The 56035-nt window shown below is 72.8% G+C and carries 56 protein-coding genes, 1 pseudogene and 1 riboswitch (1 of these 58 cut by a window edge); of the genes and pseudogenes, 6 read left to right on the top strand and 51 right to left on the bottom strand.

What is annotated here, in order from left to right; genetic code table 11:
* Both ACWD6N_RS14925 and ACWD6N_RS14920 read right to left on the bottom strand, forming a co-directional pair.
* Positions 1-383 carry the 5' end (the start) of a WD40/YVTN/BNR-like repeat-containing protein gene (locus ACWD6N_RS14925; RefSeq protein WP_354964276.1) on the bottom strand. 703 nt of this gene lie to the left of the window's left edge, so only the first 383 of its 1086 coding nucleotides appear in the window; the start codon lies at positions 381-383; the stop codon falls past the left edge of the window.
* 85 nt (positions 384-468) lie between these two features.
* Entirely contained in the window at positions 469-1104 is a 636-nt protein-coding gene (locus ACWD6N_RS14920; protein ID WP_354964275.1) for a DNA-3-methyladenine glycosylase, read from the bottom strand.
* Positions 1105-1203: 99 nt separating this feature from the next.
* Between ACWD6N_RS14920 and ACWD6N_RS14915 the strand changes: the two genes are divergently transcribed.
* Together ACWD6N_RS14915 and ACWD6N_RS14910 are read left to right on the top strand one after the other, a co-directional pair.
* Positions 1204-1629, top strand: a complete 426-nt coding sequence (locus ACWD6N_RS14915) for a DNA-binding protein (protein WP_354964274.1) — start codon at positions 1204-1206, stop codon at positions 1627-1629.
* A gap of 101 nt (positions 1630-1730) precedes the next feature.
* On the top strand, positions 1731-2084 hold the full coding sequence (locus ACWD6N_RS14910) for an MmcQ/YjbR family DNA-binding protein (RefSeq protein ID WP_354964273.1): 354 nt from the start codon (positions 1731-1733) through the stop codon (positions 2082-2084).
* Positions 2085-2130: 46 nt separating this feature from the next.
* Here ACWD6N_RS14910 and argH read toward each other — a convergent pair whose 3' ends face one another.
* From argH to ACWD6N_RS14855, 11 genes are all read right to left on the bottom strand, one after another.
* Complete coding sequence (gene argH, locus ACWD6N_RS14905; protein ID WP_354964272.1) at positions 2131-3594, bottom strand: argininosuccinate lyase; 1464 nt, start codon at positions 3592-3594, stop codon at positions 2131-2133.
* Positions 3595-3602: 8 nt separating this feature from the next.
* Positions 3603-4814 carry an argininosuccinate synthase gene (locus tag ACWD6N_RS14900; protein WP_387325634.1) on the bottom strand — a complete coding sequence of 404 codons (1212 nt, stop codon included), beginning with the start codon at positions 4812-4814 and terminating at the stop codon, positions 3603-3605.
* The gene (locus ACWD6N_RS14895; RefSeq protein WP_074318603.1) at positions 4811-5326 is read right to left on the bottom strand and encodes an arginine repressor; all 516 of its coding nucleotides are present in this window, start codon (positions 5324-5326) and stop codon (positions 4811-4813) included. The genes ACWD6N_RS14900 and ACWD6N_RS14895 overlap by 4 nt, the downstream gene beginning before the upstream one ends.
* Entirely contained in the window at positions 5323-6270 is a 948-nt protein-coding gene (gene argF / locus ACWD6N_RS14890) for an ornithine carbamoyltransferase (protein WP_387325637.1), read from the bottom strand. The genes ACWD6N_RS14895 and argF overlap by 4 nt, the downstream gene beginning before the upstream one ends.
* Positions 6267-7538, bottom strand: a complete 1272-nt coding sequence (locus tag ACWD6N_RS14885; protein WP_354964269.1) for an acetylornithine transaminase — start codon at positions 7536-7538, stop codon at positions 6267-6269. Before ACWD6N_RS14885 ends, argF begins: the two co-directional genes overlap by 4 nt.
* A complete protein-coding gene (gene argB / locus ACWD6N_RS14880; RefSeq protein ID WP_354964268.1) occupies positions 7535-8476 on the bottom strand; it encodes an acetylglutamate kinase in 942 nt (313 codons plus the stop codon). The genes ACWD6N_RS14885 and argB overlap by 4 nt, the downstream gene beginning before the upstream one ends.
* Positions 8473-9645, bottom strand: a complete 1173-nt coding sequence (gene argJ, locus ACWD6N_RS14875; RefSeq protein WP_354964267.1) for a bifunctional glutamate N-acetyltransferase/amino-acid acetyltransferase ArgJ — start codon at positions 9643-9645, stop codon at positions 8473-8475. Before argJ ends, argB begins: the two co-directional genes overlap by 4 nt.
* 55 nt (positions 9646-9700) lie before the next feature.
* Complete coding sequence (argC, locus tag ACWD6N_RS14870; protein ID WP_354964266.1) at positions 9701-10702, bottom strand: N-acetyl-gamma-glutamyl-phosphate reductase; 1002 nt, start codon at positions 10700-10702, stop codon at positions 9701-9703.
* Between the two features lie 173 nt (positions 10703-10875).
* Positions 10876-11901 (bottom strand): NAD-dependent epimerase/dehydratase family protein, encoded by a 1026-nt coding sequence (locus ACWD6N_RS14865; RefSeq protein WP_354964265.1) that lies wholly within the window; start codon positions 11899-11901, stop codon positions 10876-10878.
* A gap of 8 nt (positions 11902-11909) precedes the next feature.
* Positions 11910-12704, bottom strand: a complete 795-nt coding sequence (locus tag ACWD6N_RS14860) for a glycosyltransferase family 2 protein (RefSeq protein ID WP_354964264.1) — start codon at positions 12702-12704, stop codon at positions 11910-11912.
* Positions 12701-13912: a nucleotide sugar dehydrogenase gene (locus ACWD6N_RS14855; RefSeq protein WP_354964263.1), complete on the bottom strand. Its 1212-nt coding sequence runs from the start codon at positions 13910-13912 to the stop codon at positions 12701-12703. The genes ACWD6N_RS14860 and ACWD6N_RS14855 overlap by 4 nt, the downstream gene beginning before the upstream one ends.
* A 328-nt stretch (positions 13913-14240) precedes the next feature.
* Here ACWD6N_RS14855 and ACWD6N_RS14850 point away from each other — a divergent pair, with 328 nt between their 5' ends.
* Complete coding sequence (locus tag ACWD6N_RS14850) at positions 14241-14621, top strand: AfsR/SARP family transcriptional regulator (RefSeq protein ID WP_354964262.1); 381 nt, start codon at positions 14241-14243, stop codon at positions 14619-14621.
* 245 nt (positions 14622-14866) lie between these two features.
* Here the strand turns inward: ACWD6N_RS14850 and ACWD6N_RS14845 are convergent.
* The 17 genes and pseudogenes from ACWD6N_RS14845 to rpe form a co-directional block, all read right to left on the bottom strand.
* Positions 14867-15130 (bottom strand): annotated as a pseudogene (locus ACWD6N_RS14845) (S26 family signal peptidase); the annotation flags it as partial.
* A 30-nt stretch (positions 15131-15160) separates the two neighbouring features.
* Positions 15161-17707, bottom strand: a complete 2547-nt coding sequence (gene pheT / locus ACWD6N_RS14840) for a phenylalanine--tRNA ligase subunit beta (RefSeq protein ID WP_354964261.1) — start codon at positions 17705-17707, stop codon at positions 15161-15163.
* A 40-nt stretch (positions 17708-17747) separates the two neighbouring features.
* Complete coding sequence (gene pheS / locus ACWD6N_RS14835; RefSeq protein WP_354964260.1) at positions 17748-18815, bottom strand: phenylalanine--tRNA ligase subunit alpha; 1068 nt, start codon at positions 18813-18815, stop codon at positions 17748-17750.
* 215 nt (positions 18816-19030) lie between these two features.
* Positions 19031-19828 carry a TrmH family RNA methyltransferase gene (locus ACWD6N_RS14830; protein ID WP_387325645.1) on the bottom strand — a complete coding sequence of 266 codons (798 nt, stop codon included), beginning with the start codon at positions 19826-19828 and terminating at the stop codon, positions 19031-19033.
* Positions 19829-19911: 83 nt separating this feature from the next.
* Positions 19912-20304, bottom strand: coding sequence for a 50S ribosomal protein L20 (gene rplT / locus ACWD6N_RS14825; protein ID WP_030335718.1), 393 nt, complete (start codon positions 20302-20304; stop codon positions 19912-19914).
* 32 nt (positions 20305-20336) lie between these two features.
* The gene (rpmI, locus tag ACWD6N_RS14820) at positions 20337-20531 is read right to left on the bottom strand and encodes a 50S ribosomal protein L35 (RefSeq protein WP_354964258.1); all 195 of its coding nucleotides are present in this window, start codon (positions 20529-20531) and stop codon (positions 20337-20339) included.
* A 20-nt stretch (positions 20532-20551) separates the two neighbouring features.
* Positions 20552-21202: a translation initiation factor IF-3 gene (infC, locus tag ACWD6N_RS14815; RefSeq protein WP_354964257.1), complete on the bottom strand. Its 651-nt coding sequence runs from the start codon at positions 21200-21202 to the stop codon at positions 20552-20554.
* Between the two features lie 383 nt (positions 21203-21585).
* The gene (locus ACWD6N_RS14810) at positions 21586-22059 is read right to left on the bottom strand and encodes a PH domain-containing protein (protein WP_354964256.1); all 474 of its coding nucleotides are present in this window, start codon (positions 22057-22059) and stop codon (positions 21586-21588) included.
* Positions 22060-22121: 62 nt separating this feature from the next.
* Positions 22122-22967 (bottom strand): ATP phosphoribosyltransferase, encoded by an 846-nt coding sequence (gene hisG, locus ACWD6N_RS14805; protein ID WP_354964255.1) that lies wholly within the window; start codon positions 22965-22967, stop codon positions 22122-22124.
* 46 nt (positions 22968-23013) lie between these two features.
* Positions 23014-23277 carry a phosphoribosyl-ATP diphosphatase gene (locus ACWD6N_RS14800; RefSeq protein WP_089016570.1) on the bottom strand — a complete coding sequence of 88 codons (264 nt, stop codon included), beginning with the start codon at positions 23275-23277 and terminating at the stop codon, positions 23014-23016.
* A gap of 26 nt (positions 23278-23303) precedes the next feature.
* Positions 23304-23801 (bottom strand): 6,7-dimethyl-8-ribityllumazine synthase, encoded by a 498-nt coding sequence (gene ribH, locus ACWD6N_RS14795; RefSeq protein ID WP_354964339.1) that lies wholly within the window; start codon positions 23799-23801, stop codon positions 23304-23306.
* 2 nt (positions 23802-23803) lie between these two features.
* Entirely contained in the window at positions 23804-25069 is a 1266-nt protein-coding gene (locus tag ACWD6N_RS14790; RefSeq protein WP_354964254.1) for a bifunctional 3,4-dihydroxy-2-butanone-4-phosphate synthase/GTP cyclohydrolase II, read from the bottom strand.
* A complete protein-coding gene (gene pnuC / locus ACWD6N_RS14785) occupies positions 25066-25755 on the bottom strand; it encodes a nicotinamide riboside transporter PnuC (protein WP_354964253.1) in 690 nt (229 codons plus the stop codon). Before pnuC ends, ACWD6N_RS14790 begins: the two co-directional genes overlap by 4 nt.
* A complete protein-coding gene (locus tag ACWD6N_RS14780; protein WP_354964252.1) occupies positions 25755-26399 on the bottom strand; it encodes a riboflavin synthase in 645 nt (214 codons plus the stop codon). The genes pnuC and ACWD6N_RS14780 overlap by 1 nt, the downstream gene beginning before the upstream one ends.
* Position 26400: 1 nt before the next feature.
* On the bottom strand, positions 26401-27462 hold the full coding sequence (gene ribD, locus ACWD6N_RS14775; RefSeq protein WP_354964251.1) for a bifunctional diaminohydroxyphosphoribosylaminopyrimidine deaminase/5-amino-6-(5-phosphoribosylamino)uracil reductase RibD: 1062 nt from the start codon (positions 27460-27462) through the stop codon (positions 26401-26403).
* A gap of 163 nt (positions 27463-27625) precedes the next feature.
* A riboswitch (FMN riboswitch) is annotated at positions 27626-27796 on the bottom strand.
* 78 nt (positions 27797-27874) lie between these two features.
* Positions 27875-28831, bottom strand: a complete 957-nt coding sequence (locus ACWD6N_RS14770) for a response regulator (RefSeq protein WP_354964250.1) — start codon at positions 28829-28831, stop codon at positions 27875-27877.
* A gap of 1 nt (position 28832) precedes the next feature.
* Positions 28833-29513: a ribulose-phosphate 3-epimerase gene (rpe, locus tag ACWD6N_RS14765; protein ID WP_354964249.1), complete on the bottom strand. Its 681-nt coding sequence runs from the start codon at positions 29511-29513 to the stop codon at positions 28833-28835.
* 253 nt (positions 29514-29766) lie between these two features.
* Here rpe and ACWD6N_RS14760 point away from each other — a divergent pair, with 253 nt between their 5' ends.
* Positions 29767-30657, top strand: coding sequence for a septum formation family protein (locus ACWD6N_RS14760; RefSeq protein ID WP_354964248.1), 891 nt, complete (start codon positions 29767-29769; stop codon positions 30655-30657).
* Positions 30658-30742: 85 nt separating this feature from the next.
* Complete coding sequence (locus tag ACWD6N_RS14755; protein ID WP_354964247.1) at positions 30743-31633, top strand: septum formation family protein; 891 nt, start codon at positions 30743-30745, stop codon at positions 31631-31633.
* An 81-nt stretch (positions 31634-31714) separates the two neighbouring features.
* Here the strand turns inward: ACWD6N_RS14755 and ACWD6N_RS14750 are convergent, their stop codons facing one another.
* From ACWD6N_RS14750 to pyrR, 19 genes are all read right to left on the bottom strand, one after another.
* Entirely contained in the window at positions 31715-33151 is a 1437-nt protein-coding gene (locus ACWD6N_RS14750; protein ID WP_354964246.1) for an RsmB/NOP family class I SAM-dependent RNA methyltransferase, read from the bottom strand.
* Positions 33148-34074, bottom strand: a complete 927-nt coding sequence (gene fmt / locus ACWD6N_RS14745; protein WP_450004915.1) for a methionyl-tRNA formyltransferase — start codon at positions 34072-34074, stop codon at positions 33148-33150. Before fmt ends, ACWD6N_RS14750 begins: the two co-directional genes overlap by 4 nt.
* A 5-nt stretch (positions 34075-34079) precedes the next feature.
* Positions 34080-34640, bottom strand: coding sequence for a peptide deformylase (gene def, locus ACWD6N_RS14740; RefSeq protein WP_089016580.1), 561 nt, complete (start codon positions 34638-34640; stop codon positions 34080-34082).
* A 45-nt stretch (positions 34641-34685) separates the two neighbouring features.
* Positions 34686-35954 carry a cytochrome P450 gene (locus tag ACWD6N_RS14735; RefSeq protein WP_387325660.1) on the bottom strand — a complete coding sequence of 423 codons (1269 nt, stop codon included), beginning with the start codon at positions 35952-35954 and terminating at the stop codon, positions 34686-34688.
* Between the two features lie 166 nt (positions 35955-36120).
* Positions 36121-37104: an AAA family ATPase gene (locus tag ACWD6N_RS14730; protein WP_387325663.1), complete on the bottom strand. Its 984-nt coding sequence runs from the start codon at positions 37102-37104 to the stop codon at positions 36121-36123.
* Positions 37105-37349: 245 nt separating this feature from the next.
* Complete coding sequence (locus ACWD6N_RS14725; protein ID WP_387325666.1) at positions 37350-39266, bottom strand: primosomal protein N'; 1917 nt, start codon at positions 39264-39266, stop codon at positions 37350-37352.
* A gap of 59 nt (positions 39267-39325) precedes the next feature.
* On the bottom strand, positions 39326-40519 hold the full coding sequence (gene metK / locus ACWD6N_RS14720) for a methionine adenosyltransferase (protein WP_387325669.1): 1194 nt from the start codon (positions 40517-40519) through the stop codon (positions 39326-39328).
* 87 nt (positions 40520-40606) lie between these two features.
* A complete protein-coding gene (gene coaBC / locus ACWD6N_RS14715; RefSeq protein ID WP_354964242.1) occupies positions 40607-41815 on the bottom strand; it encodes a bifunctional phosphopantothenoylcysteine decarboxylase/phosphopantothenate--cysteine ligase CoaBC in 1209 nt (402 codons plus the stop codon).
* A 14-nt stretch (positions 41816-41829) separates the two neighbouring features.
* Positions 41830-42093, bottom strand: a complete 264-nt coding sequence (rpoZ, locus tag ACWD6N_RS14710; protein WP_030335666.1) for a DNA-directed RNA polymerase subunit omega — start codon at positions 42091-42093, stop codon at positions 41830-41832.
* 64 nt (positions 42094-42157) lie between these two features.
* A complete protein-coding gene (locus tag ACWD6N_RS14705) occupies positions 42158-42691 on the bottom strand; it encodes a nucleoside/nucleotide kinase family protein (RefSeq protein WP_354964241.1) in 534 nt (177 codons plus the stop codon).
* Between the two features lie 25 nt (positions 42692-42716).
* Positions 42717-43034 (bottom strand): integration host factor, actinobacterial type, encoded by a 318-nt coding sequence (mihF, locus tag ACWD6N_RS14700; RefSeq protein ID WP_030335662.1) that lies wholly within the window; start codon positions 43032-43034, stop codon positions 42717-42719.
* A gap of 178 nt (positions 43035-43212) precedes the next feature.
* Positions 43213-44049 carry an orotidine-5'-phosphate decarboxylase gene (gene pyrF / locus ACWD6N_RS14695; RefSeq protein WP_354964240.1) on the bottom strand — a complete coding sequence of 279 codons (837 nt, stop codon included), beginning with the start codon at positions 44047-44049 and terminating at the stop codon, positions 43213-43215.
* Positions 44050-44108: 59 nt separating this feature from the next.
* Positions 44109-45383: an adenosylmethionine--8-amino-7-oxononanoate transaminase gene (locus tag ACWD6N_RS14690; protein WP_387325673.1), complete on the bottom strand. Its 1275-nt coding sequence runs from the start codon at positions 45381-45383 to the stop codon at positions 44109-44111.
* 324 nt (positions 45384-45707) lie between these two features.
* Positions 45708-46748 carry a quinone-dependent dihydroorotate dehydrogenase gene (locus ACWD6N_RS14685; RefSeq protein WP_354964238.1) on the bottom strand — a complete coding sequence of 347 codons (1041 nt, stop codon included), beginning with the start codon at positions 46746-46748 and terminating at the stop codon, positions 45708-45710.
* Positions 46745-50092 carry a carbamoyl-phosphate synthase large subunit gene (gene carB, locus ACWD6N_RS14680; RefSeq protein ID WP_354964237.1) on the bottom strand — a complete coding sequence of 1116 codons (3348 nt, stop codon included), beginning with the start codon at positions 50090-50092 and terminating at the stop codon, positions 46745-46747. The genes ACWD6N_RS14685 and carB overlap by 4 nt, the downstream gene beginning before the upstream one ends.
* Complete coding sequence (gene carA, locus ACWD6N_RS14675; protein ID WP_354964236.1) at positions 50085-51248, bottom strand: glutamine-hydrolyzing carbamoyl-phosphate synthase small subunit; 1164 nt, start codon at positions 51246-51248, stop codon at positions 50085-50087. The genes carB and carA overlap by 8 nt, the downstream gene beginning before the upstream one ends.
* Positions 51248-52525, bottom strand: coding sequence for a dihydroorotase (locus ACWD6N_RS14670; protein ID WP_354964235.1), 1278 nt, complete (start codon positions 52523-52525; stop codon positions 51248-51250). The genes carA and ACWD6N_RS14670 overlap by 1 nt, the downstream gene beginning before the upstream one ends.
* Entirely contained in the window at positions 52522-53448 is a 927-nt protein-coding gene (locus tag ACWD6N_RS14665; protein ID WP_354964234.1) for an aspartate carbamoyltransferase catalytic subunit, read from the bottom strand. Before ACWD6N_RS14665 ends, ACWD6N_RS14670 begins: the two co-directional genes overlap by 4 nt.
* Entirely contained in the window at positions 53445-54029 is a 585-nt protein-coding gene (gene pyrR, locus ACWD6N_RS14660; protein ID WP_354964233.1) for a bifunctional pyr operon transcriptional regulator/uracil phosphoribosyltransferase PyrR, read from the bottom strand. Before pyrR ends, ACWD6N_RS14665 begins: the two co-directional genes overlap by 4 nt.
* Positions 54030-54317: 288 nt before the next feature.
* Between pyrR and bldD the strand changes: the two genes are divergently transcribed.
* Positions 54318-54806, top strand: a complete 489-nt coding sequence (gene bldD, locus ACWD6N_RS14655; RefSeq protein WP_007458348.1) for a transcriptional regulator BldD — start codon at positions 54318-54320, stop codon at positions 54804-54806.
* A gap of 75 nt (positions 54807-54881) precedes the next feature.
* On the opposite strand, the gene nusB is transcribed toward bldD, so the two are convergent.
* Positions 54882-55292 (bottom strand): transcription antitermination factor NusB, encoded by a 411-nt coding sequence (nusB, locus tag ACWD6N_RS14650; protein ID WP_354964337.1) that lies wholly within the window; start codon positions 55290-55292, stop codon positions 54882-54884.
* A 23-nt stretch (positions 55293-55315) separates the two neighbouring features.
* On the bottom strand, positions 55316-55873 hold the full coding sequence (gene efp, locus ACWD6N_RS14645; protein ID WP_074318567.1) for an elongation factor P: 558 nt from the start codon (positions 55871-55873) through the stop codon (positions 55316-55318).
* Positions 55874-56035 lie beyond the last annotated feature (162 nt).

Here is a 56035-nt window from a genome sequence, read left to right as displayed (position 1 = left end):
AAGCTGCGGCCACCGTCGGTGGACCGGAACAGCGCCGAGGGCTCGGTGCCGGCCCAGACCACGTCCGGCTCGTCGGGGCCGGCCGGCATCAGCTGCCAGACCCGCCCGAGGGTCGCGCCCGTGTCGGCCGGGAAGGCGACCGGGGCCTGGTCGGGCTCGTCCCACGAGGCGCCGAGGTCGTCGCTGGTGGCCACGCTGGGCCCGAAGTGTGAGCTGGTCACCCCGGCGAGCAGCCGCGGGGTGGGGCGGCGGGTGTCGACCGCGACCGCGTAGACGCCGGTCATCGGGAAGTGTGGGCCGGTGATCTCCCAACTGCGCCGGTCGTCGGCGCTGGTGGCGAGAAACAATCCCTTGGCCGTGCCGATCGCGAGCAGCGTTGCCATGACGTCCTCCGAACCGTCGGTGAGCAGGTGCGGTGATTATGGCCACACCCCCCGACAGATTCGCCAGGGCACACGCCGTGGTCGCTCAGCGCCGGGCGCGGGGCACGTGCCGGCGGTACGCGCTGACCGTCGGGTCGCCGTCCAGCCAGAACCGCCACGGCAGGTCGTGCGCTCCGGTCACGCCGACCCGTGGACCGGCGGCGACCGCCTCCGCCGGCACCGGTCCCGCCGGAGGGCGCAACCGGACCGGCCCGTCGCCGAGCAGGTACCCGCCGTACGCGGCGCGGTCGATGCCGAGCGTGGCGCAGAGCCGAGCCGGCCCCCGGGCCAGGTCCACGTCCCGACGTACGGCCGGTCGGCGGGCCCGTGCCGTGTCCAGCCCGTCGACCACCGCGCCGGCGCGCAGCAGCACCGCGGCGGCCTCCCCCTCGACCCCGGTGACCACGTTCATGCACCAGTGCATGCCGTAGGTGAAGTAGACGTAGGTGTGCCCGGCCGGCCCGAACATCACGGCGTTGCGCGGGGTGCGCCCGCGGTACGCGTGTGAGGCCGGGTCCCCGGCCGTGCCGGCGTACGCCTCGACCTCGGTGATCCGGACGGTGACCCCGCCGGCGTGCAGCAGACAGCCGAGCAGCCCGCGCGCGGCCGGCAGCAGCGGGCCGGCGAGCAGATCCGCCAGCGTCGCCAGGTCGGCGTCACGGTCACCGGGCAGCAGGTCCATGGCCCGACGGTACCCAGCCCACCGCCCGGTCGCCGCAGCCGGGCGCAGGTCTTTCAACAATCTGTTGACAAGGCCTCGTTGATGGGTTGTGATCGGGGTATGACGACGAACGACCCGTTCACCGCGCCGGACCCGGCCCGCGCCCGCACCCACCGCACCCACGAGGCGCTGCAACGGATCAGCGAGCGGCACGCCGGCACCGAAGCCCGACGAGGGCGTTGGGCCCACCCGTACGTGCTGGATCCGTGGGAGGCGGTGGCCCTGGTCACCGCGCTGGCCGCGGGCGGGGCCGAGCGCGAGCCCACGGAGGAGCCGGTCGACGGCGCCGACCTCACCGCCGCGCTGACCCTGCTGCCGCACGTCCGCGCGGAGCTGGACGCCCTGGAGGCCGGCCTGTTGACGCTGGCCCGCGACCGAGGGCTGACCTGGCAGGCCATCGCGTACGGGCTGGGCCTGGGCAGCGCGCAGGCCGCCCGGCAGCGTTACGAGCGGGTCGCCGCCCGCTCGGCCGACCAGACCGGCTGACCCCGCCACCCCTCAGAGGTGGCGACCCGACCGGCACGGCGCGCGCCGACCAGCGGCCGGGCGGGCAGACTGTGCGCACGACGATTCCGGGAGGAGGCACCATGGAGCGCGCGGAGATGCTGGCGTACTGCCTTGCCAAGCCGGGAGCGTGGCTGGACCGGCCGTGGGAGGGCGACGAGGTGGTGAAGGTGGGCAGCCGGATCTTCGCGTTCCTCGGCAACGGGGACGGCAACCCGACCATCGGCGTGAAGTGCGGCCCGACCCGCGAGGTGGCCGACGAGTGGCTGCACCGGCACCCCGACGACGCCCGGGTGATGGCCTACATCGGCCGGTCCGGGTGGAACACGCTGCGCCTGGACGGCGGGATCGACGAGGAGGAGCTCTCCGAGGCCGTCGACGCGTCGTACGACATGGTCGTCGCCAAGCTTCCGAAGCGGGAGCACCCGACGGCCTGAGCCGGCCGCGGCGCCGGAAGCGGGCAGCTCCGGCGCCACGGCGAGATCAGCGCGGGACGACCCGCTCGGTGGCCCACTCCCGCCAGCCGACCAGCCGGTCCGCGGCGGCGGCGAGCTGGTCGGCGACCGGCCCGGGGCCGGTCGAGCCGGGGGTGGTCCGGGCCGCGAGGGCCGAACGGACCGAGAGCACGTCGCGCACCGACGGGTCGAGGTGGTCGCTGACCGCGGCCAGATCGGCGTCGGAGACCTCCTCCAGCTCGCAGTCCCGGACAGCGCAGAGCGCCACCAGACGTCCGGTGATCTCGTGCGCGTCACGGAACGGCACGCCCTTGCGGACGAGCCAGTCGGCCACCTCGGTGGCCAGCGAGAAGCCGACCGGCGCGGCGGCCACCAGACGGTCCACGTGGACCGTCATCGTGGAGATCATTCCCGCCAGGGCCGGGAGCAGCAGTTCCAGCGTGTCGACCGCGTCGAAGGCCGGCTCCTTGTCCTCCTGCATGTCCCGGTCGTAGGTCATCGGCAGACCCTTGAGCATGGTCAGCACGGTCATCAGCCCGCCGACCAGCCGACCGGACTTGCCCCGGGCCAGCTCGGCGATGTCCGCGTTCTTCTTCTGCGGCATGATCGACGAACCGGTCGCGAACGCGTCGTCCAACTCCACCCAGCCGAACTCGTGCGAGGTCCAGAGCACCACCTCCTCGCCGAGCCGGGACAGGTGCACCCCGATCATGGCGGTGGTGAAGAGGAACTCGGCGACGAAGTCCCGGTCGGCGACGGCGTCCATCGAGTTGGCGAACGACGTGCGGAAGCCGAGCTCCTTCGCCACCGCCACCGGGTCCAGCGGCAGCCCGGAGCCGGCCAGCGCGCCGGCGCCGAGCGGACTGATCGCCGCGCGGTGGTCCCAGTCGCGCAGCCGCTCCAGGTCGCGCAGCAGCGGCTGTACGTGGGCGAGCAGCCAGTGCCCGAAGGTGACCGGCTGGGCGTGCTGAAGGTGGGTCATGCCGGGCGCGGCGGTGTCGACGTGCCGCTCGGCCTGCTCGACCAGCGCCTCGGCCAGCTCCACCAGCCGGCTGGCCACACCCCGGGCGTGGTCGCGCAGGTAGAGCCGCAGGTCCGTGGCGACCTGGTCGTTGCGGGACCGGCCGGCGCGCAGCTTGCCCCCGAGGCTGCCCAGCCGCTCCAGGAGCCCGCGCTCCAGCGCGGTGTGCACGTCTTCGTCGTCAACGGTGGGCCGGAACGACCCGGACGCGCAGGCGGCCTCCAGGTCGTCCAGGGCCGCCAGGATCCGGCCCAGCTCCTCGGGGTCGAGCAGGCCGGCGCCCGCCAGGACCCGCGCGTGCGCCCGGGAACCGGCGATGTCGTACGGGGCCAGGCGCCAGTCGAACTGCACGCTCACCGACAGCCGGGCGAGCGCCTCGGCGGGACCGCCGGCGAACCGGCCACCCCACAGGCTCGTCCGGTTGGTGGCGGCGCTGTTCTCGGTCAGGCTCTTGTCGTCCACGCCGCCCATTGTGGGGCTCACTGGCCGGAGTCGCCCAGCCGGGCGTTCCGCGCGGCGGCCATCCGGCTCGGCAGGCCCCACAGCTGCACGAAACCCTTCGCCAGGGACTGGTCGAAGGTGTCGCCGGTGTCGTAGGTGGCCATCCCGAAGTCGTAGAGGCTCGCCTCGGAGCGCCGACCGGTGACGGTGGCCCGACCGCCGTGCAGGGTCATCCGCACCTCGCCGCTGACGTGCCGCTGCGCGTCGTCGATGAAGGCGTCCAGCGAGTCCTTCAGCGGCGAGAACCACAGGCCGTCGTAGACCAGCTCACCCCAGCGCTGGTCGACGCCCCGCTTGAACCGGGCCAGGTCCCGCTCCACGGTGACCGCCTCCAGCTCCTGGTGGGCGGTGATCAGCGCGATCGCGCCGGGAGCCTCGTACACCTCGCGGCTCTTGATGCCGACCAGCCGGTCCTCGACCATGTCGAGCCGGCCCACACCCTGCGCGCCGGCGCGCCGGTTCAGCTCCAGGATCGCCTGGTACGGGGTGACCGTCTCACCGTCGATGGCGACCGGCACGCCGCCGTCGAAGGTGATCACGACCTCGTCGGCGTCGCGGTCCTGCGCCGGGTCGGAGGTGTACGAGTAGAGGTCCTCGATCGGCGCGTTCCAGATGTCCTCCAGGAAGCCGGTCTCCACCGCGCGGCCCCACAGGTTCTGGTCGATGGAGTACGGAGACTTGGCCGACACGTCGATCGGCAGCCCCTTCTCCTCGGCGAACGCGATCGCCTTGTCCCGGGTCCAGGCGAAATCCCGGGCCGGCGCAATGATCTTCAGGTCGGGCGCGAGCGCGTTCAGGCCGACCTCGAACCGGACCTGGTCGTTGCCCTTGCCGGTGCAGCCGTGCGAGACGATCGTCCCGCCGTGCTTGCGCGCCGCGGCCACCAGGTGCTTGACGATCAGCGGCCGGGACAGCGCCGATACCAGCGGGTAGCGGTCCATGTAGAGGGCGTTCGCCCGGATGGCCGGCAGGCAGTAGTCGGCGGCGAACTCGTCGCGCGCGTCGACCACCTCCGACTCGGCGGCGCCGCAGTCCAGCGCACGCTGCCGGATGGCGTCGAGGTCCTCACCGCCCTGCCCGACGTCGACCGCCACCGCGATCACCTCGGCGCCGGTCTGCTCGGCCAGGTAAGGAATGGCGACGGAGGTGTCGAGACCTCCGGAGTATGCCAGGACGACCCGCTCGGTCATGGTGTCGTGCTCCCTTCAACGTTGTCTTCCCTGCGGGCCCAGCCGGCGAGCTTCTCGCCGAGTGCGGCCCCGCCGACGGCCTCGCGGGCCACGACGAGGATGGTGTCGTCGCCGGCGATGGTGCCGACGATCTCGGGCAGGCCCGCTCGGTCCAACGCGCTGGCCAGGTACTGGGCTGCGCCCGGCGGGGTACGCAGCACGGCGATGTTGCCGCTGGAGTCGACCCCGTTGAGCAGCTCGCGCAGCAGCCGCACCAGCCGGGCGGGGGCCGCCTCGGCGTCGCGCAGCGGCCGGTGGCCGTCCTCGGGGATCAGGTAGACCGCCGGCCCGTCGCCGCCGCGCACCTTGACCGCGCCCAGCTCCTCCAGATCCCGGGAGAGGGTGGCCTGGGTGACTCCGACGCCGTCGGCGGCGAGCAGGTCGGCCAGCTCGGTCTGCGAGCGGACGGCCTTGTCACGGATCAGCTCCACGATTCGGGCGTGCCGCGCGGCGCGGGTCAGCGGGGCGGTCACCGGGGCTCCCCGATCGTCGCGGCCCCGGCGCCCACCAGGAACGCCAGCAGCGCCTTCTGGGCGTGCAGCCGGTTCTCCGCCTGATCGAAGACCGCGCTCTGCGGACCGTCGAGCACCTCGTCGGTGATCTCCTCGCCGCGGTGCGCGGGCAGGCAGTGCAGCACGATCGCTTCCGGCGCGGCCTGGCCGAGCAGCTCCTTGTTGACCTGGTAGGGCAGGAACGGGGTGATCCGGTCCAGCCCGTCGTCCTCCTGCCCCATCGAGGTCCAGGCGTCGGTGGCCACCACGTCGGCGTCGCGTACCGCCTGGGCCGGATCGGTCAGCACCCGCACCGACCCGCCGGTGCCGGCGGCGATCTCCGCCGCCCGGCTCACCACGGTCGGATCCGGTGCGAAGCCGGCCGGCCCGGCGACCCGCACGTGCATCCCGGCGGTCGCCCCGGCCAGCAGGTACGACTGCGCCATGTTGTTCGCGCCGTCCCCCACGTAGGTCAGGGTGCGGCCGGCCGTGCCGCCGCACCGCTCGCGCACGGTGAGCAGGTCGGCCAGCAGCTGGCAGGGGTGGAAACCGTCGGTGAGCGCGTTGATCACCGGCACGCTCGCGCCCGCCGCCACCTCGGCGATCCGGTCGTCGCCGTGGGTGCGCAGCACGATGGCCGCGACGTAACGGGACAGCACCCGCCCGGCGTCGGCCAGCGACTCGCCCCGGCCGAAGTGGGTGACCTGGGTGTCCACCACGAGCGGGTGCCCGCCCAACTCGGCGATCCCGACGTCGAACGAGATCCGGGTGCGCAGGCTCTGCTTGTCGAAGAGCACCGCCACCGAGCGCGGCCCGGACAGCGGCCGATGGCCGAACCGGTCCGCTTTCATCCGCGCCGCCAGGTCGAGCACGGTGGACTGCTCGGCGGGCGAGAGATCGTCGTCGCGCAGAAAATGCCGGCTCATGCGGTCGTCCCCGTCGTGGTCGTGGTCGGCGTCGAGATCTTGGAAGATGCCGACCCCTGCAGGGGCGCTTTCGCTCCAAGATCTGCGCTGCCGGCGGCTGCCGGAGCCGCCGCGGCCAGGGCGGCGGGTAGCGCGGCGAGGAAGGCGTCCGCCTGGGCGGTCGTGAGGATCAGCGGCGGGGCCAGCCGGACCACGCCCGGCTGCACCGGGTTGACCAGGAAGCCGGCCTCGCGCAGCGCCTCGCTGAGCACCTTCGCCACCGGCGCGGTGAGCGCCACACCGAGCAGCAGGCCGGCGCCGCGCACACCGGCCACCAGCGGGTGACCCAGTGTCTCGATCCCGCTGCGCAGCCGCTCGCCGACCCTCTTCACGTGATCGAGCAACCCCTCGTTGGCGATGGTCGCCACCACGGCGAGCGCGGCGGCGCAGCTGACTGGGTTGCCGCCGAAGGTGGTGCCGTGCGAGCCGGGGGTGAGCAGATCGGCGGCCCGGCCGAACGCCAGCGTGGCGCCGAGGGGCAGCCCGCCGCCCAGCCCCTTGGCCAGGGTGACCACGTCCGGCTCCACGCCCTCGGCCTGATGGGCGAACCAGTGCCCGGTACGGCCGATGCCGGTCTGCACCTCGTCGAGCACCAGCAGTGCCCCGTGTCGTGCGGTGATCCGCCGCGCGGCGGCGAGGTAACCGGCCGGCGGTACGACCACGCCGTTCTCACCCTGGATCGGCTCCAGGATCACCATGGCGGTCGCGTCGGTGACCGCGGCCTCGAGGGCGGCGACGTCGCCGTAGTCGACGTGGGTCACCTCACCGGGCAGCGGCCGGAACGGGTCGGCCTTGGCTGGCTGGCCGGTCAGCGCGAGAGCCCCCATGGTCCGGCCGTGGAACCCGCCCCGCGTGGCCACCACGTGGCTGCGGCCGGTGCGCCGGGAGAGCTTGAACGCCGCCTCGTTCGCCTCCGCGCCGGAGTTGGCGAAGAAGACCCGGCCGGGCCGGCCGGCGAGCGCCAGCAGCAGCTCGGCCAGCGCGACCGGCGGCTCGGCCACGTAGAGGTTGGAGACGTGCCCGAGGGTGGCGACCTGCTTCGAGACGGCGGCCACCACGGCCGGGTGGGCGTGGCCGAGGGCGTTCACCGCGATCCCGCCCACCAGGTCGAGGTACTCCCGGCCGGCGTCGTCGACCACGACGGCGCCGGCGCCGGAAACCAGCGCCATCGGCGGCGTGCCGTAGTTGTCCATCATGGACTGCGACCAACGCTGTACGAGCGTACTCATGACGGAACCGAGCCTTCCTTGTTCGCGACTGCGGGGCTCGCAAGCTCACTCCTCGCGCTCACGACCATCGTTCCGAACCCTTCCGAGGTGAACACCTCGAGCAACGTGGAGTGCGCCACCCGACCGTCGACGACGTGCGCGGCGGGGACTCCCCCGCGCACCGCCCGCAGGCAGGCCTCCATCTTCGGCACCATTCCCGACTCGAGGCTGGGCAGCAGCGTGGCGAGGTCGTCCGCGGCGATCTCGGAGACCAGGCTGGTGGTGTCCGGCCAGTCGGCGTACAGGCCGGCCACGTCGGTGAGGACGACCAGCTTGCGGGCCTGCAACGCGACGGCCAGCGCGGCGGCGGCGGTGTCCGCGTTGAGGTTGTGCAGCACCCCGTCGGCGTCCGGCGCGACCGTGGAGATCACCGGGATCCGGCCGGCCGTGATCAGGTCGGTCACCGCCGACACGTCCACCGACTCGACGTCGCCGACCTGGCCGACGTCGACCGGCAGCCCGTCCACGTACGCCGGGCGGCGCACCGCGGTGAACAGCCGGGCATCCTCGCCGGAGAGGCCGACGGCGAAGGGCCCGTGTGAGTTGATCAGCCCGACCAGTTCCCGGCCCACCTGCCCGACCAGCACCATCCGGACCACGTCCATCGCCTCGGCGGTGGTCACCCGCAGGCCGCCACGGAACTCGCTGGCGATGCCGAGCCGGCCCAGCATGGCGGAGATCTGCGGGCCGCCGCCGTGCACCACCACCGGCTTGAGACCGGCGTACCGCAGGAAGACCATGTCGGCGGCGAACGCCCGCTGCAACTCGGGGTCGGTCATGGCGTTGCCGCCGTACTTGACCACCACCGTGGAGCCGGAGAAGCGTGCCAGCCAGGGCAGCGCCTCGATCAGCGTCTCCGCCTTGACCTGGGCGCGGGTGAGGTCGGTGCTCAGGCTCATGTGGAGTACGCCGAGTTCTCGTGCACGTACGCGTGGGACAGGTCGTTGGTCCAGATCGTCGCGGCCGACGTGCCGGCGTGCAGGTCGATCCGGATGGTCACGTCCCGCCCGGTCAGGTCGACCTTCGAGCGGTCCTCGGCGGCGCCGCCGCCCCGGCACACCCACACCCCGTTGACGGCCACGTCCACCCCGTCCGGCTCGAACGCGGCGGTGGTGGTGCCGACCGCGGCGAGGATCCGCCCCCAGTTCGGGTCGTTGCCGAACAGCGCGGTCTTGACCAGGTTGTTGCGGGCCACCGTGCGGCCCACCTCGACCGCGTCGTCCTCGTCGGCGGCGCCGACCACGTCGATGGCGATCTGCTTGGTGGCGCCCTCGGCGTCGGCGACCAGCTGCTGGGCCAGGTCGTGGCAGGCCGCGGTGACCGCGGCGGCCAGCTCGGCCGGCGTCGGCTCGATGCCGCTCGCGCCGCTGGACAGCAGGAGCACCGTGTCGTTGGTCGACATGCAGCCGTCGGAGTCGACCCGGTCGAAGCTGACCCGGGTGGCCGCGCGCAGCACCTCGTCCAGCATCGCTGGCCCGGCCACCGCGTCGGTGGTCAGGACGCAGAGCATGGTGGCCATCCCCGGCGCGAGCATCCCGGCGCCCTTGGCCATTCCGCCGACCGTCCAGCCGCTGCCCCGGGCCACCGTGGTCTTCGATCGGGTGTCCGTGGTCATGATGGCCTCGGCGGCGGCGGTGCCGCCGTCGCGGGACAACCCCCGGATCGCCGAGCGGACGCCGGGCAGCAGCTTCGGCATCGGGAGTCGCTCACCGATCAGCCCCGTGGAGCAGACCGCCACCTCCCCCGCGCCGAGTATCAGCCGCGGGCTGACCGAGGTCAGCGCGGCGGCGGTGTGCTCGGCGGTGGCGTGGGTGTCCTGGAAGCCGGCCGGGCCGGTGCAGGCGTTGGCGCCACCGGAGTTGAGCACGACCGCGCGGACCACGCCGCCGTGCACGACCTGCTGGGTCCAGAGCACCGGCGCGGCCTTGATCCGGTTGGTGGTGAAGACACCGGCGACGCCGGCGTCCGGGCCGTCGTTGACCACCAGCGCGATGTCGGTGCCACCGCTGGCCTTGAGGCCGGCGGCCACGCCGGCGGCCCGGAACCCCCGTGGGGTGGTGACGCTCACGGTGCTGGCCTTTCGTTCGCGACTGCGGGGCTTCGCTGCGCTGCACTCCTCGCGCTCACGGGGTGACCCCCCAGACCGACAGGCCGGTGGTCTCCGGCAGGCCGAACATCAGGTTGGCGTTCTGGACGGCCTGACCGGCGGCGCCCTTGCCGAGGTTGTCCAGCGCGCTGAGCACGATCAGGCGGCCGGAGTCCACGTCGACGGTTGCCTGCAGGTGGCAGGAGTTCGAGCCCAGCGTGGCCGCGGTGTGCGGCCACCTGCCCTCTGGCAGCACGTGCACGAACGGCGCGTCCGCGTACGCCTGCGCCAGCACGTGCTGCGGGTCGACGCCGTGCGTCGGCGCCGCGGTGACCGTGGCCAGGATGCCGCGTGGCATCGGCGCCAGGACCGGGGTGAGCGACAGACCGGTCGCCCCGGACGCCTGCTTGATCTCCGGCACGTGCTGGTGGGTGCCGACCCGGTACGGCGACAGGTCCCCCATCACCTCGCTGGCCAGCAGGTGCGGCTTGGCCGCCCGTCCGGCGCCCGAGGTGCCGGACGCGGCGACCACCACGACGTCGGCGGGGTTGGCCGCACCGGCCGCGATCAGCGGCGCGAGCGCCAGGGTGATCGCGGCGGCGTAACAGCCGGTGTTCGCCACGCGGGTGGAGGCGGCGATCAGCTCCCGCTGGCCGGGCAGCTCGGGCAGGCCGTAGGTCCACTGGCCGGCGTACGGGCCGCCGTAGTACTGGGCCCAGTGGTACGCGTCGGCGAGCCGGTGGTCCGCCCCCAGGTCGACGATCCGCACGTGCGGCGGGATCTGGGCGGCCAGCACCGCCGACTCGCCGTGCGGCAGCGCCAGGAAGACCAGGTCCGCGTCGATGAGCGTCGTCGGGTCGGTCTCGCCGAGCACCAGGTCGAGCCCGGTGAGCTGCGGGTGCACCACGTCGACGCGGTGCCCGGCCTGGCGGTGCGCGGTGGCGGCGACCAGGTCGAACTCCGGGTGCCCGGTGACCAGGCGCAGCAGCTCGCCCCCGGCGTAGCCGCTCGCTCCGGCGACCGCGACTCGGATTCCCATACTCACCTCCGCATGACTATGCAACGAAGGTTAGCAGCCATGATCGCGGCACTGCAAGTTCATGCAGTCCATTGCATGGGAATGGGATGCATGTCGCCGGACACACGTCCGGCCCGGGTCGCGGGGGCGAGACCGGGCCGGACGGGCGGAAATGGAACGGAACGGGACGACGGTCAGAGGCGACCCTCCGCGACCGCACGGGTCACCCAGGGAACGACCTCGTCGAGCATCACGTCCAGCGACGTGGTCGCGGTGAACCCGAGCACCTCACGGGACTTGGTGACGTCCGGCACCCGCTTCTGCACGTCGTAGCGGAACGGCTCGTCGCTGACGTACCGGAACGGCACATCCGGCCCCTTGATCTTGTGCCAGATCAGCTCGGCCAGCTCCAGCACGCTGGTCGACTCCGCGGTGGAGAGGTTGAAGTCCTCGTTCCGGGCGGCCGGATGCTCGATCGCGGTGGCGATCCCCCGAGCCAGGTCGCCGCCGTACGTGTAGTGCCGCACCTGGTTGCCCTCGCCCAGGATGTGCAGCGGGTCCTGCCCCTTGACGATCTTCTGCACCAGGTCCGGAACGACGTGCGACATGGCCAGCTTGACGTTGCCCGAAAGCACCTCGGCCTGGCCGAGCGCCCGCCCCTCGCCAACGCCCACACAGTTGAACGGCCGGACAATCGTGTACGGCACCTGGTACTGCTCCCAGGCGGCGCGGGCGTAGTACTCCACGGCCAGCTTCTGGAACCCGTACGACGACAGCGGCGGTGGGACGCGCCGCTCGTCGCCCTCCCGGCTCGGCCACTGCTCGGTCGACTCGTAGACCATCGACGAGGAGAGGTAGGTGACCTTCGCCAACTGCCCCTCCCGGTGCGCCCGGATCGCCGCGTCGCAGGTCGCCGCCATGATCCGCTCATTGGTGGCCAGCAGGTCGTAGGCGTACGCGTGGAAGTAGGAGATGCCGCCGATCATCGCCGCCCCGGCCACCAGGTGGTCGCAACCGTCCAGCAGATCGGTGAGCAGGTCGACGTCGCGGGCGTCACCCTCGACGAAGCGGTAGCCGGGATGATCGTCGTAGCTGTGCGTCACGGGGCCGTACTTGGAGAAGTTGTCCACCCCCACCACCTCGTGGCCCCGGTCCAACAGCTCCTCCACGAGGTAGCCACCGATGAATCCGGCCGAACCAGTTACCAGGACCTTCGCCACGTGCGCTCCTAAGCGGTTTTCTCGTACTCGGTGCTGTTGTCCTGCGGGTCGCGCGGGGCCGGTACGTCCGCCGTGACGGTGCCCGCGACGGGCTTCGCCCGGCCCAGCCGCCGACCGTAGGCGAAGAAGTACCACCGCAGATACCCGGGGAGGAACCGGCCCAGGTCGAAGTGGGACTCGCCCAGCGGCCGGTCCAGCCAGATGGTCGGGATCTCGGCCACCGGCAGCCGCAGCCGGGTGGCCTTGGCGGTCAACTCCAGGCCGATTTCGAACCCGGTCCGGGACTCGATGCCCACCTCGCGGACGAAGGCCGTGTCGTACGCCTTGAAGCTGTTGGTGGCGTCGCGGGTGCCGACCCGGGCGAAGGTGTAGAGGCTGCGCCCGGCCCACCGGGACATCATCCGCTTCAGCCGCGGCCCGCCCACCTGCTGCCCGCCCGGCATGTACCGGGAGGCGGCGGCCACCACCACGCCCCGGTCCACCAGCCGGGCCAGCTCGTCGATCTGGCGCGGGTCGTCGCAGCCGTCGGCCATGGTGACCACCACGACGGGAGCCTGGGCCGCGTCGACGCCGAACCGGATCGCGTTCGCCGGCCCCCGACCGTAGGTGTTGAGCACGGCCCGGACCCGGGGATCCTGCCGGGCGATCTGCTCGGCGTACGGAACTGTCGTGTCCTCCGGCATGTCGTGCACGATGAGCACCTCGGCCGGGAGCAGCATCTCCCGCAGCATCCGCTCAAGGCAGCGGACGATCGCCTCGCCCTCGTTGTAGACCGGGACGATGACCGACACCCGCGGCGTCATACCCGCACTCCCTGCCCGGTCAGCCCCCACATGTCGATCAGTGGGGTGTCGGTCTCCAGCCGCGCGTACTGCTCGTGCGGGGCGGCGATGACCAGCAGGTCGGCCCGGCGCAGCACCTCGTCCAGGTCGACGAAGCGCTCGTCGACCACGTACGGGTCGGTGCAGAGCGTCTCCCGGGTCTTCAACGCCAGAATCTTGCGCAGCTTGTACGCCAGGCTCTCCCGCGGGTCGTCGCTACCACCCTTGAACGCCATGCCGAGGATCCCGACGGTCATCTCAGACAGGTCGAACCGGTCCTCCAACCGGGACACCAGGTAAAGCGGCAGCCCCTCGTTGATCAGCATGGCCGAGTGGCCGAGGACGAAGTTGTTGCGGTTGAACGCGGCCAGCTGCATGGTGTCCTTGAACAGGCACGGCCCGGCGGCGAAGCCCGGCATCGGCAGGTCCGCCGCGCGCGGGTAGTCGTACGCCACGGCGTGCCGGATCCGGGCGAAGTCGAGCCCGAAGTCGTTGGCCATCATCCAGAACTGGTTGGCGGTGGCGAACTTGATGTAGCGCCAGGTGTTGGTGAACAGCTTCGCCAGCTCCGCCTCCTCCGGCTCCAGCGGCACGATCTCCTCGGTCAGGTGCCGGAAGAGCTTCTCGGCCCGGGCCAGCGCCGCCGGCGTCCGGGCCGCCACGATCTGCGGCAGCGCGAACAGCTCGGTCATCGCCCGGCCCTCGGCGATCCGCTCCGGACAGAACGCCACGTCGGCCCGGATGCCCTTGCCGACCAGCAGCTTCTCGGTCAGCGCCGTCACTCCCGGGTAGACGGTGCTGCGGAGCACCACGAGTTGCCCGTCGCGCAGGTGCTCGGCGCACCGCTCCAAGGCCCGGGGCACCGCGCCGAGGTCCGGGTTGAGGTGCTCGTCCACCGGCGTGCCGACGACCACCACCAGGTGCTCGGAGCCGCCCACGCTGGCCGGATCGGTCGTCGCCCGCAGTCGCCCGGCGGCGACCGCCTCCGCCAGCGGCTCCGCCGCACCGGGCTCGGCGAACGGGAGCTGCGCCGAGTTCACCGTGGCCACCGCTTCGGCGTTGATGTCGTACAGAACCACGGAGAGGCCGCGGGCGGCGAAGGCGATGCCCAGCGGCAGACCCACCCGACCGCAGCCACCGACGATGCAGACGTCGGCCGTCGTGACCTGCGCGGCCTGATCCTCGAACATGGATCAACTCCCATGGGGGTGGTGGGGGTGTGTTCCGGTGGTCGCCGGAATCCAAGCAGGCTAACCGCTCGGAGGTGACTCGCGGGTAGCCAAACATGCCGAGGCCGGTGCCCTTTCGGCCGATAGCCCCCGCGGTGAACGCAGCCGGTGACGTAGCGCGACGGGCTGAGCGCCCTCGGGAGCCGCGGCACGGCCCGCGGTCCGCCGGCGCATCGACGGATCCGTCGTCCCGACCGCACCTGAACCTTCGTTAAATCGACTAACATGACTGCCTGACGGTGGTGGGGCCGGCCCGTCCGGCCCACGGGGGCACCCGACGGAGGACGCAGTGGGCCTGTCGTTCGAGATCCTCGGTCCGGTTCGGATACGCCGCGACGGTCAGCCCGTACGGACGCCGGCCGGCCGACCCACCGCCCTGCTGGTCACCCTGCTGCTGCACGCCGGCACGGCGGTCCCCGTCGAACGGCTGCGGGAGGAGCTGTGGGGTGAGCGGGCACCCGCTTCGGCGGTGGCGAATCTGCGCAGCCACGCCAGCCAGCTGCGCCACCTGCTGAACTCCCCCGACGAACCGGTCCGGCTGCCCGCCGACCATGGCGGGTTACTTCAAGCGGTGCAGCCAGAATTTGGGCTGCAAGACGTTCTGCGGCAGCTGCGGGTACTACTGCAGCGCTGGCGCGAGCACGATGACCGCTCTCTGCTGAGGCGGTGACGGCGTGGCGTCCGGCCCTCGGCTGGGCGGCACGCCGTCATGCGTAGCGAGCCGCCGCGTACGCCGGCGGTCAGTCCGCGCGCAGGCGCGGCCGGACCACCACCCCGAGCACGTCCGGCTCGGGGATGTAGCCGCACTCGCGGGAGTCGTAGCTCTGCGGCGTTGTCACCGAGCACGACCAGCCGCCCCGTCGGCACCACCCGCTCACCGCCCTGGCGCAGCAGCGGCACCCGGTCCACCGGCACCGGATCGCCCGGCACCGCGTGCGCCCGCTTGATCAGCAGGCCGGGCCCGCCCGGCGCGTCCGGACGGGTGGGGTGACCGGCGGTCATCCTGGCCGGGGCCACCACCACGACCACGTCGCCGGGGCGGACCCGGGCCAGCGGCAGCCGCCGGGCCAGCACCCGGTCACCGGAGCGCAGCGTCGGCTCCATGCTGCGCCCCACCACCGCGACCAGCAGCAGGTGCCGGCGGGCCCAGAGCAGGCCGGCGGTGGCCACCGCGAGCACGGCGGCCACCGCGAGCCATCCCAGCACCGGTCAGGCGCCGCGCAGGGTGGCGCCGAAGCGCTCGGCGGCCACGGCCACCGCCGCGTCCCGGGCGGCCACCGCCTCCTCGACGGTGAGCGTCCGGTCCGGTGCGCGGAAGGTGAGCTTGTACGCCAGCGACCGGCGACCCGCGCCGAGCTGCTCACTGGAGTACACGTCGAACAGCCGCACGTCCTCCAGCAGCTCCCCGGCGCCCGCCTCCAGCGCCCGGCGCACCTGCTCCGCCGGCACCGACCCGTCCACCACCAGCGCCACGTCGATCAGCGCCGGCGGGAAGCCGGACACCGCCGGGGCGGGCGTCACCGGGGCGGACGGCAGCGCGTCCAGGGACAGCTCCATCGCGCAGGTCCGGCGGGGCAGTTCCAGCGCCGCCACCACCGCGGGGTGCAGCTCGCCGGCGTGCCCGACGACCGTGCCGTCGACCCGCAGCTCGGCGCAGCGGCCGGGGTGCCACGGGGCGTACTCGGCGGCACTCACCTCGACCCGCTCGTCGGGGATGCCGACGGCGGCCAGCACGTCGCGGGCCGCCTCGATGGCGTCCGCCCAGCCGGCCGCCCGGCCCGGACCCCACCAGCCGGCCGGGTCGAGGTCACCGGTCACCACCACCGCGACGTGCACGGGCTGCGCCGGCACCACCGCGTCGGCGGCCGCGAACTCCTCGTCGGTGGGGCGCCGGTCCACGCCCATCGCCGGCGGGCTGCCAGCCCCGACGCGCGGGTGGAACACCGCCCCGATCTCGTAGAGCGCCACGTCACGGTGCCCCCGGCCGAGGTTGCGCTTGAGAATGCCGAGCAGCGGGCCGAGCAGCGTGGTGCGCAGCAGCGGCTCCTCCTCGGACAGGGGGTTGGCCAGCCGCACCGCCGGCCGGCGCGGGTCGTCGGCCGGCAGGCCGAGCAGGTCGGCCAGCTCCGGCGACACGAACGGGTGCGCGAGCACCTCCACGTACCCCCGCTCGGCCAACGACCCGGCGACCGCCCGGCGCCGGCGCTGCCGCGGGGTCAACCCACGGCCCGGCGGCGCGGTCGGCAGCACCGACGGCACCCGGTCGTACCCGTCGAGGCGGACCACCTCCTCGACCAGGTCAGCCGGGTCGGTCAGGTCGGGCCGCCAGCTGGGTGGCGTGACGCTGAGCGCCACCCCGGCGCCGCTGGCGACGCCGACCGCGCCCGGGTCCTCGGCCAACCGGTCGGCGCCCTGCGCCACCGTGCAGCCGACCCGCTCCAGCAGGGCGACCACCCGCGCCGGCGGGTACTCGACGCCGACCCGCCGGGTCGGCAGGTCCGCCGGCAGGGTGATCGGGGTACGCGGACGGACGTGGTCGATGTCCAGGATCTCCGCACCCGGGGTGCCGCCACCGTGCTCGGTGAGCAGCCGAACGGCCCGCTCCAGCGCGACCAGCGGCAGGGCCGGGTCGACGCCCCGCTCCCAGCGCTTCGCGGCCTCGCTGAACAGCTTGTGCCGGCGGGCGGTGCGCCCGACCATCGCCGGGTCCCAGTGTGCCGCCTCGAAGAGCACGCTGGTGGTGCCGGCGATGACCTCACTGGTCTCACCGCCCATCACCGCGGCCAGCGAGATCGGGCCAGTGTCGTCGCAGATCACCATGTCGTCGCCGGCGAGCACCCGCTGCACCCCGTCCAGGGTGGTCAGCTTCTCCCCCGGCTCGGCGCGGCGGACCACCAGCGGCCCGGCGATCCGGTCGGCGTCGAAGGCGTGCATCGGCTGGCCCAGCTCCAGCATCACGTAGTTCGTGATGTCGACCGGCAGCGAGATGCTGCGGATGCCCGCGGTGACGAGCCGCTGCTGCATCCACGACGGCGTGGGCGCCGTCGGGTCGACGCCGCGGACCAGGCGGGCGGCGAAACGGTCGCAGCCGACCGGGTCGCGCACCTCCACCGGGTACGCCGGCGCCTCGGTGCCGGCCGGCGCGGGCACCAGGGCCGGATCGTGCAGCGGCACGTCGAAGGCGTGCGACAGCTCCCGGGCCAGGCCGCGCAGGCTCAACCCGTACCCCCGGTCGGGGGTGATCTCCAGCTCGAGCACCACGTCGTCGAGGCCGACCACCGGCCGCGCGTCGTCGCCCGGCTTGGCCGCCACGTCCGGCGGCAGCACGATGATGCCGGAGTGGTCCTCGCCCAGGCCCAACTCCTTCGCCGAGCAGATCATGCCGTTGGAGTTGTGCCCGTAGGTCTTGCGGGCGCCGATGGCGAAGCCGCCGGGCAGTACGCCGCCGGGCAGGATCACCACCACCCGGTCGCCGGGCGCGAAGTTGCGCGCCCCACAGACGATCTCCTGCGGTTCGCCGGTGCCGTTGGCGTCACCCACGTCGACCCGGCAGAACCGGATCGGCTTCTTGAAGCCGGTGAGCTCCTCGATCTCCCGTACCTCGCCGACGACCAACTGGCCGGTGACGCTCGCCCGCAGGTCCACCACGGACTCGACCTCGATGCCGAGGTCGATCAGGGCCTGCTCCAGGTCACCGGTGGGCAGGTCGGCGGGGAGGTCGACGTACTCCCGCAGCCAACTGACAGAAACTCGCATGACTTCAGACCACCGTTCCCGTGTCTCGTACCCGCATCGCCTACGCCCCGGTCCCGAGCGCCCGGCTGAACCGCACGTCGCCCTCGAAGAGATGGCGGATGTCGCTGACCCCGTGCCGGACCATCAGGGTCCGGTCGATGCCCATCCCGAAGGCGAATCCGGAGTAGACCTCCGGGTCCACGCCGCAGGCGCGCAGCACCCGCGGGTTGACCATCCCGCAGCCGCCCCACTCGACCCACTGGGGGCCGTCGCGGTGCTCCGGGAACCAGACGTCGAACTCCGCCGACGGCTCGGTGAACGGGAAGTAGTGCGGCCGCCACCGGGTCTTCGCCTCCGGGCCGAACATCGCGCGGGCGAAGTGGTCGAGCGTGCCCCGCAGGTGCGCCATCGTGATGCCCTTGTCGACCACCAGACCCTCGGCCTGGTGGAACACCGGGCTGTGGGTGGCGTCGATCTCGTCGGTGCGGTAGACGCGGCCGGGCACGATCACGTAGATCGGCGGCTTGCGGCTGAGCATCGTGCGGGTCTGCACCGTCGAGGTGTGCGTGCGTAGCACCAGGCCGGAGCCCTCCGGTGCGATGTGGAAGGTGTCCATCAGCCCGCGCGCCGGGTGGTCGGCGGGAATGTTCAACGCGTCGAAGTTGACCCACTCCAGGTCGACCTCGGGGCCCTCGGCCACCTCGTAGCCCATCCCGACGAACAGGTCGCTGATCGACTCCATCAGGGTGCTCAGCGGGTGCCGGGCGCCGCGCGGACGTCGGTCGTAGGGCAGGGTGACGTCCACCCGCTCCTCCACCAGCACCCGCTCGGCCTGCTCGCGCTCCACGACCTCGGCGCGGTCGGCGTAGGCGGTCTCGATCGCCCGGCGGGCCTCGTTGACCCGTTTGCCGGCATCGGACTTCGCGGCCGGTGGCAACGCGCCGATCTCCCGGCGGGCCAGCGAGACCGGGGACCGGTCACCGAGGTGCGCGGGGCGCAGCGCGGTCAGCGCGTCCGGGTCGGTGGCCGCCGTGAACGCCTTCGTGGCGTCGGCGACGGCCGCGGCCAGGGCGGCGGGGTCGAGCAGGGCGACCTGCTTCGGGTCGTACGGATCGTTGCGGTAGCTCATGGCGTACGGGCACTCCCTCACGGCGGCGCCAGCCCTCACCGGGGCGGCTAAGCGAGTCTACGGACGCGCGGCTGTGCCGCAGCCCGCCGGTAGGAGTCGTGCAGGGAGCAGGTCAGGCCCGCCGCCCGCCGACACCGGCGGGCTGGCTAAACGAACGCCGTGGCGCGTTCATCGACGGACGCTCTCCCCTGCGGTAGGTGCGCCGGTGTGGACACTCAGCGCTGTGCTCTCGCTGAAGCGTACAGGCAGACCGCGGCGGCCGCAGCCAGGTTCAGGCTCTCCGCGCGCCCGTGCAGCGGCACCCGGACCCGGGCGTCGGCCGCGGCGGCCAGCTCCTCCGGCAGCCCGTGCGCCTCGGAGCCGAACAGCCAGGCGGTGGGCTCGGCGAGCCGTCCGGAATCGGCCAGGTCGTCCAGGTCGCTGTCGCCGTAGCCGGTGGTGGCGAGCACGGTCAGACCGGCGGTACGGAGCGCTTCGACCACCTCGACCGGGTCGGCGGCCCGGACCACGTCGACGTGGAAGAGGCTGCCGGCGGAGGCCCGGACGCACTTGCCGTTGTACGGGTCGACGGCGTCGCCGGAGAAGACCACCGTGCCCGCTCCGGCGGCGTCGGCGGTGCGCAGCACGGTGCCGGCGTTGCCCGGGTCACGGATCTCGGCGAGCACCGCCACCAGACGGGGCGTACCGGCGAGGGCCTGCTCCAGCGGCACGTCCAGGTGCCGGCAGACGGCGACCAGCCCCTGCGGGGCCACGGTCTCGGCCAGCGCGGCGAGCGCCTCGTCGGTCACCTCGGAGACCGGCACGTCGGCGCGGGCCGCGGCGGCGGCCAGCTCCGCGTACCGGTCGAGGGCGGTGGGCGTACCGAACAGCTCGGTGACCACCTCGGGCCGCGCGAGGGCCTCGCGGACCGCCTGCGGGCCCTCGGCCAGGAAACGGCCGGTGGCCTCCCGGTCCCGACGGCGCTGCAACCGGCGGGCGGCGACCACCCTGGGTGTACGCGGAGTGAAGGCCATGGTGTGCGGTCCTCCGGCACGATCGAGGCGCCCCCCGGACGGCGGTGCCGACACGGGAGACGCCTCGCTCTTGTGCGCGGGGATCAGGCGGCCTGGGCCGCCGCGCCGCCGGTGCCCTCGGCCGCGACCGCGGCCCGGGCCAGCTCGACGATCGCCGCGAAGGCGGCGGCGTCGTTGACGGCCAGGTCGGCCAGGATCTTGCGGTCGACCTCGATGCCGGCCAGACGCAGGCCCTGGATCAGACGGTTGTAGGTCATCCCGTTGGCCCGGGCGCCCGCGTTGATCCGCTGGATCCACAGCTGCCGGAAGTCGCCCTTGCGGTCACGACGGTCCCGGTAGGCGTACTGCATCGAGTGCAGCACCTGCTCCTTGGCCTTGCGGTACAGCCGGGAGCGCTGACCGCGGTAACCGCTCGCGGTCTCCAGCAGGGTACGACGCTTCTTCTGGGCGTTCACAGCCCGCTTGACGCGTGCCATCTCAACTCCTTCTTACGTAAAGGTGGCGCGCGTCAGCGGCCGAGCAGCTTCTTGATGCGCTTGACGTCGGCCTTGGCCAGCACGACCGTGCCGGTCAGCCGGCGGGTCTGGGTGGAGGGCTTCTTCTCCAGGTTGTGGCGGAGGCCGGCCTGCTGAGCAACGATCTTGCCCTTGCCGGTGACCTTGACCCGCTTACCCATACCCGAGTGGCTCTTCATCTTCGGCATGTGGAACGTCTTCTCCCCTGTTACTCGCCGCTGGTATCGGCGGCGAGGCCGGTGTCACCGGCTGCTGCGGTCTCGCCGACCGCCGCGGTCTCATCGGCTACCGGAGCGGCGGACTCGTCCCCTGCCCGGTCCCGAGGTGCACCGCGGGACGCCGTAGCGGCGACCGCGGAGGCCTTGACGGCACGATGCGGAGCGAGAACCATGATCATGTTTCGGCCGTCCTGCTTCGGAGCGGCCTCGACGTATCCCAGTTCCGTGATCTCGGATTCGAGCCGACGCAGGAGCCGGTAACCCAGCTCCGGGCGGCTCTGCTCGCGACCGCGGAACATGATCGTCACCTTGACCTTGTCGCCCGCCTTGAGGAACCGCACCACGTGACCCTTCTTGGTCTCGTAGTCGTGCGGGTCGATCTTCGGGCGGAGCTTCATTTCCTTGATGACGGTCTGCTGCTGGTTACGCCGCGCTTCGCGCGCCTTAAGTGCGCTCTCGTACTTGAACTTGCCGAAGTCCATGAGCTTGCACACCGGCGGGCGCGCCATCGGCGCAACCTCGACCAGGTCCAGATCGACGTCCGCGGCCAGCTGAAGGGCGCGCTCCAGTGGGACGATGCCCACCTGCTCACCCTCGGGGCCGACCAGTCGGACCTCACGTGCCCGGATCTGCTCGTTCACGCGTGGTTCGACGCTGATGGGGCCTCCTCGAGTCGTTTCTGCTCTGTCACCGACCCCCGCGGCTCCCGGGTGGGAACCGACCCGGAAAGCAGAAGGCCCCGGCGTATGCCAGGGCCCGCTCGACCGGTCGGCACGATCACAGGATCGCGCATCCGGAACCGGGACGTGCCCGAAACCGGGGACCGGACCCGGCCACCGTAGCGGCGACTCGGGTGGGAGCAGGCGCTCCGCTTTCATGGCTGTCTGCTCGCACGCGGAGACAGCCTGGTCGACTCGACAACTCTACACCCGGGCTCCGGCCGACCCGAAACCGGACCCGGATCCCCGACCGGGAATCCGCACACTTTCGGTGCTGTCGCCCGGATCGTGCCGGCCTGGTGGGGTCAGCGGCCGGAGGCGCGCTCGGCGAGGCGGCTCTGGTGCGCCTCGTGCAGCCGGCGCAGCGCGCGGACCCCGTCGACGGCCAGTTCCTTGTCGGCGGCCTGCAGGGCGACCATCGGCAGCAGGTCGTCGTCGTGCAGCTCCAGGCTCGCCCAGGGCGCGCCGCGATCGAAGCGGACGCCGCGGACGACCTCCCAGGGCAGCGTGTACGAGCTGATGACATTGCGCACCCGGACGCCGCGCGCGTCGGCCTCCACCCGTGGGCGGGTGAACAGCAGGAAGCCCAGCGCACCGAAGATGCCCAGACCGATCATGGCGACCTGGTCGCCGCGCTGGAAACTGCCGTAGCCGTTGCCGGTCGGGCCGCTCAGCGAGGTGGCCACCAGAGCGAACACCACCACCAACGCGACCGCCGAGGACCAGCAGACCACCCGGATACGGCGGGGCTTCAGGCGGACCAGCTCCGTTTCACTCACCCCGCCAGTCTGCCACTCGCACCCGCCCGGCCGACGCACCACCCGCCGAGCCACCGCAGCCGTCAGAGGCGGCAGGCGTGGATGTTGGTGACCAGGATGGCCCGGGCGCCCAGTTCGTACAGCTCGTCCATGATCCGGTGCACGTCGTCGCGGAGCACCATCGCCTGCACCGCCACCCATCCCTCGCGGTGCAGCGGCGACACCGTGGGCGACTCGATGCCGGGGGTCAGCCCGCTGGCCCGGTCCAGCAGGCCGGCGGGCACGTCGTAGGCGAGCATCACGTAACGGCGGGCCACCAGCACGCCGTGCAGACGGCGCAGCAACTGCTCGGCCTGCGGGTGCCCCGGCGCTCCGGCCCTGCGCACCAGCACCGCCGAGGAGCGCAGCAGCGGCTCGCCGAAGACCACCAGGCCCGCCTGGCGCAGGGTGGCGCCGGTCTCCACCACGTCGGCGACCACGTCGGCGACGCCGAGTCGGACGGCGTTTTCCACCGCGCCGTCGAGGCGGATCACGTCGGCCTTGACGCCCAGCTCGCCGAGGTGCCGCTCGACCAGCCCCGGGTACGCGGTGGCGATCCGGTGCCCGCCCAGGTCCCGTACCGAGGCGATGTCGTCGGGGCGGGCGGCGAAGCGGAAGGTGGCCTGACCGAAGACGAGGTCGACGACCTCCTCGGCCGGCGCGGCCGAGTCGATCAGCAGGTCCCGGCCGGTGATCCCGAGGTCGAGGTCACCGGAGCCGACGTAGGTGGCGATGTCCTTGGGACGCAGGTAGAAGAATTCGACGTCGTTGGGCTCGTCCCGGCAGACGAGATCCTTGGGGTCGGTGCGCTGGCGGTAGCCCGCCTCGCGCAGCATCTGGGCGGCCGGCTCGGCCAGGGTGCCCTTGTTGGGAATGGCGACACGCAGCATGACGGAGTGCTCCTTCGATCCGGATGGCGATCAACGGGTGGGGCACTCACAGATGTCGGTAGACGTCCTTGAGTTCGAGACCGCTGGCCAGCATCAGCACCTGGACCTGGTAGAGCAGTTGGGAGATCTCCTCGGCGGTGCGCTGCGGCCCCTCGTGCTCGGCGGCCATCCACGACTCGGCCGCCTCCTCGACGACCTTCTTGCCGATGAAGTGCACCCCCTTGTCCAGGGCGGCGACGGTGCCCGAGCCCGGGGTGCCGGCGGCGGCCTTGGCCTGCAGCTCGGCGAACAACTCCTCGAACGTCTTCACGGAACGCGATTCTTCCAGCCGGCCGGTCAGCCGCTGAAGCCGACCCGCTGGCCGTTGTGGGCGAGTGTCCGGACGGCCAGCGCGGCGTCGAGCGCGGCGACGGTGGCGGACCAGCCCTTGTCCTCCGCCGACCCGGGCAGCCCGGCCCGGTCCCGGGCCTGCTCGATGTTTTCCACGGTGAGCACGCCGTGCGCCACCGGCTTGCCCTCGTCCAGCGCCACCCGGGTCAGCCCGTCGGTCACCGAACGGCAGACGTAGTCGAAGTGCGCGGTGGCGCCACGGACCACCACGCCGAGCGCGACCACCACGTCGCAGCGGCGCGCGAGGGCCTGGGCGACCACCGGCAGCTCGACCGAGCCGGCGACCCGGGCCACCACCGAACGGGCGCCGCACGCCTCGGCGGCGGCCACCGCCCGCTCCAGCATGTGGTCGGTCAGCTCCCCGTGCCACCGGGCCGCCACCACCCCGACGGTCAGCCCCGCCGCGTCCACCGCGTCGACCCCCGGCTCACCGAAACCCGCCATCGTCATGCTCCGATCTCGTCGTTGGCGACCGGACGCCCCAGCGGCGCCTCGCTCACCTCGTCCAACTCGTCCAGCAGGTGACCCATCCGGTCCCGCTTGGTGCGCAGGTAGCGCATGTTCTCCGGGTGCGCGCCGGCCGGCAGCCCCTCCCGGCCGGTGATCGTCAGCCCGTAGCCCTCCAGCCCGGCCCGCTTGGCCGGGTTGTTGGTCAGCAGCCGCATCGAGCGCACACCCAGGTCGTAGAGGATCTGCGCGCCGGTCCCGTAGTCCCGGGCGTCGGCCGGCAGACCCAGGTCGAGGTTGGCGTCCACGGTGTCCCGTCCGAGGTCCTGCAACTGGTACGCCTGGAGCTTGTGCAGCAACCCGATGCCGCGCCCCTCGTGTCCGCGCACGTAGAGCACGACGCCCCGGCCCTCCCGCGCGACGCGGGCCAGCGAGGCGTCCAGCTGTGGCCCGCAGTCGCAGCGCAGCGAGCCGAACACGTCTCCGGTGAGGCACTCGGAGTGGACCCGGACCAGCACGTCCTGGCCGTCACCGAGGTCACCGAGGACCATCGCGATGTGCTCGGCAGGGTCGTGCTCGGCGCGGTAGCCGAGCGCCCGGAACACCCCGTGGCGGGTCGGCATCCGGGCCTCGGCGACCATCTCGACCTGCTTCTCGTTCCGCCGCCGGTACGCGATCAGGTCGGCGATGGTGATCAGCGTGAGGCCGTGCTCGGCGCAGAACTTCTCCAGGTCCGGCATCCGCATCATGGTGCCGTCGTCGTTCACCAGCTCGCAGAGCACGCCCGCGGGGCGCAGCCCGGCGAGCCGGGTCAGGTCCACCGCCGCCTCGGTGTGCCCCGGCCGGCGCAGCACCCCGCCCTCGCGAGCCCGCAGCGGCACCACGTGCCCGGGCCGGGCCAGGTCCGTCGGGTCGGTGGCCGCGTCGGCGAGCAGCCGGATGGTGTGCGCACGGTCAGCCGCCGAGATGCCGGTGCTGATTCCCTCCCGGGCGTCCACGGTCACCGTGTACGCGGTGCCGCGCCGGTCCTGGTTGGTGTGGTGCATCGGCGGCAGGTCCAGCCGGTCGGCCTCGCTCTCGGTCAGCGGGACGCAGATGTAGCCCGAGGTGTACCGCACCATGAACGCCAGCAGCTCCGGCGTGGCCAGCTCGGCCGCGAAGATCAGATCGCCCTCGTTCTCCCGGTCGGCGTCGTCCACCACGACGACCGGCCGGCCGGCCGCGATCTCGGCGACCGCCTGCTCAATGCTCGCGAAGCTGCTCATGCGACGGCCTCCGTGTAGGTGGGCGGGAGTGAGACGGCGGGCCGGGTGGCGCGCGAGGTGCGCCACCAGGCGGCGAAGCCCCAGGCGCAGAACGCGCCGTAGACCAGGTACATGGCCGCCGACGGGTAGAACCCGCCGCGCAGCAGCAGCGGCACGCCGACCGCGTCCACCGCGATCCAGACCAGCCAGAACTCCACCCAGCCGCGGGCCATGCCGTAGGTGGCCAGCAGGCTGCCGGTGAGGATCCAGGCGTCCGGCAGCGGGCCCCAGGAGCCCAGTGCGGCGAGCACCGGGTACGCCGCGGCGGTGCCGACCGCGGCGACCAGCAGCATCGCCAGCCGCTCCCGCCCGGTGGCCCACCGTGGGACGACCGCTGCCTGCCCGGCGTCGGCCCGGCGGTTGCGCCGCCAGCGCCACCAGCCGTAGACGCTGACCGCGAAGAAGAACACCTGCCGGCCGGCCTGCCCGTAGAGGTCGTGCTCCTGCGGGGTGGCGAAGACCCCGCCGAGGAAGACGGTCAACAGCAGCGCGTTGCCGATCATGCCGACCGGCCAGGCCCAGACCAGCCGACGCAGGCCGAGGAGCGCGGAGACCAGCCCGAACACGTTGCCGACGATCTCCCGGAGCAGCACCGGCGAGCCGGCCACCTGCACCTGGGCGTCCAGCAGCCAGCCGAGCGGGCCCATCAGGCCAGCCCGCCCGTGCTCGCGGCCACCCCGTGACCGTCGGCGTCGGTGAGCCGGGCGCCGAGCAGCCGCTCGACGTACTTGGCCAGCACGTCGACCTCCAGGTTGACCGGATCGCCGACGCCCTTCGCGCCGAGCGTGGTCAGCTTCAGCGTGGTCGGGATCAGACCGACGGAGAACTCGTCGGCGCCCACCTCGGCAACGGTCAGCGAGACGCCGTCGATGGTGATCGAGCCCTTCTCCACCACGTACCGGGCCAGGGCGGCGGGCAGCCGGAACCGGACCGTCTCCCACTGCTCGGCCGGCTCCCGGGAGATCAGCTCACCGACACCGTCCACGTGCCCCTGCACCAGGTGCCCGCCGAGCCGGCTGCCCAGCGCGGCGGCCCGCTCCAGGTTGACCGGGTCGCCGGGGCGCAGCGCGCCCAGCGCGGAGCGGCGCAGCGTCTCGCCCATCACGTCCGCGGTGAAGACACCGTCCGCCGCCTCCACCACGGTCAGGCAGACGCCGTTGACCGCGATGGAGTCTCCATGGCGGGCGTCGGAGGTGACCAGCGGGCCGCGTACGGCGACCAGCGCCGAATCGCCCGCCGTCGACGACACCCGGACAACCTCGCCCAACTCCTCGACAATGCCGGTGAACATGTCAGCCCTCCCTCTTACGGGGCAGCGCGGTGATCCGGAGATCCGGACCGATCTGCGTAACGTCGACGAACTCCAGATCAATTGCCTCAGCGATGGTGCTCACGCCGGCGTCGACCAGGGCGGTCGGGCCGGCCCCGAGCAGCCGGGGCGCGACGTACCCGACGATCTTGTCGACCAGGCCGGCGGCGAGGAACGCCCCGGCCAGCCGGGGGCCGCCCTCCAGCAGCACCGCGCGGACCCCGCGCTGGTGCAGCGCCGCGAGCAGCGCCGGCAGGTCCACCCCGCCGTGCGAGCCGGCGCCCACCTCGGCGGCGGTCGCGATCCAGGTCCGCGCGGCGCCGTCGCGGACCCGGGCGTCGGCCGGGGTACGCCCCGAGCTGTCCACGACCACCCGCAGCGGCTGCCGGATGGCCAGGCTGCCGTCGCGCAGGTTGCGGGCGGTCAGTCGGGGATCGTCGGCGAGCACCGTGCCGATCCCGGCGATGACCGCGTCGACCGTGCCGCGCAGCGCGTGCACGTCGATCCGGGCCGCCTCCGAGGTGATCCACATGCTGGTGCCGTCCGCCGCCGCGGACCGGCCGTCCACCGTGGCGGCGTACTTCCAGATCACGTACGGCCAGCCCCGGCGCATCGAGGTCAACCAGGCGACGTTGCCGGCCTCGGCCTCGTCGCCGCGTATTCCCAGGTCGACCCGAACCCCGGCGGCACGCAGCGTGGCGGCGCCTCCGGTGGCCACCGGATTCGGGTCGGGTACGGCGATCACCACCCGGCCCACTCCGGCCTGGACCAGCGCGGTGCTGCAGGGACCGGTGCGGCCCGTGTGGTCGCAGGGTTCCAGAGTGACCACCGCCGTGCCGCCGCGGGCGCGCTCCCCGGCCTGGGCGAGCGCGACGATCTCGGCGTGCGGCCCGCCGGCGTAGGCGTGAAAACCCTCACCGACGACCGCGCCGTCCGCGTCGAGCAGCACGCAGCCGACCACTGGGTTGGGGCTGGTGGTTCCCAGCCCGCGCGCCGCCAGCTCGATCGCGCGTCGCATCGCCTCATCGACTGAGACGCTGGCCATCGCCGTGTCCCTGCCCTCTCACTCGCCGGTCCGCGCGCGGGCGGTCAGGGAGGCGGCATGGGGCCGCAGGGCATGCGGCGGCGGATTCCGGGTGCGGCACAGCCGCCCCGGGGGGTCGGCACGGCACGCTGAAGCCAGCGGCCGGCTCGGACCCGTCCGTCCCGCGCGCTGTCTCCCATCCGGACTGTCTGGGCGCGGACGAACCGCCCCCAACCGTCGGCCCCGGATTCTCACCAGGTCCACCGGGCGGCACAGCCGTCCGGGTCGCGGGCTTACCACGGTCGGACCGTGGATCACCGCCGGTTCGGAATTTCACCGAGTCCCGCCAGCGCGTGGTGGGTACTCCGGCAGTCTTACACGCAAACGGGGGTCCGTCGCTACCGAGGCGAGCTACTTCACAGCCGGATCACGCTCACGTGACGCCGCGCCGCCGGTCCACCGCCACGTACGACCCGGGCTGGCTCTTGGCCACCGTCTTCATCTCGGAGGCCACCGCGATCACCTCGAGCGGGTCGGTGAACCGCTTGCCGGCGTCGGAGAGGGAGACGCCGATGGAGAGGGTGACCAGGGCCGCACGGCGGATCGTGCCGCGCCGGTCCTTCAGCTCGACGAAGCCGCGCTCCCGGTCGGTCGGATCGTAGAGCGTGTCGGCCGCCTTCTCGAAGTCGACCACCGCCCGGGAGGTCAGCGAGCGGACCTGGTCCGGGGCGCAGACGATGACGAAGTCGTCGCCACCGACGTGGCCGAGGAAGGCCGGGGGCAGGCCCACCGCCACCACCGCGCGGTGCAGGCTGCGGGCCAGCGCGGAAATGAAGTCGTCGCCGCGGACAAAGCCGTACCGGTCGTTGACGCTCTTGAACCGGTCGATGTCGACGTAGCCGACCGCGTAGTCCACCCCGTGCCGAACCCGGTCGCTGATCTCCCGACGGATCCGGCTGTTGCCGGGCAGCCCGGTCAGCGGGGAGACCTCCCGGAACTCCTTGTTGCGGCGCAGGGTCGACGAGACCCGGGCCACCAGCTCGGCGGTGTCGAACGGCTTGACCAGGTAGTCGTCGGCGCCGGCGCTGAGCCCGTGCACCTTGTCGACGGTCATCCCCTTGGCCGTCAGCATGATCACCGGCAGGGCGGAGGTCATCGGGTCGGCGCGCAGCCGCCGGGTCAGCTCCAGTCCGTCGATCCGGGGCATCATCAGGTCGACCACGGCAAGGTCGGGCCGCTGCCGCTCGATGACCTCGAGGGCCTCCTGGCCGTCGCTGGCGTGGATCACCTCGAAGCCGTGCAGCCGCAGGTTGAACTCGACGAAACGGGCGATGTCCTCGTCGTCATCCACAACGAGGATGATGTCCTTGCGGTCGCCCTCGGGGTCCACCTCAGGCCCCGGGAGCCGCGCGTTCCGCCAGCGCCCGCAGGTGACGTACCGCCTCCGCCGGGTCGGCGGCGCCGTAGACGGCGGTGCCGGCCACGAACGCGTCGGCGCCCGCGGCGGCGGCCTGCTCGATGGTGTCGGCGGCGATCCCACCGTCCACCTCGATCCGCAGCTCCAGGTGCCCGGCGTCGACGTGCCCCCGGGCGGCGCGGACCTTGTCCAGCAGTTGCGGGATGAACCGCTGCCCACCGAAACCGGCCTTGATCGTCATGATCAGAAGGGTGTCGAAGCTGGGCAGCAGCTCCAGGTACGGCTCGATCGGGGTGTCCCGGTCGATGGCGAGACCGGCCTTCGCCCCGGCGGAGCGCAGGTCCTTGGCGAGCGCCACCGGATCGTCGCACGCCTCCGCGTGGAAGGTCACGTTGTACGCCCCGGCGTCGGCGTAGCCGGGGGCCCACCGACGCGGGTCCTCGATCATCAGGTGCACGTCGAACGGCAGCGCGGTGACGGCGCGCAGGCTCTGCACCACGGGCAGACCGATGGTCAGGTTCGGCACGAAGTGGTTGTCCATCACGTCCACGTGCAACCAGTCCGCGGCGTCCTCGACGGCACGGATCTCTTCGGCGAGGCGGGCGAAATCGGCGGCCAGGATGCTCGGCGCGACGATGGGCGGCGGTACGGTCACGGGGCCAGTGTACGAACGCGGCAACCCGCCGCCCCACCGCGGCACCATCGGGGACGCGCTGTGATCCAGTAGTGACCAGTGGTGCAGAATTGGCCGGTCCGGACCGCCGAATCCGGACGAACAGACATCAACGGCTGGCCGATCGACGGAAACGCGACGACACTCCAACCGGGACGGTGCCGTAGGCTGCACGCCCGCCGGGGTCTCGCCGCGGGGCGCGGTGACCGGTCGCCAGCTCCCGGGAGGGCGGACGATGCGACGGTGGCTCGGAGCGCTGGCGCTGGCCGGCGCCACGACGATCCTGCTGACCGGCTGCGGGCCGGCGCGAGGCGCCGACGGTGACCTCACCGACGACTGGCCGGCGCTGCGGACCCCGAAACCGTTCACCCCCGCCACCGACACCTGCCTGCCCCGGATCACCTCCATCGTGCAGGCCAGCACGTACGAGACGGTGGACTGCGCGCGCAGCCACCTGGCCGAGGCGATCCACGTCGGCACCCTCGTCGGCCCCGCCGCACGCGCCGCCACCCGACCGCAGCCGGGGTCGCAGGCACTGCGGGCCGCCCGCGCCGAATGTGACCAGCGGGCCCGGGAGGTGCTCGGCGGCGACTGGCACACGGCGCGGCTCACCCTGTCCCTCTCGCTGCCCTCCGCACCCGCCTGGACCGGCGGCGCGCGCTGGTTCCGCTGCGACCTCAGCGAGACCGACAGCATCGACAACACCCGGCCGGTGAACCGCACCGGCAGCCTGCGCGGCGCGTTGATCGGTGACACACCACTGACGCACCGGTGCTTCGACCCCAAGCTGATCGGCGACAACCTCAACTACATGGCGCCGGTGCTCTGCACGGAGCCGCACCGCGCCGAGTTCGTCGGCGTCTACCTGGAACGGGACATGAGCTGGGCGGACTTCACCCGCTCCGCCGAGCAGACCCACCAACGCTGCATGGCCTTGATCGCCACGTACGCCGCGGTGCCGAACAACAGCGACCTGCCGTACCGGGCCGGGTCCATCTACTACCCACCGTCACAGCGGGAGTGGGAGGAGGGTGACCGTGGGGTGCGCTGTTTCCTGTGGAGTGACGACCGCAAACTCACCCGCTCGATGCGCAATGCGGGCCCACAGGGACTACCCGCCATCTGAGCACCGGTGCCGTATGCTGCTGCGCCGTGGCGCTACCGGGCGGCTGGGGGCCGGCCGGAGACCACCAGCGGCGGGAGGTCGGGGGATGCGACGGTGGTTGGCGGCGCTCGCCGCGGGCACGACGGCCGCCCTGGCGCTGGCCGGGTGCGGCGCGCCCGCCGGAGTCGACCGGAACCTCATCGACGACTGGCCGGCGCCCGTCGCGGCGCAGCAGTTCGTTCCCGCCGCCGAGGTCTGCCACCACCCCGCCCAGCAGGTCGGCTACCTGACGGGCTACAACCCGGTGGCGTGCACCGAGTCGCACCGGGTGGAGACCATGCACGTCGGCACGCTCAGCGGCCCGGGCGCGAACCGCGGGACGCCCCCACCGCCCGGCTCGGTCGGCATGCGGACCGCGCAGGTCAGCTGCGACAAGGCGGTCAGCAAGGCGGTGGGTGCCGACTGGCGCTCCGGGCGCCTCGGCCTGACCGTCGTGCTGCCGTCCGCGCCGGCCTGGGCCGGTGGGGCCCGCTGGTACCGCTGTGACGTCACCGAGCTCGCCAGCATCGACGACACCTCCGTCGGCCTGCGCACCGGCAGCCTGCGGCGGGCGCTGACCGGCGCGGCGCCGCTGGCGTACCGCTGCTTCAACCCCAAGCTGGTCAAGGACGACATCGACGAGATGGCGCCGGTCTCCTGCACCAGCCGGCACCACGCCGAGTTCGTCGGCATCTGGCAGGCCCCGGACGTCAGCTACGCCGAGTTCAACCGCACCACCAAGCGGACCCACCGGGCCTGCCAGACGGTGACCGCCAGATACGCCAAGGTGCCGGACAACTCCCAGCTCGACTTCCGCGCCGGGACGATCTACTACCAGCCGTACGAGCAGGAGTGGAAGAACGGCAACCGTGGCGTGCAGTGCTTCCTGTGGATCAGCGACCGGGCCCTGACCCGCTCGATGAAGGGCGCCGGCACCAAGGGCCTCCCGGTCACCTGACCCACCGCAAATGAAAGGAAGGGCCCCTTATTAACGCCTGGCGTTAATAAGGGGCCCTTCCTTTCAACTAAGCGGTGCGACTCAGCCCCGGCGCAGGACGGCGAGGAACATCGCGTCGGTGCCGTGCCGGTGCGGCCAGAGCTGCACGGTGGGACCGTCGCCCAGGCCCGGCATACCGGCCGGCAGCAGCGGCCGGGCGTCCACGAAGTCCACCGGCACCCCGCTGCGGCGAGCCGCCTCGGTCACCGTCACGTGGGTCTCCACCGTGTGCGGCGAGCAGGTGACGTAGGCGACCAGCCCACCCGGACGGACCGCACGCAGCGCCGCACCGAGCAACTCCCGTTGCAGCCGGGTCAGCGGCGGCAGGTCGGAGGGCTGGCGACGCCAGCGCGACTCCGGCCTGCGGCGCAGCGACCCCAGCCCGGTGCACGGGGCGTCCACCAGCACCCGGTCGAAGTGCCCCTCCGGCAGCTTCGGGTCGGCACCGACCTCACGGCCGTCCATGGCCAGAACGGTCACCGGCAGACCCCGGGTCGCCTGGGAAACCAGCCGGGCCCGGTGCTCGGCCACCTCCACCGCGGTCACCCGGGCGCCGCGCTGCGCGGCCAGCGCGCCGAGCAGCCCGGCCTTGCCGCCCGGACCGGCGCACAGGTCCAGCCAGCGCCCGTCCGGGCCGTCCAGCGGCGCGTCGGCGAGCGCGCTGGCCACCAACTGGGAGCCCTCGTCCTGGACGTGGGCCCGGCCGTCGACCACCGCCGGAATGTCGCCGGGCGCGCCACCGGGCAGATAGACGGCGTACGGCGAGAACGCGCCGGGCGCCCCACCGACCTGGTCGGCCAACTCCACCGGGTCGATCAGGCCGGGCCGGGCGCACAGGTGCACCGGCGGGCGCTCATTGTCCTCGATCAGCAGTCGGGCCGTCTCGCCCAGATCACCGCCGAGCGCCTCGGAGAACGCCCGCACGATCCACTGCGGATGGCTGTACGCCAGGGCCAGGTGCCCGACCGGGTCGGTCTCCATCGGCGGGGCGAGCTTCGCCACCCAGCCGTCCACGTCGAGGGTGGACACCTCGCGCAGCACCGCGTTGGCGAACCCGGTGGCGCCCGGCGCGACCGCGCGGACCAGGTCCACGGTCGACGAGACCGCGGCGTGCGGGGGCACCCGGGTGTGCAGCAGCTGGTACGCCCCGAGCCGCAGCGCGTCGCGCACCGGCGGGTCGATCCGGGCCACGTCCCGGCCGGCCGCGTCGGTCAGGATCGCGTCCAGGGTGCCCAGGTGGCGAAGGGTGCCGTAGGTCAGCTCGGTGGCGAAGGCCGCGTCCCGGCCGTACAGCCCCTCCTCGCGCAGGATGGTGGGCAGCACCAGGTTGGCGAACGCGTCGTCGCGGTGCACCGCGGCCACCGCCTCGTACGCCGCGCGTCGCGGCCGGTCCAGCGGCGGTCGGACCGGCCGGCGGTCCCCACCACGACCGGCGGGCGGGCCGGAGCGCGTCGGGCGCGTCCCCTCCGGGGCGGTCACGCGAACTCCTCGCCGGTGCTGACCCGGACGCCGCGCGCCCAGTCGGTCGCCGGCATGGCCCGCTTGCCGGCGGCCCGAACCTCGCCCAGTCGCACCGGCACGGTGGCCGTGCCGGCCAGCATCCGGGCCTTCTCCACCAGCAACTCCCCCGGCTTCAGATCGGGGCCGTCGGCTGCCGCCACCACCGGGCCGAGCTTCACCCGCTCGCCCCGGAAGGTCGTCCAGGCACCCGGGGCCGGCGTGCAGGCCCGGATCCGCCGGTCCACCGCGAAGGCCGGGTCGGTCCAGCGCACCCGGGCGTCCTCCACGGTCAGTTTCGGTGCCAGCGACACCCCGTCGGCCGGCTGCGGCTCGGCGCGGGCGGTGCCGTCGGCGATCGCGTCGAGCACCGCCACCAGCAGCCCGGCGCCGGACCCGGCGAGGCGCTCCAGCAGGTCACCGGAGGTGTCGCCGGGGTGGATCTCGTCGGTCAGGGTGCCGAAGACGGGACCGGTGTCCAGACCCTGCTCCAGCTGGAAGACGCTGGCCCCGGTCAGCTCGTCGCCGTGCAGCACCGCGTGCTGCACGGGCGCGGCGCCGCGCCAGGCGGGCAGCAGCGAGAAGTGCAGGTTGATCCAGCCGTACCGGGGGATCTCCAGCGCGGCCGGCGGCACCAGCGCGCCGTAGGCGACCACCGGCACGCAGTCCGGTGCGAGCTCGCGCAGCCGGTCGAGGAACTCCGGGTCACGGGGGCGGGCCGGGGTGAGCACCTCGATGCCGTGCTCGTCGGCCCACTCACCGACCGGGGAGCGGGACAGGCCGCGCCCGCGTCCGGCGGGCGCGTCCGGCCGGGTGACCACCGCGACCAGCTCGTGCCGGGAGGCGGCGACGGCGGCCAGGGCGGGGACGGCGACGGCCGGCGTACCGGCGAAGATCACACGCATCCGGGTCACCGACCCAGGCCGAAGGGGCTGCCCGCGGCGTGCGGGTTGACCTTGACCACCGGCGGGGCCGACGGGTCGTACCACTCGGCCTGGCGGATCGCCTTCATCGCCTCCTTGCGGCCGGCGGCGTCGAGCCGGTCCAAGAAGAGCACGCCGTCGAGGTGGTCGGTCTCGTGCTGCACGCAGCGGGCCATCAGCCCGGTGCCGACGATCTGGAGCGGGTCGCCGTAGCCGTTGAAGCCCTTGGCGATGACGTTCTGCCGGCGCTTGGTGTCGAAGTAGAGCCCGGGGATGGACAGGCAGCCCTCCGGGCCGTCCTGCTCCTCCTCGTCGGGGAATTCGAGCACCGGGTTGACCAGGTGCCCGAGCACGTCGTCAACGTCGAAGGCGAACACCCGCAGGCCCACACCGAGCTGCGGCGCGGCCAGGCCAGCGCCACTCTGCTCCCGCATCGTGTCGGTCAGATCGGCGATGAGCCTACGCAGTTCGACGTCGAAGTCGACGACCGGATCGGCCGGCGTGCGCAGCACCGGATCCCCAAACAGACGGATGGGCTGGACGGTCACGCGGGACGGCTCCTTCATGGGATGGACGAGCGGTGCCGTACCAGTCTACGGAGTGCCCGGGTGGGCGCCGGCTGGCGTACCTCGATCGGCCACCGCGGGTGTGCCCAGCGTCACCGCCAGGCTCTGGTATCCGCGCAGGGTCAGCCGGGTGCGGTGTCGGGGCGTCCCGGCCAAGGCCAGCTCGGGCAGCCGGCGCAGCAGCATCGGAAAGGCCAGCTGCGCCTCCAGCCGGGCCAGCCCGGCGCCGAGACAGTAGTGCGGGCCGGCGCCGAAGGAGAGCGGGTGCGCCTGGTCGCGGGTGGGGTCGAAGCGCTGCGGGTCGGGGAACCGGCGCGGGTCGCGGTTGGCCGCGCCGAGCAGCAGCAGCGCCGTGCTGCCGGCCGGCAGGTCCAACCCGCCGCAGCGCACCGGCGCGGTGCTGGTCCGGGTGGTCAGCTGCACCGGCGAGTCGTAGCGCAGCAGCTCCTCGACGTACGCCGGCGCGAGCCCGGGGTCGGCACGCAGCGCGGCGGCGGCCTCGGGGTGCCGCAGCAGCACCACCAGCCCGTTGCCGAGCAGGTTGGTGGTGGTCTCGAAACCGGCGACCAGCAGCACCACCAGGTTGGCCAGCAGCTCGTCGCCGGTGAGCCGGTCGCCGTCGGTGTCGTGCACCTGGACCAGCGCGGTGGTCAGGTCGTCGGCCGGCGCGCGGCGGCGGGCGGCGACCAGCTCGGCGAAGTACGCGCGCAGCTCGGCGGCGCCGGCGTCGGCGACGGCCAACTCCTCGGCGGTGATCTCCGGCTCCAGCACCCCGGTCAGGTCACCGGCCCAGCGGCGGAACAGCGGCCGGTCGGTTGCCGGCACGCCGAGCAGCGCGCAGATCACCCCCACCGGCAGCGGGTACGCGAAGTCGGCCAGCATGTCGACGGTCGCGCCGTCCGCGGCACGGTCCAGCATGTCGTCGAGCAGGGCCTCGGCCTGGGTACGCACCACGTCGCGCATCCCGGCGATCCGGCGCGGGCTGAACGCGCCTGCGGCGAGCCGGCGCATCCGGCTGTGGTCGGGCGGGTTGGTCCGCAGCATGGACCGGGCGATCGACGAGATCGCCGCGCTCTCGCGCCAGTTCGGCCAGACCTGGTCCCGCAGGGCGTCGTCCAGCACTCCGAGCCGGGGATCACGCAGCAGCTCGTCGACCTCCGGGTAGCCGGTCACCACATACAGGCCGGGCAGGGCCTGCACCACCGGCCCGTGCGCCCGCAGCCGCTCGTACGTCGGGTACGGGTCGACCCGCCCCTGCGGCGACATGAGCAGTGTGAGCGCCTCGGCAGCCTCCATGGCCGGCCTCCCCGTCGATGCGTCGAAGGCTCCATCATGCCCACGCCGCCGACGCCTGGCATCCTCCGGAGCGGAGAAAACGACGCCGAACCGGCCCGCGTCAGTCTCCGGCGCCGGCCGCGTCAGACTCCCGCCCCGCCGTGCCCGGACGCGGGCGACCGCGCGGTCAGGCGCTGGCGCCCGGGTCGCCCGCGAGGACCGCGTCGCCGCCGAGGAACGCGGGCTCCGGCAGCGGCAGCTGGATCTTGTGGGCGGCCTCCCAGTCGTAGACCAGGCCCGGACGCACCTGCGCGGCGAAGTAGTCGATCGCGCTCATCCCGCCGACCACCGGCTCGTCGACCTCCGCCACGAGCTGGGCAGGGACCAGGGAGAAGCCGTTCTGCAGGGCGGCGCTGAGCCGGCGGTGACCGTCGACGACGAAGAAGTACTCACCGGTGAACCCGATCTTCAGCGGCTCCAGGGCCGCGTCGCCGGCCTCGGCCACGTCGCCGACGAACTCGGAGTCCCACAGCCCGCGCAGGGTCGCGATGTCCTCGGTCGGGTAGACCCGGGCCGGGTCCAGCAGCAGCAGCGGCGGGTCGTCGCGCAGCACATCGTCGCCGAGCGTCCCCTCGTACGCGGCCACGATGTGCTCGACCACCTCGGCGGCGGAGGCACGGGTGGTGTCGCAGATCAGGTCATAGTTGCGCAGTCGGGCCTTGTCCACCCCGTACCGGATGATGAACCGGTTGCGCTCGCTCTCGCTGCGCTCGCGCAGCTTGGCCTTGGCCTCCTCCAGCGTGGCGTAGCTCTCCGCCGGCCCGGAGGGCCGGGCCAGCACCCGGCGCGCCGCCTCACCGGGCTCGGTGATCATGTGCACCTTGAGCGCGTCGGTGAAGAAGTGCCACGCCAGCCGGGAGTCCATGATGAGGCGCTCGCCGGAGGCGGCGATGTCCCGCTGGAGCTGGTCGACGTAGCCGTCGACGGCCTGGTCGAGCTCGGCGTGCAGGTTGAGCTGCAGCGCGGTCATCTGTCGCTGCTGCGCCATCTCCCGGTAGAGGTCACCCACGCTCACCCGGCGCATGCCGAGCCGTTTGGCGATCTCCACCGACACGGTGCTCTTGCCGCTGCCGAGGTCGCCGTTGAAGACGATCGAGTGTCGAACGGTCACGACTGGTCCACCCCTGATCACCGGCTGTTTGAGATCATCGACATCGCGTCCGACCGACGCGTTCCCGCCATCGTCGCTGCCACCCTGCGAAGGCTACAGCTCGGCGCGCCTGACGCCGCGCCGCGACCTGGAGCCGTCGTCCGCCCGGGCATGACGGGCGATGTTACCACCCAGGCACCAGCGCTTTGCCGGACGCGGTGTGCGGGGACACCGCCTCCGACCAGGCCCGCCAGCCGCCGTCCGGCTCAGAACAGGCTCAGCGGATCGACCTGGAGGCGGACCGGCTCGGCGGCCTTGCGGGCCGCCCGCGCCCCCGCCGCCGAGTGCAGCGCCTCGGCGAGCGCGGCGGCCCGGGCCCGGGGCACCCGCACCAGCATCCGCTCGCGGCCCTCCTCGGCCGGCACCGGCCCGAGCACCTCGGCGTCGTCGGGCAGCCGGGCCGCGGCGAGCAGGTCGGCCACCGCCTCGGCCGGGCCGGTGACGCTGGCCATCCGCACCGCCGGCGGGAAGCCCAGCTCACGGCGCTCGGCCAGTTCCCGGCCGGCGAACCAGCCGGCGTCCCAGCGCAGCAGCGCCTGCACCGGGGCGAGCGCGCCGTCGGCGACCACCACCACCCGGCCGGCCGGGGCCGGGCGGGCCAGCGCCGCGGCGGCCAGCCAGCGGCGCAGCGCCTCCTCGCCGGCCCGCAGGTCGGCCCGGGTCAGCAGGGCCCACGAGTCGAGCAGCAGCACCGCGCCGTAGCCGCCCTCGGCGCCCGGCTCGGCGCCGGGCGTGGCGACCACCAGGGCCGCGCCACCGGGCACGTCGCTCAGCACCTCCTCCCGGCCGGAGGTGCGCACCGGCACGCCGGGAAACGCCCGGCCCAGCTCCTCGGCGGTACGCCGGGCCCCGGTCACTGCGGCCCGCAGCCGCCGGCCACCGCACTCGGGGCAGGCGTACGCGGCGGCCACCCGGGCGCACCAGCGGCAGGCCGGGGTGCCGCCGGCCGAGGGCAGCGCGAGCGGCCCGGCGCAGTGCGCGCAGCGGGCCGGGGTGCGGCAGTCCGCACAGGCGACCGAGGGCAGGTAGCCGCGCCGGGGCACCTGCACCAGCACCGGCAGGTCCGCCCGGAGGGCATCGCGGGCGGCCGTCCACGCCAGGCTGGGCAGCCGGGCGGTGGCCGCCCCGGGGTCGCGGGCCAGCTGCGGGTCGTCACCGGTCGGCGCGATGGCCGGGATACGGGCCCGCACGGTCGCCCGGTCGGCCACCACCTCCCGGGCCCAGCCGGTCTCCACCAGCAGTTGCGCCTCGGCGGTGCGGGCGTACCCGCCGACCAGCGCGCCAGCCTCGGCGAGCTGCGCGCGGGTGAGCAACACGTCCCGGGCGTGCGGATAGGGGGCGCGCGGCTCGGCGTGCAGGTCGTCGCCGTCGTCCCAGACGGCGACCAGGCCGAGCCGGTCCACCGGGGCGAACATCGCCGCCCGGGTGCCGATCACCACCGGCACCTCCCCCCGCCGGGCGGCGAGGAACGCGCGGTAGCGCCGGGCCGGACCGAGCGCGGCGGAGAGGGTGACGTGTCGTCCCGGGCCGAGCACGCCGGTGAGCGCGGCGTCCAGCCGATCGAGGTCGCGGGCGTCGGCCACCACGACCACCGCTCCGCGGCCCCCGGCGACCGTGGCGGCGACCGCGTCGGCGTAGCGGGCGGCCCAGTCCTCGCCGGGCAGCGCCGACCAGACGGCCCGGGGTGCCCGGCCGTCGGTGAGCGCGCGCAGGAGAGCCGGACCGGTCGGGTAGTCCCGCCACCCGCGCGGGTCGAGGGCGGGCTCGTCGGAGGAGGCCGGCGTGCTGTCCTGATCGGCGTGGGCCTCCTTCTCGACCCGGGCGTGCCGGGGTGGCACGGCGAGCCGGAGCACGTCGGCGAGGCTGCCCGCGTACCGGTCGGCGACCGCACGGGCCAGGCGGGCGACCTCGGGCGCCAGCACCGGCTCCGGAGAGACCACCTTCTCCAGGTAGGCGAGCCGGCCGGTGTGCCCGGAGTCGTCGGCGCGGGACAGCAGCCAGCCGTCGACGAGCTGCCCCGCGAAGCGCACCTTCACCCGGGTGCCGGGCACCGCCACGGCGTCCAGCTCGGCCGGCACCAGGTAGTCGAACGGCCGGTCCAGGTGAGCCAGCGGGACATCCACACAGACGCGTGCGACCGGCGACCCTTCCGCGGGTCGCCGGTCGCTGCGCTTGGTGGCGGTCAGGCTCCCGCGGCCGACTTGAGGTCGGCGGCCCGGTCGGTGCTCTCCCAGGTCAGGTCCGGCAGCTCGCGGCCGAAGTGGCCGTACGCGGCGGTCTGCTGGTAGATCGGGCGGAGCAGGTTGAGGTCCCGGATGATCGCGGCCGGGCGCAGGTCGAACACCTCGGTGACGGCCTTCTCGATCGAGGTGACCGGCACGGTCTCGGTGCCGAACGTCTCGATGAACAGGCTCACCGGGTGCGCCTTGCCGATGGCGTACGCGACCTGGGCCTCGCACCGCTCGGCCAGGCCGGCGGCGACCACGTTCTTGGCCACCCAGCGCATCGCGTACGCGGCCGAGCGGTCCACCTTGGACGGGTCCTTGCCGGAGAACGCGCCACCGCCGTGCCGGGCGTACCCGCCGTAGGTGTCGACGATGATCTTGCGACCGGTCAGCCCGGCGTCACCCATCGGGCCGCCGATCTCGAACCGGCCGGTCGGGTTGACCAGCAGCCGGTAGCCGTCGGTGTCCAGACCGAGGCTCTCCAGCTCCGGTGCGATGACGTGGTCGCGCACGTCCGGGGTGAGCAGCGACTCCAGCGAGATGTCCGCGGCGTGCTGGCTGGACACGACCACGGTGTTGAGCCGGACCGGACGCAGCCCCTCGTACTCGATGGTCACCTGGGTCTTGCCGTCCGGGCGCAGGTACGGGATGGTGCCGTCCTTGCGCACCGCGGCCAGCCGGCGGGCCAGTCGGTGTGCCAGCGCGATGGGCAGCGGCATCAGCTCGGGCGTCTCCGAGCACGCGAAGCCGAACATCATGCCCTGGTCCCCGGCGCCCTGCGCGTCCAGTGCGCTCTCCGAGGCTCCGGTGCGCAGCTCGAAGGCGTTGTCAACGCCCTGCGCGATGTCCTCGGACTGCGCGCCGATGGAGACGCTGACCCCGCAGGAGGCGCCGTCGAAGCCCTTCTTCGACGAGTCGTACCCGATGTCGAGGATGGTCCGGCGGACGATCGTCGGGATGTCGGCGTACGCCTTGGTGGTCACCTCACCGGCGATGTGCACCTGCCCGGTGGTGATCATGGTCTCCACCGCGACCCGGCTGTGCGGATCCTCGGCGAGCAACGCGTCGAGGATGCCATCGCTGATCTGGTCGGCGATCTTGTCCGGGTGGCCTTCCGTGACCGATTCGGACGTGAAGAGGCGGCGTGTCACGGCACTCCTAAGCGTGTGAGGTCGTTCCGCGGCAGTCTAGTCACCGCTGCGGTGGGTGTCGGGATCGGTCGCGCCCTGTTCCACCCGTCAGGAGCGGCCGGCCAGCCGCGCCACGACGAGATCCCAGACGGAGTCGGCCACATCCTCCTTGGCCTGCTCGGGCAGCCGGCTGACCGAGCCGTCCGCGCCGATGACCGTCACCGTGTTGGTGTCGGCGCCGAAGACCTTGTCCACGCCGACCTCGTTGACCACGATCAGGTCGGCCCGCTTCCGGGCGAGTTTCGCCCGGCCGTTGGCCTCCGCGTCGCCGGTCTCGGCGGCGAACACCACCAGCACCTGCTCCGGTCGTTTGCGCTGGCCGAGCTCTGCCGCGATGTCCGGGTTCGTGACGAGCTCGATGGTGGGCGCGACACCGTCGTCCGACTTCTTGATTTTGCCAGGCGCGTACGCCGCCGGCCGGAAATCAGCCGGAGCCGCCGCCATCACCACCGCGTCGGCGTCGACGGCCGCCTTCAGCGTCGCCTCCCGCAGCTCGCCGGTGCTGCCCACCCGGACCAGGTCGACTCCGGCCGGGTCGGCGAGGGAGACGTTGGCCGCGATCAGGGTGACCCGGGCGCCCCGGGCGACGGCCGCCCGGGCGAACGCGTAGCCCTGCTTGCCGGACGAGCGGTTGCCGAGGAACCGGACCGGGTCCAGCGGCTCGCGGGTGCCCCCCGCGGTGACCACCACCCGGCGGCCGGCCAGGTCGGCGGGTGCCGGCCCACCCCGGGCCAGGACCCGACGCGCGACCGCGAAGATCTCCGCCGGGTCGGGCAGCCGGCCCTTGCCGGTGTCGACGCCGGTGAGCCGGCCGACGGCCGGCTCGATGACCCGGACACCGCGGGCGCGCAGCGTGGCGACGTTGGCCACGGTGGCCGGGTGCTCCCACATCTCGGTGTGCATGGCCGGAGCCAGCACCACCGGGCAGCGCGCGGTCAGCAGCGTGTTGGTCAGCAGGTCGTCGGCGAGCCCGTGGGCGGCCTTAGCGAGCAGGTCGGCGGTGGTCGGCGCGACCACCACCAGGTCGGCCTGCTGGCCGAGCCGCACGTGCGGCACCTCGTGCACGTCGGACCAGACGTCGTCGGCGACCGGCTGACCGGAGAGAGCTGCCCAGGTCGGCGCTCCGACGAAGCGGAGCGCCGACGCGGTCGGCACGACGCGAACCCGGTGACCCGATTCGGTGAAGAGTCGCAGCAGCTCGCAGGCCTTGTAGGCGGCGATGCCGCCGCCGACCCCGAGGACGATCCCGGCGGACATCGACGCGTGGGGGCTTACGGCTGGTCGGTCGGCTCAGCGGTGAGCAGGCCCGAGTTGATCTCGCGCATGGCGATGGAGAGGGGCTTCTCCTGGGGGGTGGTCTCGACGAGCGGGCCGACGTACTCCAGCAGGCCCTCGCCGAGCTGGCTGTAGTAGGCGTTGACCTGGCGCGCGCGCTTGGCGGCGAAGATGACCAGCGCGTACTTCGACGTCGTCTTCTCGAGGAGCTCGTCGATCGGCGGGTTGGTGATGCCTTCGGGGTTGGCGATGGATCCCACGAATTAACCTCTGCGTCTTTCGAGCCGCGCGGACGCGGTGCTGAGTCTCAACGGCGGCCGGCCATCAGCCGCGTACAGGCGACCAGGCCGGATCCGGATAAGAAGAACCGAGTAAGCCTACCAGCTCGACGACCACCCGATCGGTGAGGTCGTGCGTCAGGGCGTGCTCGAAGGTCGCCGCCACGGCGGCGTCGGGTCGGTGACCGGGCGGGCTCAGCAGCACCAGCCGCGCGTCGGGCAGTCGCGCCCGGACCAGTTGGGCGCCGGTCAGGTCGAGCGGGAGGAGCACCGGCTGCCCCGCGTCGAGCCGGGCGCGCAGCGGTGGGTACGGGGTGCCCCGACAGTGCGGGCCCATCCGGGACCACTCCAGCAGCTCGCCGGCGGCCACCCGGCGGTCGAACTCGGCGGGAGCGAGGAAGACCCGGTCCTCCCCGTCGATCTCCCGCTCCCGGCGCGGCCGGGTGGTCGCCTGCACCGGGATCCACACGGACGGAGAACGCGCCCGGACGAGCTCGACGACACTCTCCCTGCCGGAACCCGAAGGTCCAGCCAGGACAGTGAGCCGAGCCGCCGGGCGCGCCTCGTCATCCGTGCTCACTGCTTGTTTCTACACGCTGCCAGGTTCAGTTGGCGGCGAACTCTCCAAGCAGTGCCTTGCGCTGCTGCTCGCCGAGGCCACGCAGGCGACGGCTGTCGGCGATCTTGAGCTTCTCCATGATCTGGGTAGCCCGGATCTTGCCGATGCCCGGCATGGCCTGCAGGACGGCCGACACCTTGAGCTTGCCAACGACATCGTCGCTCTCGGCGCGCTCGAGGACAGCACCGAGGGTGGTCTTGCCCTGCTTGAGCTGCTCCTTCAGCTGAGCACGGGCCTTGCGGATCTCCGCGGCCTTCTCGAGCGCGGCAGCGCGTTGTTCGGGGGTCAGTGACGGGAGCGGCACCAGTTCTCCTCAGGTCCCTATCGCGGCGGGCGGGGCGCACCGCCGCATCTGTGAAACGTGGTGTCGCTGTGAACCAAGGGGTCCATGGTTCCCAGCGCGGGGAAAACTAGCGGCCAACGGAGCTTTCGGCAACGTGGACGCGCGATGATCATCGCAAAGTGACCGAGCCGTCAGTCAGTCACCGGGCAGCCAGAACGCCCCGGCAGTCGGCCAGCACCCGGTCCGCGGCGGCCCGCAGGGCGGCGACGTCGGGGCCGGCGGACAGCACCTCCCGGGAGTACGACGGGAGCACCGCGGCGAGGCTCGGACCGAAGACGGTCCGCAGATCGGCAGCACCGGCACCCTGCGCGCCGAGCCCCGGCGCGAGCAGCGGACCACCCACCCCGGAGAGGTCGTGACCGGTGTCTCCGATGGTCGCGCCGACCACCAGCCCGAAGCTGCCGAGAGGGGCCGCACCCCTGTTGAGCTGGGAAATCTCGTCGATCACGGTCTGCGCCACGGTGCGCCCGTCGGCCGTGCGGGCCCGCTGCACGGCGGCTCCCTCGGGGTTCGAGGTGAGGGCCAGCACGAACACCCCGCCACCGTGCTCGGCGGCCAGCTTGAACATCGGCGCCAGGGAACCCACCCCCAGGTAGGGGCTCGCGGTGACCGCGTCGACATACAACGGGCTGGATGGATCAAGGTACGCGGAGGCGTACGCGCTGACCGTCGAGCCGATGTCGCCGCGCTTGACGTCCAGCAGAACGAGCGAGCCGGCATCACGTAACTGTCGGATAGTTGACTCAAGAATCGCCACGCCGCGGGACCCGAAACGCTCGAAAAAGGCCGACTGAGGCTTGACCACCGCAACCCGGTCACCGAGGGCGTCGACCACTGTCCGGGTGAACCTGTCGAGCCCCTGAACGTCGTCGGTGAGGCCCCAGCGGGCCAGCAGACCGGGATGCGGGTCGATGCCCACGCAGAGCGGTCCCCGCTCGCTGACGGCCCGGTGCAGCCGGGTGCCGAAGCTTTCCATCCGGTAGTTCCCCTCTCCTCGTCCGGGCGGCAGCCCGCCACGGGTAGCTCTGAACCGGCTCAGCCGGCCGCCACCGCCGCCGCCACGCCGGACGCGATCCGGGCCAGGTCGGCGTCGCCGGTCACGTACGGCGGCATCGTGTAGATCAGGTCGCGGAACGGCCGCAGCCACACCCCCCGGTCGACCGCCGCCGTGGTGGCCGCGCCGAGGTCGACCTCGTGATCGAGTTGGACCACCCCGATCGCGCCGAGCACCCGCACGTCGGCCACGCCCGGCGTGCCGCGCAGCGGCTCCAGCCCGGCGCGCAGGCCGGCACCGATCCTGGACACCTGCGCCGCCCAGTCCCCGGCCCGCAGCAGCCCGATGGACGCGTTGGCCACCGCGCAGGCCAACGGGTTGCCCATGAAGGTCGGCCCGTGCGCCAGCACGCCGCTGGCGGAGATCGCCTGGGCCACCCGCGGGGTGCAGAGGGCCGCCGCGAGGGTCACGTAACCGCCGGTGAGCGCCTTGCCCACGCACATCACGTCCGGGGTCACCCCGGCGTGCTCGGCGGCGAACATCGTGCCGGTACGGCCGAAGCCGGTGGCGATCTCGTCGAAGATCAGCAGGATCCCGTGCGCCTGGGTCACCTCCCGCAGCACCCGCAGGTACCCCGGATGGTGGAAACGCATCCCGCCGGCGCCCTGCACCACCGGTTCGACGATCACCGCGGCCAGTTCGTGGGCGTGCCGCTCGACCGTGTCCACCAGCGCCGCCACGTACGCCTCGTCGGGCGGATCGGCGAACCCGCCCGGCGGAACCGGTGCGAAGACCTGCCGGGGCAGCACGTCGCCCCAGAGGTGGTGCATCCCGCCCTCCGGGTCACAGACGCTCATCGGGTGGAACGTGTCGCCGTGGTAGCCGCCCCGCCAGGTGGCCAGCCGGCGCCGCTGCGGCCGTCCGACGGCCCGCTGGTACTGCAGGCACATCTTCACCGCCACCTCGACGCTGACCGAGCCGGAGTCGGCCAGGAAGACGTGCTCCAGGCCGTCCGGGGCCAGCTCCACCAGGGTCCGGGCGAGCTGTACCGCGGGCTCGTGGGTTAGCCCGCCGAACATCACGTGGCTCATCCGGCCGAGCTGGTCGGTCACCGCCGCGTCCAACGTCGGGTGCCGGTAGCCGTGGATCGCCGCCCACCAGGACGACATCCCGTCCACCAGCTCCCGGCCGTCCGCAAGCCGCAGCCGTACGCCCTCGGCGCTCTGCACCACGTACGGCGGGTTCGCCGGCGGCAGTGAGGTGTACGGGTGCCAGACGTGCGCCCGGTCGGCGGTCAGGATCTCCTCGGGCGTCACGCGCGCTCCTTCATGGCGTTCGCGAGTGGGGCAACGGGCACGGCGGGCATGGCGGGCACGGGCCCGGGCGCAGGCGCAGGCGCGGCGGCAGGCGCACGCGCGGGCGCGGGGACCCACCGGCTGCCTTTGCTCTGCTTCAACGGACGCACCACCCGACGTCCGGATATCGGACGACGGCCGTTGCGTGGGGTGAAGCAGAGCAAAGGGAACGAGGTGGGCACCCGGCCGGAGCGCCGACCGGCACCGGGATCGGCACCCGAGCGGACAGCCGAACCGGCGCCGCCCTGGCTGCCGCCCACCGACCGGGGCCGGGCACCGGACCGGTCACCGCCCGCCGACCGGGGCCGGGGATGGCCCCGGCACGCGGGCGGCGGCGCGGACCAGGGCCGGGCCCCGGTAGATGAAGCCGGTGTAGAGCTGCACCAGGGCGGCGCCGGCGTCGAACATCCGAGCGGCGTCGTCCGGGTCCAGCACCCCGCCGACGCCGATGATCGGCAGTCGGCCGCCGGTCTCCCGGTGCACGAAGGCGACCACCTCCCTCGCGCGGCCGGTGAGCGGCCGGCCGGAGAGGCCACCCGCCTGGGCGCCACGCTCGGCGTCCACCGAGGCGAGACCGTCCCGGGCCAGGGTGGTGTTGGTGGCGATCACCCCGGCCGCTCCCCGGGCCAGGCAGACCTCCAGCAACTCGGCGATCGCCGCCTCGGTCAGATCAGGTGCGATCTTGACCAGCACCGGCTTCTCCCCGACCAGCGCGGCGAGCAGCGCGTCCAGGTGCGCGCGGTCCTGCAACGAGCGCAGCCCCGGGGTGTTCGGTGAGGACACGTTCACCGCGAAGTAGTCGCCGTGCCCGCGCAGCGCCCGGTACGAGGCGAGGTAGTCCTCGACCGCCTCGTCGAGCGGCGTCACCTTGGACTTGCCCAGCGAGATGCCCAGCGGTACGCCGATCGCGCGCGGCAGCGCGGCCAGCCGGGCGGCCAGCGCGGCAGCGCCGGCGTTGTTGAAGCCCATCCGGTTGACCACCGCCTCGCTGGCCGGCAGCCGGAACAGGCGCGGCCGGGGATTGCCCGGCTGGGCGTGCGCGGTGACCGTGCCGACCTCGACGAAACCGAAGCCGAGCGCCGGCCAGGCCGCCAGCGCCGCCCCGTCCTTGTCCATCCCGGCGGCCAACCCGACCGGGTTGGGAAACTCCACGCCGAACACCGTGCGCGGCGCCCGGACCGCATACCGGGCACGTAGCGCCGCCAGTGCGACCGGCCGCCGGGACAGCGCGGTCAACCAGCGCAGCGTCAACTCGTGCGCCGCCTCCGCGTCCCCACTCCCGATCCGGAACAGCCACGGCCGCACCGCCCGCTCGAACACCGTCACTGGGCGGCCCGGAGGGTGGCGTGCAGATCCTGGAGGGGACGGACCTGCATGTCGCCGCGGATCCTGGCCTCGATGCCCATGACCGCCGCGGCGGCACCGGGGACCGTGGTGATGCACGGGATGTCCGCGGTGACCGCGGCGCTGCGGATCTCGTAGCCGTCCGAGCGGGCGCTGGCACCCGAACCCTGCGGCGTGTTGATCACCAACGTCACGGCGCCGCCGAGGATCAGCGACACGGCGTCGTCTCCCTCGCCGGCCTGGTAGTGCTTGCGGATCTGCTCGCAGGCGATGCCGTGGCGCCGCAGCACCTCGGCGGTGCCGGTGGTCGCCACGATCTCGAAGCCGAGATCCGCCAGGCGCTTGATCGGGAAGATCATGCCGCGCTTGTCCCGGTTGGCCACCGAGACGAAGATCTTCCCGGCGGTCGGCAGTGAGCCGTACGCGGCCGACTGGCTCTTAGCGAAGGCGTGCCCGAAGTTGGTGTCGATGCCCATCACCTCGCCGGTCGACTTCATCTCCGGCCCGAGCAGCGAGTCGATCCCCTTGCCGGAGCGGGTACGGAAGCGCTTGAACGGCAACACCGCCTCCTTCACCGCGATCGGCGCGTCGGCGGGCATCGTGCCACCGTCCCCGGTCGCCGGGAGCAGCCCCTCGGCGCGCAGTTCGGCGATGCGCGCGCCGAGCGCGATCCGGGCCGCCGCCTTGGCCAGCGGCACCGCGGTCGCCTTGGAGACGAACGGGACCGTCCGCGACGCCCGCGGGTTGGCCTCCAGGACGTAGAGCACGTCGTCCTTGAGCGCGTACTGCACGTTGAGCAGGCCACGGACGCCGACACCGCGGGCGATCGCCTCGGTGTAGCGGCGGACCTCGGCCAGGTGCGAACCGGCGAGGGTGATCGGCGGCAGCGCGCAGGAGGAGTCGCCGGAGTGGATGCCGGCCTCCTCGATGTGCTCCATCACCCCGCCGATGTAGACCTCACCGTCGGCGTCGCAGAGCGCGTCCACGTCGATCTCGATGGCGTCATCGAGGAAGCGGTCCACCAGCACCGGGTGGTCCGGGGAGATGTCGGTGGCGCGGCCGATGTAGTCGCGCAGGGTCGGGTCGTCGTAGACGATCTCCATGCCCCGCCCGCCCAGCACGTACGACGGCCGGACCAGCACCGGGTAGCCGATCTCGTCGGCGATCGTCTTGGCCTCGTCGTACGAGGTGGCCATGCCGTGTGCCGGCGCGCGCAGCCCGGCCCGGGCCAGCACCGCACCGAACGCGCCCCGCTCCTCGGCCAGGTGGATCGACTCCGGGGAGGTGCCGACCACCGGCACCCCGGCGTTCTTGAGCCGCTGCGCCAGCCCCAGCGGGGTCTGCCCGCCCAGCTGCACGATCACACCGACCACGCCCGGCCCGCCGGCCGACCGGCCGGAGGAGTCCTCGGCGTGCCAGGCCTCCAGCACGTCCTCGAAGGTCAGTGGTTCGAAGTAGAGCCGGTCGGCGGTGTCGTAGTCGGTGGAGACCGTCTCCGGGTTGCAGTTGACCATGACCGTCTCGTAGCCGATGCCCCGCAGCGCCTGAACCGCGTGCACGCACGAGTAGTCGAACTCGATGCCCTGCCCGATCCGGTTCGGGCCGGAGCCCAGGATCAGCACCTTCGGCCGGTCCGACGGCACGACCTCGGTCTCTGAGTCGTACGTCGAGTAGTGGTACGGCGTGCTCGCCTCGAACTCGGCCGCGCAGGTGTCCACGGTCTTGTAGACCGGGCGCACGTCGAGACGGTGCCGCAGCGTACGCACGCCGTCCTCGGCGGCCAGCTCCGGCCGCAGCGCGGCGAGCTGCCGGTCGGACAGGCCGGCCCGCTTGGCCCGGCGCAGCCGTTCGGCGTCGAGCACCGGAGCGTCCACGATCTCCGCGCGCAGCTCAACCAGCGCGGCGATCTGATCCAGGAACCACGGGTCGATCCCACCCGAGGCCGCGGTGACCTCGGCGATCGACGCACCGAGGCGCAGCGCCCGCTCGACGGTGTACAGCCGGCCGTCGTGCGGAATCCGCAGCGCGGTCAGGGTGTTCTCCCGCGTCGCGTCGGCCGGATCCGGCACCGTCCAGAAGCCGGCTTCCTTCGTCTCCATCGAGCGCATCGCCTTGTTCAACGCCTCGCTGAAGTTGCGCCCGAGGCTCATCGCCTCGCCCACCGACTTCATCGTGGTGGTCAGCTCCGGGTCCGCGCCGGGGAACTTCTCGAACGCGAAGCGGGGGATCTTCACCACCACGTAGTCCAGGGTCGGCTCGAACGCCGCCGGGGTCTTCAACGTGATGTCGTTGGGAATCTCGTCGAGGGTGTAGCCGATCGCCAGTTTGGCCGCGATCTTGGCGATCGGGAAACCGGTCGCCTTGGACGCCAACGCCGAGGAGCGCGACACCCGCGGGTTCATCTCGATCACGACGATCCGGCCGTCGACCGGGTTGACCGCGAACTGGATGTTGCAGCCGCCGGTGTCCACCCCGACCTCGCGTAGCACCGCGATGCCCAGGTCACGCAGGCTCTGGTACTCCCGGTCGGTGAGCGTCATGGCCGGTGCCACGGTGACGCTGTCGCCGGTGTGCACGCCCATCGGGTCGACGTTCTCGATCGAGCAGACCACCACCACGTTGTCGTGCCGGTCGCGCATCAGCTCGAGCTCGTACTCCTTCCAGCCGAGCACGCTCTCCTCGATGAGCACCTCGTGCACCGGGCTGGCGGACAGGCCGTCACCGGCGATGCGGGCCAGGTCCTCCGGGGTGTGCGCCATACCGGAGCCCAGGCCGCCCATCGTGAACGACGGCCGGATCACCACCGGCAGGCCCAGCTCGGCAACGGTCGCCTCGACCTCGTCCATCGAGTGGCAGACCCGCGAGCGGGGCACCAGGGCGGTCGGGTCGTCGACGCCGAGGCGGACCCCGGCCTTCGCCACGATCTCCTTGAACAGCTGGCGGTCCTCGCCGCGGTTGATCGCGTCGATGTTCGCGCCGATCAGCTCCACGCCGTACTTGTCCAGCACGCCGGACTCGTGCAGGGCGACCGCGGTGTTCAGCGCGGTCTGCCCGCCGAGGGTGGCCAGGATGGCGTCCGGGCGCTCCTTGGCGATGACCAGCTCCACGAACTCCGGGGTGATCGGCTCGACGTACGTGGCGTCGGCGAACTCCGGGTCGGTCATGATGGTCGCCGGGTTGGAGTTGACCAGGCTGACCCGGATCCCCTCGCTGCGCAGCACCCGGCAGGCCTGGGTGCCGGAGTAGTCGAACTCGCAAGCCTGCCCGATGACGATCGGCCCGGAGCCGATCACCAGGATGTGCTTGAGATCGGTCCGCTTAGGCATTGCTGCGCCCCTCGCTGTGGATCCGGCCCTCGATGAGCTCGGCAAAGCGGTCGAAGAGGTAGTCCGCGTCGTGCGGGCCGGCCGCCGCCTCCGGGTGGTACTGAACGGTGAAGGCGGGCACGTCCACGGCCCGCAGCCCCTCGACGACGTTGTCATTGAGACAGACGTGCGACACCCGGACGCCACCGAAGTCGGTGTCGATCACCTGATCGGGTACCACCGCGCCGTGCCCCGCGCCGGGCACCTCGACCGCGAAGCCATGGTTGTGGCTGGTCACCTCGACCTTGCCGGTGGCCCGGTCGAGAACCGGCTGGTTGATCCCCCGGTGGCCGTAGCCCAGCTTGTAGGTGCCGAAGCCGAGCCCCCGGCCGAGGATCTGGCTGCCGAAGCAGATGCCGAACAGCGGCACCCGCCGCCGCAGCGCCTCCCGGGCCAGCGCCACCGGGCCGTCGGCGGTGGCCGGGTCGCCGGGGCCGGGCGACAGGAAGATCGCGTCGGCGCCGGTGGCGAGCAGGTCGTCGATGCCCGAGGAGGCCGGCAGCACGTGGGTGGTCACCCCGCGGGCGGCGAGCCGGCGGGGAACGTTGCGCTTGATGCCCAGGTCCAGCGCGGCAACGGTGAACCGGTGCTCGCCGATCGCCTGGACGACGTACGGCTGGGGGGTGGTCACCTCGGTGGAGAGGTCCGCGCCGACCATCTGCGGCGCCTGCCGGACCCGGGCCAGCAGGCTCTGCGGGTCGTTGTCCACGCTGGAGATGCCCACCCGCATGGCGCCCCGCTCGCGCAGGTGCCGGGTCAGCGCTCGGGTGTCCACCCCGCTGATGCCGACAACGCCCTCGGTGGCGAGCCGGTCCTCGAGGCCGCCGGTGGCCCGCCAGTTCGAGCCGATCCGGGCCGGGTCGCGCACCACGTACCCGGCCACCCAGATGCGGCCGGACTCGTCGTCCTCGCCGTTGACGCCCGTGTTGCCGATGTGCGGCGCGGTCTGCACCACCACCTGCCGGTGGTAGGACGGGTCGGTCAGGGTCTCCTGGTAGCCGGTCATGCCGGTGGTGAAGACCGCCTCGCCGAAGGTCTCCCCCACACTGCCGTACGCCTCACCGGGGAACGTGCGCCCGTCCTCGAGCACGAGGATCGCTGGTCTGCGCTTGACCATTACTTGACAGCCTTTCCGTCCAGAACCGTCGGCTCGCCACGCAGGAAGGTCGCCACGATGCGACCCGGCAGCGTCATGCGGGCGTACGGGGTGTTGCGACTGCGACTGGCCAGCTCCGCCGGCTCGATGGTGCGGCGGGCGGCCGGGTCGATCAGGGTCAGGTTGGCGGGCACCCCGGGCGCCGGGTCGACGCCGTGCCCGGCCAGCCCGGCGATCCGGGCCGGGGCGCGCGACATCCGCTCGGCGATCAGGTCCCACTGCGGGCCGAGCACGTCCAGCGCGATGGAGAGCGCCGTCTCCAGGCCGAGCATCCCCGGCCGGGCGTACGCCCACTCGCACTCCTTGTCCTCCACGGCGTGCGGGGCGTGGTCGGTGGCGATCACGTCGAGCACCCCGTCGGCGAGGGCGGCACGCAGGGCGGCGACGTCATCGGCGGTACGCAGTGGCGGGTTGACCTTGAAGACCGGGTCGTAGGTCTCCGCCCGCTCGTCGGTGAGCAGCAGGTGGTGCGGGGTGACCTCGGCGGTGACCCGCACCCCCCGCGCCTTGGCGTGGCGCAGCACCTCGACGCTGCCGGCCGTGGAGACGTGGCAGACATGCAGTCGGCTGCCCACGTGCTCGGCGAGCAGCACGTCCCGGGCGATGATCGCCTCCTCGGCGACGGCCGGCCACCCGATCAGGCCGAGCCGGGTGGAGACCTCACCCTCGTGCATCTGGGCGCCCTCGGTCAGCCGGGGCTCCTCGGCGTGCTGGGCGATGATCCCGTCGAACGCCTTGACGTACTCCAGGGACCGGCGCATCAGCTTCGGGTCGGCGACGCAGTGCCCGTCGTCGGAGAAGATCCGCACCCGGGCCGCGGAGTCGGCCATCGCGCCCAGTTCGGCGAGGCGCTCGCCGGCCAGCCCGACGGTGACGGCGCCGATCGGCTGCACGTCGACCAGCCCGGCCTCCCGGCCGAGCCGCCAGACCTGCTCGACGACGCCGGCGGTGTCCGCGACCGGGGAGGTGTTGGCCATCGCGCAGACCGCGGTGTAGCCGCCCAGGGCCGCCGCGCGGGAGCCGGACTCGACGGTCTCGGCGTCCTCCCGGCCCGGCTCGCGCAGGTGGGTGTGCAGGTCGACCAGGCCGGGCAGGGCGACCAGCCCGGTCCCATCGAGCACGGCGGCGTCCGGGGCGGACAGCCCCGGGCCGACCTCGGCGACCACGCCGTCGCGGATCAGCAAGTCGGTCGGCGCGGCGCCGACGACGCTCACGCTGGTGATCAGGTACGCGGTCACCGGTTGTTCCCTCCGAGCAGCAGGTAGAGGACGGCCATCCGCACGGAGACCCCGTTGGTGACCTGTTCGACGATGGTGGAGCGGGGCGAGTCGGCCACCTCGGGGGTGATCTCCATCCCCCGGTTCATCGGGCCGGGGTGCATGACGATCGCGTGATCGGGCAGCCGGCGCATCCGCGGGCCGTCCAGCCCGTAGCGGCGGGCGTACTCGCGGGCGGAGGGGAAGTAGGAGTCGTTCATCCGCTCCCGCTGCACCCGCAGCATCATCACCACGTCCACGTTGGGCAGCACGGAGTCGAGGTCGTAGGAGACGTCGGTGCCGGGTGCGAGCGCCGCGGCGATGTCCACCGGGATGAGGGTGGGCGGGCCGACCAGGGTGACCTTGGCGCCGAGGGTGGAGAGCAGCAGCACGTTGGAGCGGGCCACCCGGGAGTGCAGCACGTCCCCGACCACCGCGACCGACAGGCCGGCCAGCCGGCCCAGCCGGGCCCGCATGGTGTACGCGTCCAGCAACGCCTGGGTGGGGTGCTCGTGGGTGCCGTCACCGGCGTTGACCACCGACCCGTCCACCCAGTTCGCCAGCCGGTGCGGCGCGCCGGAGGCGGGGTGCCGGACGACCACCGCGTCGGCGCCCATGGCCTGCAGGGTCAGCGCGGTGTCCTTCAGGCTCTCGCCCTTGGTGACGCTGGACCCCTTCGCGGAAAAGTTGATCACATCGGCGCTGAGCCGCTTGGCGGCCGCCTCGAAGGAGATCCGGGTGCGGGTCGAGTCCTCGTAGAAGAGGTTCACCACCGTCCGGCCGCGCAGCGCGGGCAGCTTCTTGATCTCGCGGCCGGCGACCGTGGCCATCTCGGCGGCGGTGTCCAGGATCTCGGTGGCGGTGTCGGCGTCCAGGTCCGCGCCGGAGAGCAGGTGCCTGATCATGAGGTGGTCCCCCCGTACAGCTTGACCTCGTCCGTGCCGTCGGTCTCGGCGAGCGTCACCTTGACGCTCTCGGCGAGCGAGGTCGGGATGTTCTTGCCGACGTAGTCGGCGCGGATCGGCAGCTCCCGGTGACCGCGGTCGACCAGGACGGCGAGCTGCACGGACGCTGGGCGCCCCACGTCGTTGAGCGCGTCGAGCGCGGCCCGGACGGTCCGGCCGGAGAAGAGGACGTCGTCGACGAGGATGACCCGCTTGCCGTCGATGCCGCCGGGCGGCAGCTCGGTCGGGCCGATCGCGCGGGTGGCGTGCCGGCGCAGGTCGTCGCGGTACAGGGTGATGTCCAGCACACCGACCGGGACGGCGACGTCCTCGAAGGTGCTGATCCGGGCGGCGAGCCGCCGGGCGAGGGGGGCACCCCGGGTGGGAATCCCGAGCAGCACCGTCTCGGCGGCGCCCTGGGTCTTCTCCAGGATCTGGTGTGCGATGCGGTCGACCACACGTTGCACGTCGGCGCTGGCGAGGATCACCTTCACCGAGGGTTGTCGCGGTGGTGACGAGCGGGCAGCCGGTGGGTATGCCACGGCGGACCTCCTTCCCCGCCTCACGGGACGGGTCGTTAAAGGATGTCGGGCACCTCCGGCCGGACCGCGGGCGGACCTGGGCCGGGGCTTCACGCCACGTTACCAGTGGTCACCGGGCGGATGGACGGCGGCTGCTGACCATCGGATCAGGCCGGCGAAATGGGGATAACTCCCCCGCTGCTCCCCAACGGTAGGGTCACGACCACTTGACCAGGTGTCGCATTCCCCGTACCGTCACGCTCCGTAACGATCGACGGGAGAACCCCGAGCAGCACTGGGAGTGTCCGAATGCCCTCTGAATACGCCAAATCTCTGGGCGCCCGCCTGCGCTCCATCCGCCAACAGCAGGGTCTCTCCCTGCAGGGCGTGGAGGAGAAGTCGAACGGGCGGTGGAAGGCCGTGGTGGTCGGGTCGTACGAGCGCGGCGACCGTGCCGTGACGGTGTCCCGCCTGGCCGAGCTTGCCGAGTTCTACCGCGTCCCCGTCTCGGAGCTGCTGCCCGACGGCAGCGGGGTCCGTCACGAGCCCACCAGCAAGATCGTCCTGGACCTGGAGCGGCTCTACGACGAGGCCTCCGAGGACCTGGCCTACGTGGCCCGCTACGCCCGCGCCATCCAGCAGCAGCGCGGCGACTACAACGGCCGGGTGCTCTCCATCCGCGCCGACGACCTGCGGGCGCTCGCGATCGTCTACGACGCCTCGCCGTCGGGTCTGATCGAGCGGCTCACCGAGCACGGTGTGCTGGTCGCCGACCCCCGGGCGTTCTTCGCCTCCTGATCCACCGATCCACCGAAAGGGCCCGTGCCGTCCGGCACGGGCCCTCTTCGTGGTACGGGTGCTGAGCGGGTGCGCTCAGCGGGTGGCGTACTCGGCGATCCGGCCGAGGATGCCGTTGAGGAAGCGCGGCGAGTCGTTGGTGGACATCTGGCGGGCAAGCTCCACAGCCTCGCTGATCGCCACCGCGTCGTCGATCTCGTCGACGTAGAGCAGCTCGTAGACCGCGATCCGGGCCAGGTTGCGGTCCACCACCGGCATCCGCTCCAGCGTCCAACCCTCGGCGTAGCTGGCGATCAGCTCGTCGATCCGGTTGAGGTGCTCGGCGACCCCCTCGACCAGGCTCGCCGCGTAGCCCAGGTGCTCCGGTCGGGGCTGCTCGATCCGCTGTACGTAGCCGGCGAGCACCTCGACCGGGGGCCGGTCCCGAAGGTCAGCCTCGTAGAGGACGTCCAGCGCCCGCTTGCGCGCCTTGCGACGCGCCGGCATCTGCTGCTTGGGACCCTCTGCCATCAGGATCGGCCGAGGTAACGGCCGTCGCGCGTGTCGACCTTGATCTTCTCGCCGGTGGTGATGAACAGCGGCACCTGCACGGTCGCGCCGGTCTCAACGGTGGCCGGCTTGTTGCCGCCGGTCGACCGGTCGCCCTGCAGACCCGGCTCGGTGTAGGTGACCTCCAGCACAACGCTGGTGGGCAGCTCGATGTAGAGCGGGACGCCCTCGTGGGTGGCGACGGTCGCCTCGGCCTCGGGGAGGAGGTAGTTGGCCGCCTCACCGACGGTGCCGCCGGGGACGGTGATCTGGTCGAAGGTCTCCAGATCCATGAAGACGTAGTCTTCGCCGTCGGCGTACAGGTACTGCATCGTGCGCTTGTCCACGGTCGCGGTCTCGACCTTGGTGCCCGCGTTGAAGGTCTTGTCGACCACCTTCCCGGACAGCACGTTCTTCAGCGTGGTGCGCACGAACGCACCACCCTTACCGGGCTTGACGTGCTGGAACTCGACGACGGCCCAGAGCTCGCCGTCAAGGTTGAGTACCAGGCCGTTTTTGAGGTCGTTGGTGGAGGCCATTTCCTGCCTTGATCATCAATTGGCGGACAGACCCTAGGAGTCTACTAGGGCGTGTTTCAGAAGTGTCGGTCGAGCCGAGCCGGAGTCCAGGCGTCGTTCGGCAAGGCGGAGCGGTGTCCGGATACCGGTGTTGTATCCGGACACCGCGACAACCCTGACGGG

The organism is Micromonospora sp. NPDC005163 (genome assembly GCF_053599835.1).
Note: the sequence above shows the minus strand (reverse complement) of the source record. Positions and strands in the feature narration are given on the sequence as shown.

What these genes read in the sequence shown, in the direction of transcription:
- ACWD6N_RS14920 (WP_354964275.1), bottom strand. Translation starts at nt 1,104, where the DNA reads ATGGACCTGCTGCCCGGTGACCGTGACGCCGACCTGGCGACGCTGGCG.
- ACWD6N_RS14915 (WP_354964274.1), top strand. Translation starts at nt 1,204, where the DNA reads ATGACGACGAACGACCCGTTCACCGCGCCGGACCCGGCCCGCGCCCGC.
- ACWD6N_RS14910 (WP_354964273.1), top strand. Translation starts at nt 1,731, where the DNA reads ATGGAGCGCGCGGAGATGCTGGCGTACTGCCTTGCCAAGCCGGGAGCG.
- argH (WP_354964272.1), bottom strand. Translation starts at nt 3,594, where the DNA reads ATGGGCGGCGTGGACGACAAGAGCCTGACCGAGAACAGCGCCGCCACC.
- ACWD6N_RS14900 (WP_387325634.1), bottom strand. Translation starts at nt 4,814, where the DNA reads ATGACCGAGCGGGTCGTCCTGGCATACTCCGGAGGTCTCGACACCTCC.
- argF (WP_387325637.1), bottom strand. Translation starts at nt 6,270, where the DNA reads ATGAGCCGGCATTTTCTGCGCGACGACGATCTCTCGCCCGCCGAGCAG.
- ACWD6N_RS14885 (WP_354964269.1), bottom strand. Translation starts at nt 7,538, where the DNA reads ATGAGTACGCTCGTACAGCGTTGGTCGCAGTCCATGATGGACAACTAC.
- argB (WP_354964268.1), bottom strand. Translation starts at nt 8,476, where the DNA reads ATGAGCCTGAGCACCGACCTCACCCGCGCCCAGGTCAAGGCGGAGACG.
- argC (WP_354964266.1), bottom strand. Translation starts at nt 10,702, where the DNA reads ATGGGAATCCGAGTCGCGGTCGCCGGAGCGAGCGGCTACGCCGGGGGC.
- ACWD6N_RS14860 (WP_354964264.1), bottom strand. Translation starts at nt 12,704, where the DNA reads ATGACGCCGCGGGTGTCGGTCATCGTCCCGGTCTACAACGAGGGCGAG.
- ACWD6N_RS14855 (WP_354964263.1), bottom strand. Translation starts at nt 13,912, where the DNA reads ATGTTCGAGGATCAGGCCGCGCAGGTCACGACGGCCGACGTCTGCATC.
- pheT (WP_354964261.1), bottom strand. Translation starts at nt 17,707, where the DNA reads ATGCGAGTTTCTGTCAGTTGGCTGCGGGAGTACGTCGACCTCCCCGCC.
- pheS (WP_354964260.1), bottom strand. Translation starts at nt 18,815, where the DNA reads ATGAGCTACCGCAACGATCCGTACGACCCGAAGCAGGTCGCCCTGCTC.
- ACWD6N_RS14830 (WP_387325645.1), bottom strand. Translation starts at nt 19,828, where the DNA reads ATGGCCTTCACTCCGCGTACACCCAGGGTGGTCGCCGCCCGCCGGTTG.
- rplT (WP_030335718.1), bottom strand. Translation starts at nt 20,304, where the DNA reads ATGGCACGCGTCAAGCGGGCTGTGAACGCCCAGAAGAAGCGTCGTACC.
- rpmI (WP_354964258.1), bottom strand. Translation starts at nt 20,531, where the DNA reads ATGCCGAAGATGAAGAGCCACTCGGGTATGGGTAAGCGGGTCAAGGTC.
- hisG (WP_354964255.1), bottom strand. Translation starts at nt 22,967, where the DNA reads ATGCTGCGTGTCGCCATTCCCAACAAGGGCACCCTGGCCGAGCCGGCC.
- ribH (WP_354964339.1), bottom strand. Translation starts at nt 23,801, where the DNA reads ATGGCGGGTTTCGGTGAGCCGGGGGTCGACGCGGTGGACGCGGCGGGG.
- ACWD6N_RS14790 (WP_354964254.1), bottom strand. Translation starts at nt 25,069, where the DNA reads ATGAGCAGCTTCGCGAGCATTGAGCAGGCGGTCGCCGAGATCGCGGCC.
- pnuC (WP_354964253.1), bottom strand. Translation starts at nt 25,755, where the DNA reads ATGGGCCCGCTCGGCTGGCTGCTGGACGCCCAGGTGCAGGTGGCCGGC.
- ACWD6N_RS14780 (WP_354964252.1), bottom strand. Translation starts at nt 26,399, where the DNA reads ATGTTCACCGGCATTGTCGAGGAGTTGGGCGAGGTTGTCCGGGTGTCG.
- ribD (WP_354964251.1), bottom strand. Translation starts at nt 27,462, where the DNA reads ATGGCCAGCGTCTCAGTCGATGAGGCGATGCGACGCGCGATCGAGCTG.
- ACWD6N_RS14760 (WP_354964248.1), top strand. Translation starts at nt 29,767, where the DNA reads ATGCGACGGTGGCTCGGAGCGCTGGCGCTGGCCGGCGCCACGACGATC.
- ACWD6N_RS14755 (WP_354964247.1), top strand. Translation starts at nt 30,743, where the DNA reads ATGCGACGGTGGTTGGCGGCGCTCGCCGCGGGCACGACGGCCGCCCTG.
- fmt (WP_450004915.1), bottom strand. Translation starts at nt 34,074, where the DNA reads ATGCGTGTGATCTTCGCCGGTACGCCGGCCGTCGCCGTCCCCGCCCTG.
- ACWD6N_RS14735 (WP_387325660.1), bottom strand. Translation starts at nt 35,954, where the DNA reads ATGGAGGCTGCCGAGGCGCTCACACTGCTCATGTCGCCGCAGGGGCGG.
- coaBC (WP_354964242.1), bottom strand. Translation starts at nt 41,815, where the DNA reads ATGTCCGCCGGGATCGTCCTCGGGGTCGGCGGCGGCATCGCCGCCTAC.
- pyrF (WP_354964240.1), bottom strand. Translation starts at nt 44,049, where the DNA reads ATGGAAAGCTTCGGCACCCGGCTGCACCGGGCCGTCAGCGAGCGGGGA.
- carB (WP_354964237.1), bottom strand. Translation starts at nt 50,092, where the DNA reads ATGCCTAAGCGGACCGATCTCAAGCACATCCTGGTGATCGGCTCCGGG.
- carA (WP_354964236.1), bottom strand. Translation starts at nt 51,248, where the DNA reads ATGGTCAAGCGCAGACCAGCGATCCTCGTGCTCGAGGACGGGCGCACG.
- ACWD6N_RS14665 (WP_354964234.1), bottom strand. Translation starts at nt 53,448, where the DNA reads ATGATCAGGCACCTGCTCTCCGGCGCGGACCTGGACGCCGACACCGCC.
- bldD (WP_007458348.1), top strand. Translation starts at nt 54,318, where the DNA reads ATGCCCTCTGAATACGCCAAATCTCTGGGCGCCCGCCTGCGCTCCATC.
- nusB (WP_354964337.1), bottom strand. Translation starts at nt 55,292, where the DNA reads ATGCCGGCGCGTCGCAAGGCGCGCAAGCGGGCGCTGGACGTCCTCTAC.
- efp (WP_074318567.1), bottom strand. Translation starts at nt 55,873, where the DNA reads ATGGCCTCCACCAACGACCTCAAAAACGGCCTGGTACTCAACCTTGAC.